Origin of the sequence: Verrucosispora sp. ts21 (genome assembly GCF_002879555.1) — a bacterium.
Classification (GTDB): Bacteria; Actinomycetota; Actinomycetes; order Mycobacteriales; family Micromonosporaceae; genus Micromonospora; species Micromonospora gifhornensis.
The window spans coordinates 1-56,890 of sequence record NZ_PNOZ01000040.1; the positions used below are offsets into that span (position 1 = coordinate 1).

General features: G+C 70.6%; 53 protein-coding genes and 3 pseudogenes (1 of these 56 cut by a window edge). 40 read left to right on the forward strand and 16 right to left on the reverse strand.

What is annotated here, in order from left to right; genetic code table 11:
* Positions 1-137: 137 nt before the first annotated feature.
* The 12 genes and pseudogenes from C1A38_RS18185 to C1A38_RS18240 all read left to right on the forward strand — a co-directional run bounded on the left by C1A38_RS18185 (position 138) and on the right by C1A38_RS18240 (position 7,954).
* Positions 138-785, forward strand: a complete 648-nt coding sequence (locus C1A38_RS18185) for a ribonuclease FAU-1 family protein (protein ID WP_102658980.1) — start codon at positions 138-140, stop codon at positions 783-785.
* A gap of 245 nt (positions 786-1,030) precedes the next feature.
* Positions 1,031-1,477: a 30S ribosomal protein S16 gene (gene rpsP / locus C1A38_RS18190; RefSeq protein ID WP_102658981.1), complete on the forward strand. Its 447-nt coding sequence runs from the start codon at positions 1,031-1,033 to the stop codon at positions 1,475-1,477.
* Complete coding sequence (locus C1A38_RS18195; RefSeq protein WP_175440282.1) at positions 1,452-1,712, forward strand: RNA-binding protein; 261 nt, start codon at positions 1,452-1,454, stop codon at positions 1,710-1,712. The genes rpsP and C1A38_RS18195 overlap by 26 nt, the downstream gene beginning before the upstream one ends.
* Positions 1,712-2,275: a ribosome maturation factor RimM gene (gene rimM, locus C1A38_RS18200; RefSeq protein ID WP_102658982.1), complete on the forward strand. Its 564-nt coding sequence runs from the start codon at positions 1,712-1,714 to the stop codon at positions 2,273-2,275. Before C1A38_RS18195 ends, rimM begins: the two co-directional genes overlap by 1 nt.
* A 19-nt stretch (positions 2,276-2,294) precedes the next feature.
* Positions 2,295-3,068, forward strand: a complete 774-nt coding sequence (gene trmD, locus C1A38_RS18205) for a tRNA (guanosine(37)-N1)-methyltransferase TrmD (protein ID WP_102658983.1) — start codon at positions 2,295-2,297, stop codon at positions 3,066-3,068.
* 144 nt (positions 3,069-3,212) lie between these two features.
* A complete protein-coding gene (gene rplS, locus C1A38_RS18210; protein ID WP_102658984.1) occupies positions 3,213-3,569 on the forward strand; it encodes a 50S ribosomal protein L19 in 357 nt (118 codons plus the stop codon).
* A 183-nt stretch (positions 3,570-3,752) separates the two neighbouring features.
* A pseudogene (lepB, locus tag C1A38_RS18215) lies at positions 3,753-4,627 on the forward strand (signal peptidase I).
* 9 nt (positions 4,628-4,636) lie between these two features.
* A complete protein-coding gene (gene lepB, locus C1A38_RS18220) occupies positions 4,637-5,272 on the forward strand; it encodes a signal peptidase I (RefSeq protein WP_102658985.1) in 636 nt (211 codons plus the stop codon).
* Positions 5,273-5,338: 66 nt separating this feature from the next.
* Positions 5,339-5,827, forward strand: coding sequence for an NUDIX hydrolase (locus C1A38_RS18225; RefSeq protein WP_102658986.1), 489 nt, complete (start codon positions 5,339-5,341; stop codon positions 5,825-5,827).
* Entirely contained in the window at positions 5,821-6,633 is an 813-nt protein-coding gene (locus tag C1A38_RS18230) for a ribonuclease HII (RefSeq protein WP_102658987.1), read from the forward strand. Before C1A38_RS18225 ends, C1A38_RS18230 begins: the two co-directional genes overlap by 7 nt.
* Positions 6,630-6,953: a DUF2469 domain-containing protein gene (locus C1A38_RS18235; RefSeq protein ID WP_007075222.1), complete on the forward strand. Its 324-nt coding sequence runs from the start codon at positions 6,630-6,632 to the stop codon at positions 6,951-6,953. The genes C1A38_RS18230 and C1A38_RS18235 overlap by 4 nt, the downstream gene beginning before the upstream one ends.
* Before the next feature lie 233 nt (positions 6,954-7,186).
* On the forward strand, positions 7,187-7,954 hold the full coding sequence (locus C1A38_RS18240; protein ID WP_502696943.1) for a murein hydrolase activator EnvC family protein: 768 nt from the start codon (positions 7,187-7,189) through the stop codon (positions 7,952-7,954).
* On the opposite strand, the gene C1A38_RS18245 is transcribed toward C1A38_RS18240, so the two are convergent.
* The 5 genes from C1A38_RS18245 to C1A38_RS18265 all read right to left on the reverse strand — a co-directional run bounded on the left by C1A38_RS18245 (position 7,842) and on the right by C1A38_RS18265 (position 13,352).
* Complete coding sequence (locus tag C1A38_RS18245; protein ID WP_102658989.1) at positions 7,842-9,023, reverse strand: aminotransferase class V-fold PLP-dependent enzyme; 1,182 nt, start codon at positions 9,021-9,023, stop codon at positions 7,842-7,844. The genes C1A38_RS18240 and C1A38_RS18245 overlap by 113 nt on opposite strands.
* Positions 9,024-9,075: 52 nt before the next feature.
* On the reverse strand, positions 9,076-10,191 hold the full coding sequence (locus C1A38_RS18250; protein WP_102658990.1) for a tyrosine recombinase XerC: 1,116 nt from the start codon (positions 10,189-10,191) through the stop codon (positions 9,076-9,078).
* A 112-nt stretch (positions 10,192-10,303) separates the two neighbouring features.
* Positions 10,304-11,479 (reverse strand): DNA-processing protein DprA, encoded by a 1,176-nt coding sequence (gene dprA, locus C1A38_RS18255; RefSeq protein ID WP_102658991.1) that lies wholly within the window; start codon positions 11,477-11,479, stop codon positions 10,304-10,306.
* Complete coding sequence (locus tag C1A38_RS18260) at positions 11,476-12,993, reverse strand: YifB family Mg chelatase-like AAA ATPase (RefSeq protein WP_102658992.1); 1,518 nt, start codon at positions 12,991-12,993, stop codon at positions 11,476-11,478. The genes dprA and C1A38_RS18260 overlap by 4 nt, the downstream gene beginning before the upstream one ends.
* On the reverse strand, positions 12,993-13,352 hold the full coding sequence (locus tag C1A38_RS18265) for a YraN family protein (protein WP_102659034.1): 360 nt from the start codon (positions 13,350-13,352) through the stop codon (positions 12,993-12,995). Before C1A38_RS18265 ends, C1A38_RS18260 begins: the two co-directional genes overlap by 1 nt.
* Before the next feature lie 195 nt (positions 13,353-13,547).
* Here C1A38_RS18265 and C1A38_RS18270 point away from each other — a divergent pair.
* The 8 genes and pseudogenes from C1A38_RS18270 (at position 13,548) to C1A38_RS18305 (ending at position 22,288) form a co-directional block, all read left to right on the forward strand.
* Positions 13,548-14,580, forward strand: a pseudogene (locus tag C1A38_RS18270) (hypothetical protein).
* Positions 14,581-14,864: 284 nt separating this feature from the next.
* Positions 14,865-15,752, forward strand: coding sequence for a 30S ribosomal protein S2 (gene rpsB, locus C1A38_RS18275; protein ID WP_102658994.1), 888 nt, complete (start codon positions 14,865-14,867; stop codon positions 15,750-15,752).
* A 132-nt stretch (positions 15,753-15,884) separates the two neighbouring features.
* Positions 15,885-16,712, forward strand: coding sequence for a translation elongation factor Ts (gene tsf, locus C1A38_RS18280; RefSeq protein ID WP_102659035.1), 828 nt, complete (start codon positions 15,885-15,887; stop codon positions 16,710-16,712).
* A gap of 150 nt (positions 16,713-16,862) precedes the next feature.
* The gene (pyrH, locus tag C1A38_RS18285) at positions 16,863-17,630 is read left to right on the forward strand and encodes a UMP kinase (RefSeq protein ID WP_013732118.1); all 768 of its coding nucleotides are present in this window, start codon (positions 16,863-16,865) and stop codon (positions 17,628-17,630) included.
* 80 nt (positions 17,631-17,710) lie between these two features.
* The gene (frr, locus tag C1A38_RS18290) at positions 17,711-18,268 is read left to right on the forward strand and encodes a ribosome recycling factor (RefSeq protein WP_102658995.1); all 558 of its coding nucleotides are present in this window, start codon (positions 17,711-17,713) and stop codon (positions 18,266-18,268) included.
* Between the two features lie 324 nt (positions 18,269-18,592).
* The gene (locus tag C1A38_RS18295; protein ID WP_102658996.1) at positions 18,593-19,861 is read left to right on the forward strand and encodes a phosphatidate cytidylyltransferase; all 1,269 of its coding nucleotides are present in this window, start codon (positions 18,593-18,595) and stop codon (positions 19,859-19,861) included.
* Between the two features lie 104 nt (positions 19,862-19,965).
* Positions 19,966-21,117, forward strand: coding sequence for a dual-specificity RNA methyltransferase RlmN (gene rlmN / locus C1A38_RS18300; protein ID WP_102658997.1), 1,152 nt, complete (start codon positions 19,966-19,968; stop codon positions 21,115-21,117).
* Between the two features lie 31 nt (positions 21,118-21,148).
* Positions 21,149-22,288 carry a DivIVA domain-containing protein gene (locus tag C1A38_RS18305; RefSeq protein WP_102658998.1) on the forward strand — a complete coding sequence of 380 codons (1,140 nt, stop codon included), beginning with the start codon at positions 21,149-21,151 and terminating at the stop codon, positions 22,286-22,288.
* 192 nt (positions 22,289-22,480) lie between these two features.
* Here the strand turns inward: C1A38_RS18305 and C1A38_RS18310 are convergent, their stop codons facing one another.
* Positions 22,481-22,702 (reverse strand): DUF2631 domain-containing protein, encoded by a 222-nt coding sequence (locus C1A38_RS18310; protein ID WP_102658999.1) that lies wholly within the window; start codon positions 22,700-22,702, stop codon positions 22,481-22,483.
* A 269-nt stretch (positions 22,703-22,971) separates the two neighbouring features.
* Between C1A38_RS18310 and C1A38_RS18315 the strand changes: the two genes are divergently transcribed.
* Positions 22,972-24,546 (forward strand): Rieske 2Fe-2S domain-containing protein, encoded by a 1,575-nt coding sequence (locus C1A38_RS18315; protein ID WP_102659000.1) that lies wholly within the window; start codon positions 22,972-22,974, stop codon positions 24,544-24,546.
* Between the two features lie 88 nt (positions 24,547-24,634).
* On the opposite strand, the gene C1A38_RS18320 is transcribed toward C1A38_RS18315, so the two are convergent.
* The 3 genes from C1A38_RS18320 to C1A38_RS18330 form a co-directional block, all read right to left on the reverse strand.
* The gene (locus tag C1A38_RS18320) at positions 24,635-26,230 is read right to left on the reverse strand and encodes a phytoene desaturase family protein (RefSeq protein ID WP_102659001.1); all 1,596 of its coding nucleotides are present in this window, start codon (positions 26,228-26,230) and stop codon (positions 24,635-24,637) included.
* Positions 26,231-26,323: 93 nt separating this feature from the next.
* On the reverse strand, positions 26,324-26,809 hold the full coding sequence (locus tag C1A38_RS18325) for an aromatic ring-opening dioxygenase LigA (RefSeq protein WP_102659002.1): 486 nt from the start codon (positions 26,807-26,809) through the stop codon (positions 26,324-26,326).
* 141 nt (positions 26,810-26,950) lie between these two features.
* On the reverse strand, positions 26,951-27,799 hold the full coding sequence (locus C1A38_RS18330; protein ID WP_102659003.1) for a YhjD/YihY/BrkB family envelope integrity protein: 849 nt from the start codon (positions 27,797-27,799) through the stop codon (positions 26,951-26,953).
* 119 nt (positions 27,800-27,918) lie between these two features.
* On the opposite strand from C1A38_RS18330, the gene C1A38_RS18335 reads away from it, so the two are divergent.
* The 6 genes and pseudogenes from C1A38_RS18335 (at position 27,919) to C1A38_RS30895 (ending at position 35,861) form a co-directional block, all read left to right on the forward strand.
* Positions 27,919-28,449 (forward strand): GNAT family N-acetyltransferase, encoded by a 531-nt coding sequence (locus tag C1A38_RS18335; protein ID WP_353505521.1) that lies wholly within the window; start codon positions 27,919-27,921, stop codon positions 28,447-28,449.
* Between the two features lie 137 nt (positions 28,450-28,586).
* A complete protein-coding gene (locus tag C1A38_RS18340) occupies positions 28,587-31,151 on the forward strand; it encodes a M14 family metallopeptidase (protein WP_102659004.1) in 2,565 nt (854 codons plus the stop codon).
* A 160-nt stretch (positions 31,152-31,311) separates the two neighbouring features.
* Positions 31,312-31,860, forward strand: coding sequence for a GNAT family N-acetyltransferase (locus tag C1A38_RS18345; RefSeq protein WP_102659005.1), 549 nt, complete (start codon positions 31,312-31,314; stop codon positions 31,858-31,860).
* 68 nt (positions 31,861-31,928) lie between these two features.
* On the forward strand, positions 31,929-32,600 hold the full coding sequence (locus C1A38_RS18350; RefSeq protein WP_233196892.1) for an endonuclease V: 672 nt from the start codon (positions 31,929-31,931) through the stop codon (positions 32,598-32,600).
* Positions 32,601-35,072: pseudogene (locus tag C1A38_RS18355) on the forward strand (ricin-type beta-trefoil lectin domain protein); the annotation flags it as partial.
* A gap of 465 nt (positions 35,073-35,537) precedes the next feature.
* Positions 35,538-35,861: a hypothetical protein gene (locus tag C1A38_RS30895; protein ID WP_146017575.1), complete on the forward strand. Its 324-nt coding sequence runs from the start codon at positions 35,538-35,540 to the stop codon at positions 35,859-35,861.
* A gap of 336 nt (positions 35,862-36,197) precedes the next feature.
* Here the strand turns inward: C1A38_RS30895 and C1A38_RS18360 are convergent, their stop codons facing one another.
* The 3 genes from C1A38_RS18360 to C1A38_RS18370 are packed head-to-tail and all read right to left on the reverse strand — an operon-like array spanning position 36,198 to position 36,942.
* Positions 36,198-36,449, reverse strand: coding sequence for a hypothetical protein (locus C1A38_RS18360; RefSeq protein WP_102659007.1), 252 nt, complete (start codon positions 36,447-36,449; stop codon positions 36,198-36,200).
* The gene (locus C1A38_RS18365) at positions 36,446-36,691 is read right to left on the reverse strand and encodes a DivIVA domain-containing protein (protein WP_102659008.1); all 246 of its coding nucleotides are present in this window, start codon (positions 36,689-36,691) and stop codon (positions 36,446-36,448) included. The genes C1A38_RS18360 and C1A38_RS18365 overlap by 4 nt, the downstream gene beginning before the upstream one ends.
* Positions 36,688-36,942 (reverse strand): hypothetical protein, encoded by a 255-nt coding sequence (locus C1A38_RS18370; protein ID WP_102659009.1) that lies wholly within the window; start codon positions 36,940-36,942, stop codon positions 36,688-36,690. Before C1A38_RS18370 ends, C1A38_RS18365 begins: the two co-directional genes overlap by 4 nt.
* A 203-nt stretch (positions 36,943-37,145) precedes the next feature.
* Between C1A38_RS18370 and C1A38_RS18375 the strand changes: the two genes are divergently transcribed.
* From C1A38_RS18375 to C1A38_RS18410, 8 genes are all read left to right on the forward strand, one after another.
* Positions 37,146-38,027 carry a helix-turn-helix domain-containing protein gene (locus C1A38_RS18375; RefSeq protein ID WP_102659010.1) on the forward strand — a complete coding sequence of 294 codons (882 nt, stop codon included), beginning with the start codon at positions 37,146-37,148 and terminating at the stop codon, positions 38,025-38,027.
* Between the two features lie 4 nt (positions 38,028-38,031).
* Positions 38,032-38,211: a DUF397 domain-containing protein gene (locus C1A38_RS18380; protein ID WP_102659037.1), complete on the forward strand. Its 180-nt coding sequence runs from the start codon at positions 38,032-38,034 to the stop codon at positions 38,209-38,211.
* A gap of 384 nt (positions 38,212-38,595) precedes the next feature.
* The gene (locus C1A38_RS18385; RefSeq protein ID WP_102659011.1) at positions 38,596-39,252 is read left to right on the forward strand and encodes a Uma2 family endonuclease; all 657 of its coding nucleotides are present in this window, start codon (positions 38,596-38,598) and stop codon (positions 39,250-39,252) included.
* A 116-nt stretch (positions 39,253-39,368) separates the two neighbouring features.
* Entirely contained in the window at positions 39,369-40,580 is a 1,212-nt protein-coding gene (gene dxr / locus C1A38_RS18390) for a 1-deoxy-D-xylulose-5-phosphate reductoisomerase (RefSeq protein ID WP_102659038.1), read from the forward strand.
* The gene (locus C1A38_RS18395) at positions 40,580-41,830 is read left to right on the forward strand and encodes a M50 family metallopeptidase (RefSeq protein ID WP_102659012.1); all 1,251 of its coding nucleotides are present in this window, start codon (positions 40,580-40,582) and stop codon (positions 41,828-41,830) included. The genes dxr and C1A38_RS18395 overlap by 1 nt, the downstream gene beginning before the upstream one ends.
* Positions 41,831-41,839: 9 nt before the next feature.
* Positions 41,840-43,012 (forward strand): flavodoxin-dependent (E)-4-hydroxy-3-methylbut-2-enyl-diphosphate synthase, encoded by a 1,173-nt coding sequence (gene ispG, locus C1A38_RS18400; protein ID WP_102659013.1) that lies wholly within the window; start codon positions 41,840-41,842, stop codon positions 43,010-43,012.
* 91 nt (positions 43,013-43,103) lie between these two features.
* The gene (locus C1A38_RS18405) at positions 43,104-43,943 is read left to right on the forward strand and encodes a GNAT family N-acetyltransferase (protein ID WP_102659014.1); all 840 of its coding nucleotides are present in this window, start codon (positions 43,104-43,106) and stop codon (positions 43,941-43,943) included.
* A gap of 186 nt (positions 43,944-44,129) precedes the next feature.
* On the forward strand, positions 44,130-47,804 hold the full coding sequence (locus tag C1A38_RS18410; protein ID WP_102659015.1) for an ABC transporter ATP-binding protein/permease: 3,675 nt from the start codon (positions 44,130-44,132) through the stop codon (positions 47,802-47,804).
* 66 nt (positions 47,805-47,870) lie between these two features.
* On the opposite strand, the gene C1A38_RS18415 is transcribed toward C1A38_RS18410, so the two are convergent.
* Genes C1A38_RS18415 through C1A38_RS18425 form a run of 3 tightly spaced genes read right to left on the reverse strand, consistent with a single transcriptional unit; the run spans position 47,871 to position 50,612 of the window.
* Positions 47,871-48,938 carry an NADH:flavin oxidoreductase/NADH oxidase gene (locus C1A38_RS18415; protein ID WP_102659016.1) on the reverse strand — a complete coding sequence of 356 codons (1,068 nt, stop codon included), beginning with the start codon at positions 48,936-48,938 and terminating at the stop codon, positions 47,871-47,873.
* Positions 48,935-49,654, reverse strand: a complete 720-nt coding sequence (locus C1A38_RS18420; RefSeq protein ID WP_102659017.1) for a DUF998 domain-containing protein — start codon at positions 49,652-49,654, stop codon at positions 48,935-48,937. The genes C1A38_RS18415 and C1A38_RS18420 overlap by 4 nt, the downstream gene beginning before the upstream one ends.
* Entirely contained in the window at positions 49,647-50,612 is a 966-nt protein-coding gene (locus C1A38_RS18425) for a glutathione S-transferase family protein (protein ID WP_102659018.1), read from the reverse strand. The genes C1A38_RS18420 and C1A38_RS18425 overlap by 8 nt, the downstream gene beginning before the upstream one ends.
* A gap of 107 nt (positions 50,613-50,719) precedes the next feature.
* Between C1A38_RS18425 and pcaF the strand changes: the two genes are divergently transcribed.
* The 4 genes from pcaF (at position 50,720) to C1A38_RS18445 (ending at position 55,616) form a co-directional block, all read left to right on the forward strand.
* Positions 50,720-51,922 carry a 3-oxoadipyl-CoA thiolase gene (pcaF, locus tag C1A38_RS18430; RefSeq protein WP_102659019.1) on the forward strand — a complete coding sequence of 401 codons (1,203 nt, stop codon included), beginning with the start codon at positions 50,720-50,722 and terminating at the stop codon, positions 51,920-51,922.
* Between the two features lie 159 nt (positions 51,923-52,081).
* Positions 52,082-52,900 carry an SAM-dependent methyltransferase gene (locus C1A38_RS18435; RefSeq protein WP_102659020.1) on the forward strand — a complete coding sequence of 273 codons (819 nt, stop codon included), beginning with the start codon at positions 52,082-52,084 and terminating at the stop codon, positions 52,898-52,900.
* A 4-nt stretch (positions 52,901-52,904) separates the two neighbouring features.
* A complete protein-coding gene (locus C1A38_RS18440) occupies positions 52,905-55,040 on the forward strand; it encodes a putative bifunctional diguanylate cyclase/phosphodiesterase (RefSeq protein ID WP_102659021.1) in 2,136 nt (711 codons plus the stop codon).
* A gap of 75 nt (positions 55,041-55,115) precedes the next feature.
* Complete coding sequence (locus C1A38_RS18445) at positions 55,116-55,616, forward strand: DUF456 domain-containing protein (RefSeq protein WP_102659022.1); 501 nt, start codon at positions 55,116-55,118, stop codon at positions 55,614-55,616.
* Between the two features lie 283 nt (positions 55,617-55,899).
* Here C1A38_RS18445 and C1A38_RS18450 read toward each other — a convergent pair whose 3' ends face one another.
* On the reverse strand, positions 55,900-56,511 hold the full coding sequence (locus C1A38_RS18450) for a YdeI/OmpD-associated family protein (protein WP_102659023.1): 612 nt from the start codon (positions 56,509-56,511) through the stop codon (positions 55,900-55,902).
* A 95-nt stretch (positions 56,512-56,606) separates the two neighbouring features.
* On the opposite strand from C1A38_RS18450, the gene C1A38_RS18455 reads away from it, so the two are divergent.
* On the forward strand, positions 56,607-56,890 hold the 5' end (the start) of the coding sequence (locus C1A38_RS18455) for a DUF4291 domain-containing protein (protein ID WP_102659039.1). Its footprint extends 334 nt past the window's final position; the window shows 284 of its 618 coding nt (coding positions 1-284); it begins with the start codon at positions 56,607-56,609; its stop codon lies off the right edge, out of view.

Sequence of the window (56,890 nt, forward strand, 5' to 3'; positions counted from 1 at the left end):
ACCCCACCCCGTCCTCACCCCACCCCCGCTCTGCCCGTCGATCTTGCACTTTCTGTCGGGGTAAACCCGAAGAAAAGGTGCATTTCGGCGACCAGAAGTGCAAGATCGCGGGGGTTGGGGGGCGGTAGGGTCGGGGTGTGAGGTTTGAGGTGGGGCGGTTGGTGGTGCACCGCAACGTGCGGCGTGGGCGGATCGGGTGGGTGCGGCCTGCCCGGGTGGTCAGCGACGACGAGCGTGGGCTGCTGTTGTGGGTGGCCGAAGGGTCGGCGGTCGCGGCGGAGGTGAACGCTGCCGGGCTGGGGATGCGGGAGGCTCCGTTTGCCGAGTGGCTCACTCCGACGTTCCAGCTGAAGCAGGGGCGGTGGAACGGGCCGCCGTTGCTGAAGTTCCTGCCTGCCGGGGCGGCGCATTCCGTCTGGTGGTTCCGGGACGCGCAGGGGCGGTTCACCGGGTGGTACGTCAACCTGGAGGAGAACGGCGTCCGGTGGGACGACGGCGGGCTGGCCGGCGTCGACATCATCGACCAGGATCTCGACGTCTGGGTCCGACCCGACCGCAGCTGGGAGTGGAAGGACGAGGGCGAGTTCGTCGAGCGGCTGGCCTTCCCGGAGCACTACTGGGTGACCGACGAGGCGGCCGTACGAGCCGAGGGCAAGCGGGTGATCGCCCTGGCCGAGGCCGGTGAGTTCCCCTTCGACGGCACCTGGTGCGATTTCGCGCCGCCTCCGGAGTGGGAAACCCCGCAGTCGCTACCCGCCGGCTGGGACCGCCCGCCCGTACGCTGAGTCAGCTGTGTTCTGGGTCACATACGGGCTGGTTCGGGTGACCCGCCCCGGTCCGATGTGAGGGATCCGGGGTGGATCTGGCAGAATGGCTGGCTGGTATCCGGCGCGCGTCCGGCGCCCTCTAACCCGGTCGCGTCGCCAGTCCACCCGAGCAGTCTCCGGCCCAACCCCACTGTGCCGGTTGGCGCTCACCCGTGCACACCGCCCACCTGGGCCGGTGAGATCGCAACAGGAGCGAAACAACCGTGGCCGTAAAGATCCGGCTCCTGCGGATGGGCAAGATCCGCAACCCGCAGTACCGCATCGTCATCGCCGACTCGCGCACCAAGCGTGACGGCCGGGCGATCGAGTTCGTCGGCATCTACCAGCCGAAGGAAGACCCTTCGGTGATCGAGGTCAAGTCGGAGCGGGTCCAGTACTGGCTGTCCGTCGGCGCGCAGCCGAGCGAGGCGGTGCAGCGGCTGCTGGAGCTGACCGGTGACTGGCAGAAGTTCAAGGGCCTGCCGGCCCCGCCGCCGCTGAAGGTGGCGCCGGAGCGGGTCGACCGCACGGCCGCCTACGAGGCCGAGGCGAAGGCTGCCGCCGGTGTGGCGGACACCCCGGCCAAGCCGGCGAAGAAGGCCGCCAAGGCCGAGGCTGAGGCGCCGAAGGCCGAGGCGCCGGCCGCTGCGGACTCCGGCGAGCAGGCCTGACATGGCACTGCGGCCGGCGTTGGAGCACCTGGTCAAGGGCATCGTCGACCACCCCGATGACGTACGCGTCCGGATGGTCGACTCCCGTCGGGGCAAGCGGCTCGAAGTTCGCGTGCACCCCGAGGACCTGGGCACCGTGATCGGGCGGTCCGGTCGGACCGCCAAGGCACTGCGCCAGGTGATCGGCTCCATCGGTGGGCGCGGCGTGCGCGTCGACATCGTCGACTCGTACTGATGCAGCTCATCGTCGGCAGGATCGGTAAGCCGCACGGCATCCGCGGTGAGGTCACCGTGGAGGTCCGTACGGACGAGCCCGAGACGCGGTTCGCCCCCGGCATGGTGTTGATTACCACGCCGGGGGCGGTTCCCCGTGGCCGTCAGGAGCCGGCCGCCAGCCCGGGAGAGCGCTACGAGGTGCCCGCCGAGCTGACCGTGGAGGCTGCCCGCTGGCACCAGGGTCATCTCCTGGTCGCCTTCGAGGGTGTGCTGGACCGCAACGTCGCGGAGGCCTTGCGGGGCACTCTGCTCGCCGTGGACAGCGCCGACGTGGCCCCGCCGGAGGACCCGGAGGAGTTCCACGACCACCAGTTGGTGGGGCTCGCCGTGGTCACCCCGGCCGGGGAGCGCCTGGGCGAGGTGGCCCGGATCGACCACGCACCCGCCTCGGATCTGCTGGTGCTGCGTCGCCCCGAGGGGCGTACCGCGCTGATTCCCTTCATCAAGGTGATGGTTCCCGAGGTCGATCTCGCCGGTGGTCGCGTCGTGGTCGACCTGCCCGACGGCCTGCTCGACCTCTGATCCCCGCGGAGCACCCCTGATGCGCGTCGACATCGTGTCGATCTTTCCGGAGTACTTCGCTCCGCTGGACCTGTCGCTGATCGGCAAGGCGCGGGCCAACGGCACGCTGCGGCTGGGCGTACACGATCTGCGCAGCTGGACCCACGACGTGCACCGCACCGTCGACGACACTCCGTACGGTGGCGGGCCCGGCATGGTGATGCGGCCCGAGCCGTGGGGTGCGGCGCTGGACGCCCTGGCGCCCGCCGAGTCGGCTGCGCCCCGGCTGCTGGTGCCGTCCCCGGCCGGCGTGCCGTTCACCCAGGCGCTGGCGTACGAGTTGGCCGCCGAGCCGCACCTGCTCTTCGCCTGCGGCCGGTACGAGGGCATCGACCAGCGGGTGCTCGACCATGCGGCGACCCGGATGCCGGTCACCGAGGTCAGCCTCGGCGACTACGTGCTCTTCGGTGGTGAGGTCGCGGTGCTGGTGATCCTGGAGGCGGTCGTCCGGCTGCTGCCCGGGGTGCTCGGCAACGCCGGCTCGCTGACCGAGGAGTCGCACGCGCACGGGCTGCTGGAGGCGCCGATGTACACCAAGCCGGCGACCTGGCGGGGGCTGGACGTGCCGGAGGTGCTGCGCTCCGGCGACCACGGCCGGATCGCCCGCTGGCGCAGGGACGCGGCGTTGGAGCGTACCGGCCGTCGTCGGCCCGACATGCTCGCCGCGCTCGACCCCCGGGAGCTGGACAAACGGGACGTGGCGGCGCTGGACCGGGGCGGGTTTCCGGTGCCCGGACCCGATGTGGCAAAGTAGAGGGGTTGCCGCAGACGTCTGCGCCGTGGACGGCTGCGAGGATCCCCGACCGGGGTCTGGTGCCACCGACCACCACCCGGGGATCAGTATCACCCATCCGCGCGCCGATTGACGGTGCGCCGTGAGCCTCACGAGGACGCAGCGATGAACATCCTGGACGCCCTTGACGCCCAGTCGAAGCGCACCGACCTTCCCGCCTTCCGTGCCGGTGACACCGTCAAGGTGCACGCCCGGGTGGTCGAGGGCAACCGGTCCCGGGTCCAGATCTTCCAGGGCGTCGTCATCCGCCGCCAGGGTGACGGACTGCGCGAGACCTTCACCGTTCGCAAGCTCAGCTTCGGCGTCGGTGTCGAGCGGACCTACCCGATCAACAGCCCGGCGATCGACCGGATCGAGGTCGTGACCCGCGGTGACGTCCGTCGGGCCAAGCTCTACTACCTGCGTGAGCTGCGGGGCAAGAAGGCCAAGATCAAGGAGCTGCGCGAGAAGCAGCCGAGCTGACCTCGCCCTGCGCCACGCCGCCTAAGCTGCGCGTATGTCGTACGCTCGGGGTCGCACTACCCTGGTCGTACGGGCGCAGCGCGGCGGCGACCCGCCGTGCATGGCGGGGGACCTCCACTACCGCCCGGGAAGTCTCGACGAGACTGCCGGGCGGTAGTCGTTTCTGTGGACCGGGGAGTGCGCGTGGTACAGGCGCTTGACGACAGCGGCTCGGTTGATCCATGGCGCCGACGGACCCGGCGCAACAAGCCGCAGATGCCGCTCTGGCAGGAACTACCGCTGCTGCTCGTCGTCGCCTTCTGTCTCGCCGTGCTGATCCGTACGTTCCTGCTCCAGGCCTTCTTCATCCCCTCCGGGTCGATGGAGGACACCCTCCTCGTCGGCGACCGCGTCCTGGTCAACAAGGTCGTCTACAACGTGCGGGATCCGCAGCGCGGCGAGGTGGTGGTCTTCCGGGGCACCGACAAGTGGGTTCCACAGGTGGAGGTGGAGCCGGCCGGCGGCTTCGTCGACCGGCTCGGCCGCACCGTCGGTGACCTGGTCGGGCTGAGCCGCCCGGGGGAGAAGGACTTCATCAAGCGCGTCATCGGGCTGCCCGGTGACCGGGTGAGCTGTTGTGACGACCAGGGGCGGCTGCTGGTGAACGGCACCCCGCTGGACGAGTCGGCGTACGTGTTGCGCGACTCGCCACTGGACCTGCCCCCCAACGCGCAGGAGTGCCGGTCCCGGCGGTTCGAGGAGATCGTGGTCCCGCCCGGGCATATGTTCGTGCTCGGCGACCACCGTCTCGTCTCGCAGGATGCCCGCTGCCAGGGCACCGTGCCGATCGACAACGTGGTGGGACGGGCCTTCGCGGTGGTCTGGCCCTCCAACCGCTGGCACACCCTGCCCGTTCCGGAGACGTTCGCCAACGTGCCGTCACCGGTCACGGCCAGCGGCGGTGCCGCGCCACCGGTGCGGCCCACGACCGAGGGCGGAGCCTTCCTGGCACTTCCGATCGCAGCCGTACTCTCCGTTCTCGCGCGTTCGACGCGGTGGCACCGATCCGGGCAACGTAGGCTCCTCCCGTGATTGACGAGCAGACCGACAAGCCGCGCCACTCCTTCTGGAAGGAACTGCCCATCCTTCTCGGGGTGGCGATCCTGGTCGCGGTACTGGTGCGGGCCTTCGTACTGCAGACCTTCTTCATCCCGTCGCCGTCCATGGAGAACACCCTCAAGATCGACGATCGGGTGCTGGTCAACAAGTTGGTGTACAACTTCCGGACGCCGCACCGCGGTGAGGTGATCGTCTTCAAGGCGCCCGTCGAGTGGAGCGGCAACCCCGCGGGCGAGGACTTCATCAAGCGGATCATCGGCGTCGGCGGTGACCGGGTGGTCTGCTGCGACGCGCAGGACCGCCTGATGATCAACGGGGTGCCGCTGGACGAGCCGTACATCTTCTCCTTCGACGGTCAGCGGGACAAGCCGGCGGACCAGGAGTTCGACGTCGTCATACCGGAGGGTCGGCTCTGGGTGATGGGCGACCACCGCTCTGCCTCCGGCGACTCGCTGGAGCACTACCAGCAGTCCGGCGAGAACGTCACCGCGGCCACCATCCCCGAGAAGGACGTCGTGGGTCGGGCCTTCACCGTCTTCTGGCCGTTCAACCGGGCCACCCTGCTCACGGTGCCCGAGGGGTTCGAGGCGATTCCGGCACCCTGACGGTGCCGGCAGGTCGGGTGGGACGGCGACGTGGGCGTTGTCGGTGACGTCTGGCAGTCTGGTGCGGTGACGCGATACACCCCGAGGCGCGCCGCCCGGGTGCTCCTGGTCGACCAGGCCGATCGGCTGCTGCTCTTCCGCGGCTTCGATCCGGCCCAGCCGCAGGGCGGACGCTGGTGGTTCACCCCCGGCGGCGGTCTGGACCCGGGGGAGACGTACGCCGACGGCGCGGCGCGTGAGCTGGCGGAGGAGACCGGGTTGCGGTTGCCCGTGGCCGAGTTCGGTGAGCCGGTGCACGCCGACGTCATCGAGTTCTCCTTCGACGGGGTGTCCTACCGGCAGGAACAGCGGTTCTTCCTGGTGCGGGTGGCCGCCCACGAGGTGGACACCACCGGGTTCAGCGAGGTGGAGCGGGGCAGCGTGGACGGCTACCGGTGGTGGTCGGCCGAGGAGCTGCGCAGCACCGCCGAGCGGTGCTACCCGCCGGACCTGCCGGCGGTCCTGACCCGGGCGTTGACCGACGTGCCGGCCACGGCCGGCGGTGCGCCGTGCTGACCCCGCCGCGCACGGTCGTGCGCCGGGAGGCCGGGCTCTACGCGCTGGAACGGGCCTTGCAGCGGCGTGGCTTCCGGCACGTCGCCGGTGCCGACGAGGCCGGCCGGGGCGCGTGCGCCGGGCCGCTTGTCGCCGCCGCCGCGGTGCTGCCGGAGGGGCGGCGGGGCGAGATCGACGGTCTGGCCGACTCCAAGCTGCTCACCCCGGCCAGCCGGGAGCGGGTGTACGACGAGGTGGTCGCGCGTGCCCTGGCGTACGCCGTGGTGGTCATCCCGGCCGAGGAGGTCGACGCCCGCGGGCTGCACGTGTGCAACCTGGCCGCGATGCGTCGGGCGCTGGCCTCGCTGACCGTGCGACCGGAGTACGTGTTGACCGACGGGTTCGGCGTCGACGGTCTGGACGTGCCCGGTCTCGCCGTGTGGAAGGGTGATCGGGTGGCGGCCTGCGTGGCGGCGGCGAGCGTGCTGGCCAAGGTGACCCGGGATCGGATCATGGTCGACCTCGACGCCGAGCACCCCGGCTACGGCTTCGCCGAGCACAAGGGGTACATCACCGCCGACCACACGGCGGCGCTGCGCGAGCATGGTCCGTGCCGGGAACACCGGTTCTCCTACGTCAACGTCGCGGCCGTCTCCGGCCTGGACGACCGCCCGCCCCGCTCACGTCGACCGCTTGGCGCAAGCCGGGACGAGCCGATGGAGCGCTCAGGCTTCGCAGGGGGTACCGTCGGCGTGGCGTTGGGCGAGCAGCGTCAGCGCCCAGCGCCGGTGGGGGAAGATGTGGTCATGGAAGGCGGAGTGCGATGAGCGCGGAAGACCTCGAAAAGTACGAGACCGAGATGGAGCTGCAGCTCTACCGGGAGTACCGCGACATCGTCCGTCAGTTCTCCTACGTGGTGGAGACCGAGCGGCGGTTCTACCTGGCCAACCAGGTCGACCTGCACGTGCGCAACTCCGACGGCGAGGTCTACTTCGAGGTCGAGATGCATGACGCGTGGGTGTGGGACATGTACCGTCCTGCCCGGTTCGTCAAGAACGTCCGGGTGATGACGTTCAAGGATGTCAACGTCGAGGAGTTGGAGAAGCCCGACATCTCGCTGCCCGCCGACTCCGGCTTCGGCGGCTGATCCTCGGCGGCGTTGTCGTCACGGCGGCCCCCACCCGCCCGTGATCGGTCCACATCGGCGTGCCGGGTCCGTCCGGCGCTCCGCGTCGTCCCCGCAGCAGCCCTCGGTCGCCACGTGATGCCATAGCAGATCAACTGTGTCGGCGTGGTCTGTCCACAGGGCGTCGCGTCGTCCACAGGCGAGGCCCGCCGGGCAGCGAAGTCGCGCCGACGACGCGCACACTCGCCGCCATGGTGACCCGATCCGGCGCGCTCTGCGCCCTCCTGCTGGTGCCACTTGTCGCGTACCCGCCGCCACCCTTGTCGTTCACGCCGCCACCCTTGTCGTCAACGCCGCCACCCTCGTCGTCGACGCCGTCGCGCTGGTCGTCGTTGCCGACGGTGGGTCCGTCGGCCGTCGATCATCAGGGTCCGGCCGTTTCGGTGGCTGCGCTGGTGTTGCCGCCCGGGGTCGCTGCGGCGGGCAGCGCCGGGCGATACCGGTGGCCGGTCGACGGGCAGCCCCGGCCGGTCCGCCGGTTCGATCCGCCGCCTCGTCCCTGGCTGGCCGGCCATCGTGGGGTGGACCTGCTCGCGCCGGACGGCGCGACGATCCGGGCCGCCGGTGCCGGCACGATCTCGTACGCCGGCATGGTCGCCGGCCGTCCGGTGATCTCGGTGGCCCATGCCGACGGGCTGCGCACCACCTACGAGCCGGTGGAACCGGCGGTCACCGTCGGCACGGCGGTGCCGGCAGGCACCGTGCTGGGGGTTCTGCTGCCCGGCCACGCGGGCTGTCCGCAGGCCGCCTGCCTGCACTGGGGGCTGCGGCGGGGCAACGACTACCTCGACCCGCTGGCCCTGCTCGGTCTCGGCCGGACCCGGCTGCTGCCGGTGGCCGACGCGCCCCTCAGCGCTGGTCGAGCAGGGTGGGCAGTTGCACGGCGAGCCGGTCGTACTCGTCGGGCGAGTTGTACACCTGGCCGCAGAGTCTCAACCAGCCCCGCCCGTCCCAGCTGTTGACCGCGACCTGGGCGGCGAGCCGCTCGGCGATCCGGGCCCGCAGCGCCCGCGCGCCCTCCATGGTGGTGGCGAGGCCCGCCGGCAACGGGATGATCCGCATGGCGACCGTGGGTCCGCCGGGGTCGGGCAGGTCGGCCGGTCGCACGCCGAGAGCGTCCCCCACCACCCGCTGCCCGTACGCGGCCAGCGCCGCGTTGTGCGCACGCACCCGGTCCACGCCGAGCGTACGCAGGACGTAGAGCCCCACCGGGGCGCTCAGCCAGCCGGTGTAGTCCGCGGTCGCCTGCCACTCCAACCGGCCCGGGAAGCCCGCCTCCTGCTCCCAGGAGACCACCAGCGGTTCGACCCGCTCCCGCCAGGTCGGGGAGACCACGAGGACGGCCGTGCCCCGGGGCGCGTACCCCCACTTGTGCAGGTTACCGACCCAGAAGTCGGCACCGATGCTCTGCACGGACGCCGGCAGCATGCCGGGCGCGTGGGCGGCGTCGACAAGCACCGACACGCCGTGTTCCCGCGCCACACCCACGATCGCGGCGACCGGGAACAGTCGCGCCGTCGCCGAGGTGAGCTGGTCGACCACGACCAGTCGGGTACGCCCCGGACGCAGCCCGGAGCGAACGATCTGCACGATCTCCTCGGTGGTGGCGGACAGCGGCACCCGCAGCACCCGATGGGTCGCCCCGGTGCGTTCACATTCCCGGCGGATGGCGAAGTCGACCGCACCGTAGCCGTGGTCGGTGGTGAGCACCTCGTCGTCCGGCCGCAACCCGACCGACTGCAACGCCACGGCCACGCCGGTGGTGGCGTTGGCGGTCAGGGCCGTGCCGTCCGGGTCGGCGCCGAGGAAGCCGGCCAGGTGCCGGCGGGCGTGCGTGATCCGGTCGACCAGACCCTCGGTGAAGAAGCGCAGCGGATCGGCTTCCATCTCGTCGCGCAACCGCTGCTGGGCCCGCTGCACGGTGATCGGCACCGCGCCGAACGAGCCGTGGTTGAGGTGGCTGACCGCCGGGTCGAGGGAGAAGAGCAGGCGAGCGCCAGGGATCGGCTCAGGAGGCAACGGGACGCTCACCGGATGATCGTAACGCCGTCCCCGGCCCGCCGTGATGGATCTTGCGCAGTCCCTAGGCGCGGGGGTGGGCCTGGCGGTATGCGGCGCGGAGCCGGTCGACCGAGACGTGGGTGTAGACCTGCGTGCTGGCCAGCGACGAGTGCCCCAGCAACTCCTGCACCGCACGCAGGTCCGCCCCGCCTTCCAGCAGGTGGGTGGCGGCCGAGTGGCGCAGCGCATGCGGGCCGATCCGGGGCAGGCCGGTGGCCTGCGCGTACGCCCCGACGATCTGACGGGCGGTCGTCGGGTTCAGCCGCCCACCCCGGACGCCGAGGAGCAACGCGTCGCGCGAGCCCGGGACCACGAGCACCGGACGTCCCCGCCGCAGCCACTCGTCGAGGGCCCGTTGAGCAGGCGAGCCGTACGGCACGACCCGTTCCCGTCCGCCCTTACCTCGGACCCGAACCACCCGCCGGCCATGGTCGACGTCGGCGACGTCGATGCCGCAGGCCTCGCTGACCCGCACCCCGGTGCCGTAGAGCAACTCCAGCAGCACCCGGTCCCGTAACCGCACCGCCTCGGCGACCACATCTTCCGCCCCGGCACCGTCCCCGGTCTCAGCGGCGACCGGCCCGCCTGCGGTGCCGTGCTCGTCAGCGGTGGGGTGGACATCGGCGGTGCGGTGGCTGTCGGCGTGGTCAGCAACGGTGTGGTCGTCGGGGGTGGGGTGGGTGTGGCTGGTGCTGTTGCGGGTCGGTGCCTCGACGAGCAGCGCGGCCTGGTCGGTGCGGAGCACGGTGGGCAGGGTGCGTTGCGGACGGGGGCTGGCCAGTGTGGCGGCCACGTCGGTGGGTAGCAGCCCGCCCCGGTGCGCCCAGGCACTGAAGGTGCGTGCCGCCGCTGCCCGCCTGGCCAGCGACGCCCGGGCGGCTCCCATCGTCCGCTGCTTGGCCAGCCAACTGCGTACCGTGTCGAGGCTCAGCTCGGCCACCTCGGCGCAGCCCATCCGGTGGGCATGATCCAACAGGGACACCAGATCGGCGACGTACGCCCGCACGGTGTGGGCCGAGTGGTTGCGGACCGAGGCGAGGTGTCGGGCGAACTCGTCCACCGCGTCCCGCAGCGGCTCCGGCAGCGCCGCGTGCACGACCCGGGTGCCGCGGGTGCTGCGGTCTTCGGTACCCCCCACGCAGTCCAGCCTAGGACGAGGCGGTGGCGCCCGCGAACCTGCCGCGCACCGGTGGCGCTGCTCAACCTGCGCGACCGGGCGGACAGCTCAGCCGGCGCGGTGGGTTTGCAGATCAGCCCGCGCGGCGCGGTGGGACCAGGGCGTAGCCGTCGTCGCGGCGTACCACCAGGGCCAACTCCTCCAACAGGGACATCTTGCGCAGCACCGTGCGTACGGCCAGGCCGGCCCGGGCCGCGAGGTCGTCCACGCCGATCGTGCCTCGACGGGGCATCGCCTCCACGATCGCCCGCGCATCGTCGTCGATCACATCGGTGGGTCGGTCCGGGCCGCGCGGCACCGGGGCCAGCTCGCCGATCCGGCCCACCTCCTCCAGCACGTGGGCGAGACCGGTCACCAGTCGGGCCCCCGGCTCCTCGCGCAGGATCTCGTGCGCGCCGACGGACATCGCCGAGGTGACCGGGCCGGGCACCACCATCGCCGGACGGTTCAGGGCGAGGGCTCGTCTGGTGGTCTGGGTCGCGCCGCTGCGCGCCGCCGCCTCCACCAGCACCGTGCCCTTCGTGCCGGCGGCGATCACCCGGTTGCGGATGAGGAAGCGGGGACGAAGTGGCTCGGCGGCTGGTGGCCACTCGCTCACCAGCAGGCCCGAGTCGGCGATCCGGTCGAACAACGCCGTGTTGCCCGCCGGATAGGGGCGATCGACGCCGCAGGCGAGCACCGCGACGGTCCGGCCACCCGCACTCAACGCACCTCGATGCGCGGCGGCGTCGATGCCGAACGCTCCGCCGGAGACGACAGTCCAGTCCCGGTCGGCCAGGCCGTAGCCCAGTTCCCGGGCGACGTGCAGACCGTACGGCGTGGCGGCTCGTGCCCCCACCACGGCCACGGACCGGTCCAGCGCCTCGGCCAGCGGCCACGGTCCGCGTACCCAGAAGCAGAGCGGTGGATCGGTCTCCCGGTCGACCCGGCGGCGCGCGTCGGAGAGCCGGAGCTTGCGGAGCTCCTCGACCGTGCCGGGCCATTCGTCGTCGCCGGGCACGACGACCCGGGCACCGAGCCGTTCGCCGCGTTCGAGGGCCTCGGCGGCGATGGCCCGGGCGTCCCCGGCCCGGCTGCGTGCCGCCACACTGTCGCGCAGGTCCTCGTGCGGCGCTGCGCCGTCGAGCAGCAACTCCAGGGCGGCCACCGGGCCGAGTTCGGCGACCAGCGCGTACACCGAGCGGGTGCCCGGCTCGGCCAGCCAGGTCAACGCGACCCGGGCCAGCGTCGTCTCGTCGTACCTGCTCATATTGCCTCTCCCGTTCTGAGGTGGATGGCCTCGCCGACGTCGTGCCGGTCCGGGCGGGCGCGCCCGTCGAGGTCGGCGATCGTCCAGGCGAGCCGGATGACCCGGTCGAAGCCGCGGGCGGAGAGCGACCCCGAATCCAGCCGGGCCCGTAGTTCGGCGGTGTCGGCGGCGGGCAGTTGCCACGGCGGCCGGCGCAGCCGCGTGCCGGGCACCTCGGCGTTGAGCCGGCGGCCCAACGCCGACCAGCGATCCGCTGCGGCGGCACGGGCGGCGACCACCCGGGCCGCCACCGCCGTGGAGGACTCGTGCGTGCCGGCCTCCATGAGTTCGGCGGCGCGCATCGGCAGCAGCCGCACCTGCAGGTCGATCCGGTCGAGCAGCGGACCGGAGAGCCGGGCCAGGTAGCGGCGGCGGGCCTGCGGGGGACACTCGCAACGGTCGTCGCCGGCCGGGTTGGCGCACGGGCACGGATTCGCCGCGATCACCAGCTGGGCCTGGGCGGGGTATTCCGCGCCGCCCCGGCTGCGGGCCAGGTGCACCCGGCCGTGCTCCAGCGGTTGGCGTAACGCCTCCAGGGCGGCGCGACTGAATTCCGGAGCCTCGTCGAGGAAGAGGACCCCTCGGTGGGCCAGTGAGATCGCGCCGGGCCGGGCCAGTCCCGCCCCACCGCCGACGATGGCGGGGATGGTCGCGGTGTGGTGCGGGGCCTGGAACGGCGGGCGGCGCAGTAGCCCACCCTCGGCCGGTAACAGCCCGGCGATCGAGTGCAGGGCGGTGACCTCCAGCGCGGCGTCGTCGTCCAGCTCCGGCAGGATCGACGGCAGACGCTCGGCGAGCATCGTCTTGCCGGCACCCGGTGGGCCGATCAGCGCCAGGTGGTGGCCGCCGGCGGCAGCGACCTCCAGGGCCCGCCGACCGAGCCCCTGCCCGGCCACCTCGGCCAGGTCGGGACCGGAGGTGGCGGGCGTCGGTACGTGGGTCGGCGGCTCGATCAGTGGCGCACCGTCGCGGACGAACGCGATCAGCCGGTGCAGGGTGTCCACGCCCCGGACGCGCAGCCCGGGCACCACGGCGGCCTCGGCGCTGTTGGCGGCCGGCACGATCACCCGCTCGACGCCGGCCCGGGCCGCCGCGGCGGCCATCGGCAGTACGCCCCGTACCGGCCGGACGGTCCCGTCCAGGCCCAGTTCGCCGAGGATCACCACGCCGTCCAGCGGTGCCAGTGGCAGCTCGCCGGAGCCACCGAGCAGTGCCACCGCGATCGCGAGGTCGAAGGCCGAGCCGAACTTGGGCAGGGTGGCTGGCAGCAGATTGAGGGTGATGCGGCGGTTCGGCCAGCGCTGACCCGAGTTGACCACGGCGGCCCGGACCCGGTCGCGCGCCTCGTGCAGCGCGGTGTCCGGCAGCCCGGAGATGACCACTGCGGGCAGGCCGGGCGCGAGATCCGCCTCCACCTCCACCAGGTGACCGGTGACGCCGACCAGGCCGACGCAGAGCACCCGGGCGTAGCTCATCAGAACGCTCCCTTGAGATGCTCGACCTGCGCCCGGCCGGCGCGCGGCAGCAGCACCGAGACGACGTCGAAGCGGATCTCGTCGGCGGTGGTGCCGGTGGCCGCCAGCCACGCGACGGCGAGCCGACGCAGCCGGCGGGCCTTGTGCCGGACCACCGCCTCGGCCGGGGTGCCGAAGTCGTGGTTGCGGCGGGTCTTCACCTCACAGATGACGAGCACCGGCCCGTCCCAGGCGACGATGTCGATCTCGCCGGAGGGGCAGCGCCAGTTCCGGGCCACCGGGCGCAGCCCTGCCTCGATCAGGTGTCGGACGGCGCATCGTTCCCCGTACCCGCCGACCGCCTGGTTCCGCTTGGTCATGGCCGGCACCCTGCCCGCAGAGGGCCGGTCGGGGTGCCCCCACCGGTGCGGCCTGTGGACGACCGGAGGTGCTGTGGACAGACAAACGATCATGCCCTCGGTGTGCTAAGGGCAAAGTCGGGTGACGAATCAGCCTCTTACTCTGCGTACCCGGTCGAATTGCCCTTCCCCGGGGCTGGCCAGGGCTGGGGTCGAATGGCGGACGGTCGGCCGGTCGCATACGGTGCCGGGCGTGGACGGACGACGTAGCTTTGCCGATGACCAGGAGTCGCGTTGGTATCCCGGTGACCGCGACCACGGTTACGGTGACCCGGACTGGCGCGGTACGGCGGAGGCGCGGTACCGGGACGACGCGCCGGTGACCCCCGAGCAGCGGATCGACGACGAGGACCGGTACGACACCGCCGCGCGACGTTTCAGTGGGATGGATCCGCTCGCCGACGCCCCGGCCGAGCCCGAGCGCTATCGGGCCTCGCGCGCCCGACGGGCCGGGTCGACCGACCCGGACGTTTCGGGTGAGTTGCCCACCGAACGTCCGGCTTGGCGTGCCGCCCGGGAGACCGCCGCGCCGGTCGGCGCAGACCCGTTGCTCAGCGAACCGGCCCCGTTCGCCCCGCCGGTGAGCGATCCGGCGCCGTTCGCGTCGGCGGTGGACGAGCCGGCTCCGCTGGCCTCGGTGGTGGGTGACCCGGCCCGGTCCGTACCGCTGACCGGGTACCCGATCGTGGAGGCGAAGCGGGGCACGGAGGCGATGAATCCGCTGGAGCAGCCGACCGGGCCGATGCCGCCGGTGGCGCCCCGGGGCGACCTGGCGGCGGGGGACGCCGGCAGCCAGCAGGGTGCCGGGGACACCGGCTTCCGGCCGACGACCGGGGAGTCCGGCTATCAGGTGCCGGGCGTACCGGCCGGGCCGCCCAGTGGTGACGGCGTCTACCGGACCCGTCGGCCGGTGATGGCCGTACTCTTCGCCGTCCTGGTGGTGATCTTCGAGGTGCCGGCGTTGCGGGTGTTGCTGCACGGGGCGACCGCGGACCCGGTCGCCGCCGCCGACGTGCTGGTGGGCACCTTCCTGGTGGCCGGTCTGCCGATCTTCGCGGTCGGTCTGTACGGGCTGCGGACCACCGGGTTCTCGCTCGTCGACGGGGCGCGTGGCTGGCTGCGGCCGCCGACGGCCTACCTGACGGTCGGGCTGGCGCTCTTCCTCGCTGCGGCGCTCGCCGCCGGCTGACCTCGCGTTCGGCGGTTGTTAACAGGGGGCCCTTCCTCTACCGCAGGCGTTAACAAGGGCCCCTTCCTTGCACCCGGGGGTTGGGCGGCGGGGCGGGCGCGTACACTGGTCGACTGGCGACCGCCTTGCGCGGTCGACCTCGCGTGCCCTCCTCACGAAGTCGTCGTGCGGCGGCGGCCTCCCTGGTCCCGACCCTGTCGGGCCCATCCTGGCCGACGACCGGGCACCAGGCCACTCGGCCGCCGGCCGAGCGGACGAACCAGGGACCCCAAGGAGTACGAACCATGGCCGTCGTGACCATGCGTCAGCTGCTGGAAAGTGGTGTTCACTTCGGGCACCAGACCCGGCGCTGGAACCCGAAGATGAAGCGCTTCATCTTCACCGAGCGCAACGGCATCTACATCATCGACCTGCGCCAGACCCTCGACTACATCGAGAAGGCGTACGAGTTCGTGCGTAACACGGTGGCCGAGGGCGGCAGCATCCTGTTCGTCGGCACCAAGAAGCAGGCCCAGGAGGCCATCGCCGAGCAGGCGACCCGGGTCGGCCAGCCGTACGTCAACCACCGTTGGCTCGGCGGCATGCTCACCAACTTCCAGACGGTGTACAAGCGGCTGCAGCGGATGAAGGAGCTGGAGGCCCTCGGTGACCTCAGCGGCACCGCCGCCGGTTACACCAAGAAGGAGACCCTGCAGCTCTCCCGCGAGAAGATCAAGCTCACCAAGACCCTCGGTGGTCTGCGGGACATGCAGAAGCTTCCGGCTGCGGTCTGGATCGTCGACACCAAGAAGGAGCACATCGCCGTCGACGAGGCCCGCAAGCTGGGCATCCCGGTGATCGCGGTGCTCGACACCAACTGCGACCCGGACGAGGTCGACTTCCCGATCCCGGGTAACGACGACGCGATCCGCTCGGCCGAGCTGCTGACCAAGGTCGTGGCCGCCGCCGTCGCCGACGGCCTGATCGCCCGTTCCGGCCGTCGCCGTGGTGGCGACGAGAAGCCGGAGGCGGGTGTCGCCACCGACGAGCCGCTGGCCGAGTGGGAGCGTGAGCTGCTCGAGGAGCCGAAGAAGGCCGACGAGGAGCCCGCCGCCGAGCAGGCCCCGGCCGAGCCGGCTCCCGCCGCCGAGCAGGCCCCCGCCGAGCAGCCGGCTGCCGTTTCCGGTCAGTGATCCCGCCGCCGTCCGGTCACCGTCGATTCGCTGATGGTGACCGGCGGCGACCAGGTCGGCACGAACTTCCCGAATCCGGGTAACCGGCACCTCAGACCATCCCATCGCAATCTCAACACCGAAGAGAGAGCCATGTCCCAGATCACCGCCGCGGACGTCAAGAAGCTCCGCGACCTGACCGGCGCCGGCATGATGGACAGCAAGAAGGCCCTGACCGAGGCCGAGGGCGACTTCGACAAGGCCGTCGAGATCCTGCGCGTCAAGGGCGCCAAGGATGTCGGCAAGCGGGCCGGTCGTACCGCCGCCAACGGGCTGATCGCCCACGCCGGCCAGGCCCTGCTCGAGTTCAACTGCGAGACCGACTTCGTCGCCAAGAACGACGCCTTCATCGCCCTGGCCCAGCAGCTGGTCGAGCACGGTGAGCGTTCCGGTGTGAGCAACGCCGAGGAGCTGCTGGCCAGCGAGATCGACGGCCGTCCGGTCGCCGACCTGGTCCAGGAGCAGTCCGCCAAGATCGGCGAGAAGCTGGTGCTGAACCGTTTCGCCAAGCTCGACGGCACGGTCGCGGTCTACCTGCACCGCAAGGCCCAGGACCTGCCCCCGGCGGTCGGCGTGATGGTGCAGTACACCGGCAAGGCCGACGAGGCCGCCGACGCCGACGCCCGTGGTGCGGCGATGCAGATCGCCGCGATGCGTCCGCAGTACCTCACCCGTGACGAGGTGCCGGCCGAGGTCGTCGAGTCCGAGCGGCGCATCGCCGAGCAGACCGCCCGCGAGGAGAACAAGCCCGAGGCGGCCCTGCCGAAGATCGTCGAGGGCCGGGTGAACTCGTTCTTCAAGGACTTCGTCCTGCTGGAGCAGTCGTCGGTCACCGACAACAAGAAGACGGTGAAGCAGGTGCTGGCCGAGGCCGGCATCGAGGTCACCCGCTTCGTGCGGTTCGAGGTCGGCCAGGCCTGAGCCGCCGTCGGGCGCGCCGCGCCCGTGGGCTGAGCAACGATACGACGAGGAGGCCGCCGGTGTACGCGACAAGCACCGCGGCCTCCTCGTCCCATAAGGTCGGCAGCGGCAGATACGCACCCGGTGCACCGGTGGGGGAAGGACGGGCGGATGACGCAGGTTGTGAGTGACCGGACGCTGGCGGCGGACGACCCGACGGCGCCACCGCCCGGGCGGTCCCGGCGGGTGGTGTTGAAACTCTCCGGCGAGGTGTTCGGCGGCGGCGCGATCGGCGTCGACCCGGACGTCGTACAGGCCATCGCCCGGCAGATCGCCACCGTGGTACGACGCGGGGTGCAGGTCTCCGTGGTGGTCGGCGGTGGCAACTTCTTCCGGGGCGCGGAACTGCAGAAGCGGGGCATGGACCGGGCCCGGGCGGACTACATGGGCATGCTCGGCACCGTGATGAACTGCCTCGCGTTGCAGGACTTCCTGGAGAAGGAAGGCATCGAGACCCGGGTGCAGAGCGCCATCACGATGGCCCAGGTCGCCGAGCCGTACATCCCGCTGCGCGCGATCCGGCACCTGGAGAAGGGCCGCGTGGTCATCTTCGGCGCCGGGGCCGGCATGCCGTACTTCTCCACCGACACGGTGGCCGCACAGCGTGCGTTGGAGATCCACGCGGACGTGGTGCTGATGAGCAAGAACGGCGTCGACGGGGTCTACACCGCAGACCCGCGGATCGACCCGACCGCCAGCAAGTTCGACTCGATCACCTTCTCCGAGGTGCTGCGCCGCAACCTGCGGGTCGCCGATGCCGCCGCCTTCAGCCTCTGCATGGAGAACGGCCTGCCGATGCTGGTCTTCGGCGCCCAGGGAGACGACACCATCGTCCGGGCGGTGGGCGGCGACAAGATCGGCACGCTGATCACCACCTGAAGCGACCGTCGACCTCACCTCGACGGTCCCGGTGACCCGACAAGCCCCACGACGAGCACAAGAAGGAGGCGAGGAGAACGGTGATCGACGACACCCTCCTCGAGGCCGAGGAGAAGATGGAGCGTGCGGTCGAGCACGCCAAGGAGGAGTTCGGTGCCATCCGCACCGGCCGCGCCACTCCGGCCATGTTCTCCAAGGTCATCATCGACTACTACGGCACCCCGACCCCGCTGACCCAGATGGCGTCGGTGGCCATTCCCGAGCCGCGGATGGCCATCATCAAGCCGTACGACAACTCGCAGATCAATGCCATGGAGAAGGCGATCCGCGACTCGGACCTCGGGGTCAACCCGAACAACGAGGGCAACCAGCTGCGCATCCTGCTCCCGCAGATGACCGAGGAGCGCCGCCGCGACATGATCAAGGTCGCGCGCCACAAGGGCGAGGAAGCCAAGGTCGCCATCCGCAACATCCGCCGCAAGGGCAAGGAAGAGCTGGACCGGCTCGTCAAGGACGGCGAGGTCGGCGAGGACGACGGCCGGCGCGCGGAGAAGGAACTGGACGACCTCACCCAGCGCTACGTCGCGCACGTCGACGAACTGGTCAAGCACAAGGAGACCGAACTCCTGGAGGTCTGACCTCTCGCCGTACCCACGGCGTCGCCCAGCCCACCCACTGTGCCCCCGTCCCCGTCCGGTTGATCCTGAAGTCAGTCGTCGCAGTCGTGGTGACAGCTTCGCGAGCAACACGGCGGGGTCGAGGGTGTGGGTGGGTACTGGTGCGGCCTGTGGGGCGGACAGGTGCAGTAGGCTCGGCACGATTCCCGGTGACCCGGCGGTGAAGGGTGGGGATCGGTCAACCGACCGGCCGGCAAAATCTCAACGGAGCGCCTCGCGCGGGTAGGGGATGGTAGTGGTTGTGCGGCAAGTGGCGGATTCCGTCCCGCTCCCCTCTGGTGCGTGATGTCCCACCTCGACCCCTACGGCGGCGCCGAGGCCCGTGGCTGGGATCGGCCGGACCAGCCCGCCCACCTGCCCTGGCCCGAACCGAACCTCGACCCCGGCCCCTGGTCCGCTGATCCGCACGCCGAGCGGTACGCCACTCCCACCACCCAGGTCGAGCCGGTGCGTGGCGCTGCCGATCTGCTCGACCACGACGACGCCCCGACCGGGCAGATCGAGCGGATACCTGCCGGTGTCGGCCTCGACCATGACGACGCCCCGACGGCCCAGTTCGCCCCGGTGTCCGGCGACGAACCGGAGCCCGACGATCCGCCGCCCGGACGCCGCCACCGCGGCCGTCGTCGCGCCGGTGCCGGGCGGCCCACCAGCGGGCAACCGGCATCGAGCCCTGGTGAGCAGCCCTCGCCGCACCTCGACCGGCCGGCGGGCAGCCTCGGCCGACCGGCCGCGCCGAGCCGTGCCGGCCGCAACCTGCCGGCGGCCATCTCGGTCGGGCTCGGCCTGGGGGCTGTGGTCCTGCTCCCGCTCTTCCTCTATACGCCGTCCTTCCTGCTGGTGCTCGCCGCCGCATTCGGTGTGGGCATCTGGGAGATGTCCCGCGCGGTACGCCGGGCCCGCGCCGTGGTGCCACTGGTACCCCTGATCGTCGGTGGGGTGCTGACGGTCACCATCGCCTGGTTCGGTGGTCTGGACGCGCTCCTGCTCGGGTTGCTGGTCACGCTCGCGGGCACGCTCGTGTGGCGGCTCGGCGACGGCATGGCCAACTTCCGGCGGGACATGACCGCGGCCACGTTGATCGCCGTGTACGTGCCGTTCCTCGGTGGCTTCGCCGCGCTGCTCGCGTCGTCGCCGGATGACGGGGCGCTGCGGATTCTGGTGACGCTTGTCGCCGTGGTGCTCTCCGACACCGGGGGGTACGCCGCCGGCGCAAACTTCGGCAAGCATCCGATGGCCCCGACGATCAGCCCGAAGAAGTCCTGGGAGGGTTTCGCCGGGTCGGTCGGTGCGGCGGCGTTGGGCAGCGCCCTGCTGCTCTGGCTGCTGTTCGACGTGGCCCCGTGGTGGGGTGCCGTGTTCGGGGTGGCGGTGTCGTGTGCCGCCGTCCTCGGTGACCTCGCCGAATCCATGATCAAGCGGGATCTCGGTGTGAAGGACATGAGCAACCTGCTGCCCGGGCACGGTGGCCTGATGGATCGCCTCGACTCGGTCCTGTTCGCCGTGCCGACGGCGTACCTGCTGCTCGTGGTCCTCGTGCCGGCGGTGAACTGAGGCATGGATCACGGCCACGCAGCCTGGTCGCGGACGTGGCCGGACCCGATCCGCGCACTCCGGAGGGGTGCGGTCCACGCCCGGCGTGCCAGACTGGACGAGCCATGACGAGCCTGCCCTTGATCCCGGTCGACCCGGACGCGCCTGGCGCGCGCCGGGCGTCGATGCCACCGCAACATCTCGCCGACCTTGACCTGGCCGGCCGGAAAGCCCTGGTCACCGGCCTGGGTGAACCGGCGTTCCGGGCCCGGCAGATCTCCACCCACTACTTCGGTCGGCTGGTGCGCGACCCGGAGCAGATGACCGACCTGCCGGCGGCCTCCCGGGCCCGGCTGGCCGACCAGCTGCTGCCCCGGCTGCTCAACCCGGTCCGCGAGCTGGCCTGCGACGACGGGGCGACCCGCAAGGCGCTCTGGCGGCTGCACGACGGGGCGCTTGTGGAGAGCGTGCTGATGGGCTACCCGGATCGGGTGACCGTCTGCATCTCCAGCCAGGCCGGCTGCGGGATGGCCTGCCCGTTCTGCGCCACCGGCCAGGCCGGCCTGACGCGGAACCTCTCCACCGCCGAGATCGTCGACCAGGCGGTCTACCTGGCGGGTGTGGCCGCCTCCGGCGCGGTGGTGGGGTCACCGGCACGGTTGTCGCACGTGGTCTTCATGGGCATGGGCGAGCCGCTGGCGAACTACAACCGGGTGGTGGCCGCGATCCGTCGGCTGGTCGCGCCGGCACCCGAGGGCCTCGGGCTGTCGCAGCGGCACATCACCGTTTCCACGGTCGGCCTGGTACCGGCCATCCACCGACTGGCCAGCGAAGACCTCTCGGTGACTCTTGCGTTGTCGCTGCACGCCCCCGATGATGAGCTGCGCGACGAACTTGTGCCGGTCAACCAGCGCTGGAAGGTGTCCGAGGTGCTGGACGCCGCCTGGGCGTACGCGGCTCGCACGGGGCGTCGTGTGTCGATCGAATACGCGATGATCAAGGACGTGAACGACCAGCCGTGGCGAGCCGATCTGCTCGGGCGGCTGCTGGCCGGCAAGCTGGCCCACGTGAACTTGATTCCACTCAATCCGACTCCGGGCAGCCGATGGGACGCCAGCCCGAAGCCGGTGGAGCGGGAGTTCGTCCGGCGGTTGCGCGACGCCGGGGTGTCCACCACCGTACGGGACACCCGAGGTCGCGAGATCGACGGGGCGTGTGGGCAGCTGGCCGCCGCGGAGGACATGGGCACCGACCCGGCCGGAAACCTGTCGGCATGACCGGGCGTGGCGAACGAGACCAGGAGACATAGTGGCGAGTCAGGGTCAGCGTTTCCGGCGTAAGGCGCTCCGCCGGGGATACAAGGTTGACGAGGTGGACGCCTTCCTGGACCGGGTCGAGGCGACCCTCGCCGGCCAGCCGGTGGGCGCCCCGGTGGCCTCGCAGGAGGTCCACGACGTCGTCTTCCGGGTTCGCTTCAACGGCTACGACGAGTGGCAGGTCGACCTGCACCTCGACCGGGTCGAGCGGCAGCTGGCCGAGTTGGAGGAGCGGGGTCAGACCCGCGCCGGCGGCGAGAACCGGATGGGCCCGCCGGAGCGGATGGGTCCGCCCATGCGCGAGGACCGGGGCATGTCGGCGGTGCCGCAGCCGCCGATGCCGCCCCGGCCGATGCCGGCGCAGGCGGGCCCGTACGGCCGCTACGACGAGCCCACCGGCGCCTTCGCCGGCGGCTACGACGCACCTCGCGGCGGTTACGACGCGCCGCGCGGCCCTGGCGGCCCGATGGGGCCAGGCGCACCGATGGGTCCCCCCGGCGGCCCGATGGGTCATGGTGCCCCGCCGCGCGGCCTGCCCGCCGGGCCGGGTGGCTACGGTCCTCCGGACGGCCCCGGCGGCTACGGCCCCCCGGACGGTCCGGGCGGTTACGGTCCGCCGGACGGCCCCGGCGGTTACGGTCCCCCCGACGGTCCGGGTGGGTACGGTCCGTCGGACGAGCCTCGCTTCGACGGTTTCGAGGCGGGTCGACGCGCCCGTGCCGACATGACTGCGGAGATCCGCATGCCGGATCGTGACCCGCGTCGTGGCCCGGCGGGACCGCCCGCGGTGCCGCAGCAGGCACTCGGTGGTCCGTCGATGGCGGGTCCGCCGCCGATGGCCGGGCCCTCGATGGGTGGCCCGCCGATGGCCGGCCCGCCCGGCAGCGACCTTTACCGGGTGGACCAGATCCGGCGCAGTTTCCAGGTGCGGCGGTTCGGCAGCGGGTACGACCCCGACCAGGTCGACCGGTTCTTCGACAGCCTGCTCGGTGGGATGGCCGGGCGTAACCCGATGCCGGTGAACCCGAAGGACCTGGACACGCTGCGCTTCGGCCTGGTGCAGGGCGGCTACTTCGAGGCGGAGGTCGACGCCGCGCTGAAGAACGTGCAGGACATCCTCTTCGGCCGCTGACCGGCGACGACGAATCGGGCCCGCCCTCCGGTGTCGGAGGCGGGCCCTACTCGTCTGCCGGATGTGAATGCCGTGCGGCCCCGCGTCAGCACCCCCGCGCCGGTTGCGGCTGCGGGGGTGTCGAAACCTCGGGGCGCGGCGTCAGGACCGCGGCGGGTTCAGGACCGCGGCGGGGTCAGGAACGCGGCGGGGTCAGGAACGCAGACCGTTGCGGCGCAGCACGACGTCGCCGACCACGATGAGCAGCAGGAGCGCGGCCAGGCCGACCAGCCACAGGTCCTCGACCCTGCCCTCGTGGTTGCCGCAGAGCATCGCCAGCAGCGCGAGTGCGGTGAGGATCGCGCCGATCCGCCCGGACTTGCGGTGCCCAGGCTTGTGCTGGTCTGGCGACGTTACCGGCTCGCTTCCTGCCACTGGTCGGTCCTTCCCTCGCGATCGGATCTCCGGTTAGTCTGGCACGCCCGCTGACGGCCCTGGCGCAGGGTCCGGCCGATAGAGAAAAGATCACCCGGGACTGACCGGCGTGACGCGCCGAACGGGCCGGTCCGAAAGCGAGCGCCCGGGCCGAAGGGCCCGTCTTCGGTGGGCCGGAGGGGACTACCGGTGTCGAGGGACGGCGAGCACGCTACCTCCGGTAGCGTTTCGGCGTACGCCTTGATTTGTCTTCTTGAGGGGGAACTGCGGTGCGAGTGACCGGTACCGGGCACGCGAGCATGCGGATCGACACGGGCGCGGGCAGCATCCTGTGCGACCCGTGGGTCAACCCGGCCTACTTCGCCTCCTGGTTCCCGTTCCCGGACAACTCCCTGCTCGACTGGGAGACCCTCGGCGACGTCGACTACCTGTACGTCTCCCACCTGCACCGGGACCACTTCGACGCGGCGCACCTGAAGCGGTACGTGTCGAAGAAGGCCACCGTGCTGCTGCCCGAGTTCCCCACCTCCGAGATGGAGGACGAGTTCCGCGCGTTGGGCTTCACGAAGTTCCTGAAGACCCGCAACGAGGAGGTCGTGGAGCTGGACGGCGGCTTGAAGATCATGATTCAGGCGCTGACCAGCCCCACCGACGGCCCGATCGGTGACTCGTCGCTGTGGGTGGAGTACGACGGGGTCCGGCTGCTCAACCAGAACGACGCCCGCCCCACCGACCTGAGCACCTTCGCCGAGCTGGGCCACGTGCACGCGCACATGCTGCAGTTCTCCGGCGCGATCTGGTACCCGATGGTCTACGAGCTGCCGCAGTCGGCGAAGACCGCGTTCGGCAAGCAGAAGCGGGACCGGCAGTTCGACCGCACCTGGCGCTACATCGACGACCTGAAGGCCGACCACGTCTTCCCGATCGCCGGCCCGCCGTGCTTCCTCGACGACGAGCTGTGGCAGTTCAACGACATCTTCGGCGACGAGGGGAACATCTTCCCCGACCAGTCGGTCTTCCTGGCCGAGTACGCCAAGGTCGGCGGCACCAACGGCATCGTGCTGCTGCCCGGCAGCGTCTCCGAGATCACCACCTCCGGCGCGACGACGACCCACCCGGTGCCGGTGGAGGAGTTCTTCGCCAACAAGGTGGCCCACCTGGAGGAGATGCGCGAGCGCAAGCGGCCGATCATCGAGGCGGAGAAGGCGTCCTGGCGGCACCCGGAGATCGACGTGCTCAAGGAGCTGAAGCAGCGCATCGAGCCGCTGCTCGACGAGTCGATCTACCTGGCCAAGGGGGTGGGCGGCCCGGTCCGTTTCGACATGGTCGGTTACGACGGCGAGAGCATCGAGTCGATCGTGGTGGACTTCCCCGGCAAGCAGGTGCGGCCGTACGCCGACGAGAAGGTCCGCTACCGGTTCCGTACCGAACGGGCCCTTGTCGAGCACCTGCTGCACATCGGCGAGGTGGACTGGGTCAACTCGCTCTTCCTGTCCTGCCGGTTCTCCGCCGCCCGCATCGGCCAGTACAACGAGTTCGTGTACGCCTTCTTCAAGTGCCTGTCCACCGAGCGCCTCCAGTACGCCGAGGGCTGGTACGACGAGCACGAGCGGGCCGTCGACGCCGAGGACATCACCCTGGGCGACTGGGTGGTGCAGCGCCGCTGCCCGCACCTCAAGGCGGACCTGAGCCGCTTCGGCATCGTCGACGGCGACCAGCTCACCTGCCAGCTGCACGGCTGGCGCTTCGACCTGCCCAGCGGCCGCTGCCTGACCAGCGTCGGGCACAAGGTCCGGGCGCACCGGGTCGGCGAGGAGACCGAGGTCGCCCAGCCGACGAGCTGAGCTGTCCTTGTGAGGTGTTAAGAAGGGGCCCCTTTACCACGCGAGACGTTAATAAGGTGCCCTTCCTTGCACCTCGTACCGTGCGCGCTCAGCGGCCGAGGTCGGCGAGGATGCGTTGAGCCGCGTTGTGCCCGGCGGCGCCGATCACGCTGCCCGCCGGGTAACAGCCGGCGCTGCCCGCGTACACCCCGTCGACCCCGGTGGCGTACGGCATCCGGTCGGTGAACGAGACGGTGTTGTCGACGTGGTGGATGTGCCCGCCGGTGATGCCGAAGTGCGTCTCGATGCCGGGCGGGGGAAGCGGCACCGCGTCGGCGATCAGGTCGGCGGTGCCGGGGGCGTACCGCTCGCAGATCGCCACCAGTTGGTCGACGTAGCCGGGCAGCGCCGCCTCCCAGGTGGTGCCGGCCAACTCGTACGGCACCGACTGCACGAACAGCGCCGACGAGTGGTGCCCGGCCGGGTCGGCCAGCGACGGGTCGACGGTGGTGTGCAGGTACCACTCGATGGTCGGCTCCGCCGGCAGCCGCCCGGCCTGCACGTCCGCCCACATCCCCCGCAGGGCCGCCATCGGGGACTCACCACCGCCGGAGGTCAGCGACGCCGACCCGGGCAGCAGGTGGATCGTGGAGCCGAACGGGCTCGGCGCGTCCGGTGGCAGGCAGGAGAACCGGGGCAGGCCGCGCAGCGCCAGGTTGAGCTTGAGAGTGGTGCCGGTGCGTCGGACTGCCGCCATCCGATCGGTGAGTGCGGTGGGCAGCGCCCCGTCGGGCACCAGCTCCATCAGCCGGTACGGGTCGCAGGCGCCGAGCACCACCTCGGCGCCGATCTCGCGGCCGTCGGCGAGCACCACGCCACTGGCGGCACCTGAGTCCAGCGTGATCGCGGTAACGGGTGCGCCGGTGACGATGCGGGCACCGGAGGCGCGGGCCGCATCGGCGAAGGTGCCCGAAACGGTGCCCATGCCGCCCTCGACGATCATCCAGGTGCCGCCGGCACCGGGTAGCCGGCACATGTTGTGCACCAGGAAGTTGTGGCCGGTGCCGGGGTCGTCCGGGCCGGCGTTGAGCCCGGACAGGCCGTCGGTGACCGCGTACATGCTGACCAGCAGCTCGGAGCGGAACTCGAAGCGGGCCAGGTAGTCGGCGACCGAGCCCCGGACGAGGTCGACGAAGACCTGTTGCAACTCGGGACGGACGTAACGCTGTGCGGTCTGCTCGACGTCGAGCGGCTCGGCCAGCCAGGCCGGGGCCAGGTCGGCCCGCAGCGCGGCCAGTTCGGCCTGGAGGGCGTCGTCGGCGGCCACGTCGGCGGGGGAGAAGAACTCGGCGAGCTGCTCTCGGGTGGCCTTCGTGTCGGTGCCGAACAGCAGGTACGGCGAGCCGACCCCGCCGGGGGTGGGCAGGAAGTAGTGGGGGTCGCGACGCAGCACGGGGATCCGCACGTCGAGCGCGGCGAGCAGTTCCGGCGGCATCAGCCCGAGCAGGTACGACCCGGTGGAGTGCCGCAGCGCCGGCACCTTGGGAAAGGGGTTCTCGGTACGGGTCGCCCCACCGATCACCTCGGCGCTTTCCAACACCAGCACGTCGAGCCCGGTCCGGGCCAGCAGGGTCGCCGCGACCAGCCCGTTGTGCCCCGACCCGACCACCACCACGTCGACTCTGCCCGGCAGCTCACCCGTCATCCCCGCACCCTAACCCGCGACCTGCCTGATCTGTTCGTACCCGTAGCGGGCCGGCCACCAACGCCGAGGGGTTCGTGGCCGGCCCTCGGATGGTCAGGAGGTGCTCGACGATGCGGGCGTGATGGCGTTGAGCTGACGGGAGACGGCCAACAGGGCGTAGCCGATCAGCGCGAGCACCACCCCGAGGCCCATCGCCAGGGCGGCGACGCCGAAGGACACCACCGAGGTGAACAGGGACGAGCGCAGGAACGAACCTGTCATCACCACCTGCCGGTTGGGGTCCTCCCGGTCGAGTTCGGCATAGGTCTTGCCGCCGCTGGCCTCCAGCGCGTGCTTCTCGATGACCTCCGCCTCCGCGTACGCGGTGAACGGGCCCTTGATCTGCTTGCCGGCGAAGTTGTCGGCGTCGTCGGAGACGGTGATGCGTTCGTCGGCGAGCTGGCTCTGCACGACAAACCATGTGGTGGCTCCGGCGGCCAGCATGACCAGCCCGGCGATGATCACCAGGATCGACAGCAGTCGTACGGTCGAGCCGAGCGGCTTGCCGGCCGCCGTGGTGGGTGCAGACGTGTCCGTCATCTGATTACTCCTCCTGATACCCCGGTATGTAGGTGCCTGGCGCGGAATGACCTTGTCGCTCCGTGCGGGTCAGTATCGACCGCTCGGGATTGCGGCGCATCCAGGCGGGCGGACCGCAGTGCGACATGCTGTCGCGTTCGGCTAGGAGGTGACCGGTGCGGTGCGTCGCCTGCGGTCACGCCACCCGGACAGGGCGAGGGTGGCGGAGTAGCCGGCCAGGACGATGACGTGGAAGACGTAGAGCCACAGGAGGACGGCGACGGCGGCACCCACCTCGTCGAGGCCGCCGAAGGGGACGCCCAGGTCCAGGGGGAGCGAGGCGAACAGCACGAAGCCGTGCAGGAAACCGGAGAGGTTCGCTGCGGTGAACGAACCCACAAGCAGGGCCGACAGCCATTCCGGTGACGCGCGACCGACCACCCGGAACACCCACAGCAGCACCGGGGTGAGCACCAGCCACACCGCCAGGAAGGAGAGCACCACACCGAGCGCACCGGCCCAGCCGCCCTGCCGGACCAGCCCGGTGGTGGTCGGCAGCGCCAGCAGGATGGCCAGCAGTAGCGCCGGTGCCGGCGCGAGCAGCGGCAGCAGCAGCAGCCGACCTCGCCAGCCGATCAGGTGTTCGTCGGAGCGGGGCGCGGCCACCGAGACGAACGCCCGGCGCAGCCCTTCGCCGTACAGCGACGCGGGTAGCACGGCGGCCAGCGCGAGCCACGGCGTCAGACCCACCCCGGCCTCGACCAGGGCGGCCACCGCATGCGGCGCACCGATCGCGTCGGGCAGCGCTTCCACGGCGTACGACGTGAGCCGCCGTACCCGGTCGGCACCCGCCACCAGCGTGGTCAGCCAGATCGCCAGCAGGGCCACCGGCACCACGGCGATCGCGCCGTAGAACGTGATCGCGGCGGCGTGCAGCGACAGATCCCGTCCGCGTACCGGCCGGAAGGCGGCCCGGGTGATCCGCTTCGTCCGCCGCCATGCCTCGCCCATCACGCCCCTGTTCCCCGTACCGGCTCCGCTCACGCCTGGGCTGCGCCGGCAGGGGTGGCGGGCGGCTCGCTCGCGTGGTCACGTCGAGGGGTTCAACGGCGACGTTAGGATCGCCAGCCATGACCGTAGCCAGCACCGACCGTCTCGTGCTGCGAGAGTGGACCGACTCGCCGGACGACCTCGCCCGGATCTTCGACATCTACTCCCGCGAGGACGTGATGCGGTGGCTCGGCGGGGGAGCGGGACGGCTGCTCGACCCCGACCAGGCCGCCGAGCGGCTCGCCACCTGGCGGCAGCGGTACGCCCCGTACGACGGGCGGTACGGCCTCTGGGCGATCGAGGTCCGCGACACTCAGACGGTGGCCGGCAGCGTACTGCTTAAGCCGTTGCCCGGCGCCGACGGTCACACCCCGACCGACGACATCGAGGTGGGCTGGCACCTGCACCCCGACTCCTGGGGCCACGGCTACGCCACCGAGGCGGCCCGCGCCGTGCTGGCCCGCGAGTTCGCCACCGGCAACCGTCAGGTCTACGCGGTGGTGATGCCGGGCAACGAGCGTTCCATGGCGGTCTGTCGGCGGCTCGGTATGTCCTATCTGGGCGACGCACCGACTGGTACGGCGGCACCGAAGTGGAGACCTTCGTCCTGACCGACGCATAGGCCAGGGAGCGCTCCCGCCGGCTCGGCTATCGACTTGTGTTGTCGTCGCTGGTAGAACAGCCAATCATCGGCGCTGGCGATCAAGAGTCGCCACCTTGCGCCCACTCCTCGAAGCGAGGTATCTGCGTGGCTGTACGACGACCACTGATAGCCCTGATCGCCGCGGCGCTCCTGTTCGGACCGGCATCCGCCGCCGTGGCGGCACCCCCCGACCCGGCGGAGCGCGGCCCGGCCGCTGCCTCGCCGCGCGGCCAGTCCGACACCGAGATGCCCTTCGGTGTCGGCCCCGGCCAGCGTGGACGCTCCGCCGACGCCCCGGGACGGAAGCCCAGCCAGCCGGCCGCAACGGCCAAACTGCCGGGCAAACCGCGTAACGATGTCATCGTCGACGTGCCGGTGGAGCTGACCGACGCGTCGATCCCGCTCAACCTCATCCCGTACCACGACATCCCGGCGGCCCTGCGCAACCTGCAGCGCAGCAACCGGATCAGCGTGGAGGTGATCGGCCAGTCCGTGCTCGGCCGGGACCTGCACCTGGTGGTGGCCACCGCACCGATGAGCGACGCCCAGTGGAAGACCTGGCAGCAGCTGTCGGACCTGCGGATCAACGACCCGCACGCGGCCCAGGCCAAGCTCGCCGCCGGTGCGTACGCCAACTGGCGCACCCCGCTGTTCGTCAACAACAACATCCACGGCAACGAGTGGGAAGGCACCGACGCCAGCCTCCAGATCCTGCAGGACCTGGCGTTCTCCACCGACCCGGCCATCGTGGACATGCTCAACAAGCACGTCTTCGCCTTCGTGGTCACCAACAACCCGGACGGTCGGGTTGCCGCGACCCGGGCCAACGCCAACGGCTTCGACATGAACCGTGACTACATCACGGCGTCGCAGCCGGAGGTCCGCGCGGTGCGGGCTCAGCTGGTCCGCTACAGCCCGCTGACCATGTTGGACATCCACGGGTACGTCAACTGCACGCTGATCGAGCCGACCACCGGCCCGCACGGTGACAACTACGAGTACGACCTGTACATCAAGCACGCGCTGCGCAACGCCCTGTCCATGGAGCGGGCCGTGCTGGCCACCGGGGAGACCCGGGCCAGCTGTGTCAACTCCGACGGCACCCGGCGCAACGACATCCCGTTCCGGGACCGCACCCAGGGCTGGGACGACTGGCCGCCGATCTTCACCCCGATGTACGCGATGTACCACGGTGCCATCGGCCACACCATCGAGGTGCCGCTCAACCCGCGGGGCAACCTGACCGTCGCCGAGCGCCACGAGCGCACCAGGATCAACACCGCCGTCGCCGCCGCCACCATCCGGGGCAACTTCGAGTACGCCACCCAGAACCGCGAGGAGCTGCTGGCCAACCAGCTGGAGTGGTTCCGTCGGGGCGTCGACGGTGAGCCGACCCGGCCGATCGACGACCCGCTGGCCATCTCCCTGGCCCGCGGCGACAACCTCAAGACCCACCTGCAGGACTTCGCCCGCGCGTACGTCATCCCGGCCGGCAAGGACCAGCGCAGCGCCACCGCGGCGGCCCGGCTGGTGCAGTTCATGCTCGACAACGACCTTGAGGTGCAGCGCGCCTCGCGGCCGTTCAAGCTGGGCGGCACCCACTACGAGGCCGGCACCTACGTCGTCGACATGCGTCAGGCCAAGCGGGGCCTGGCCAGCACCCTGCTCGGGGTCGGCCGGGACGTGACGAACGACTTCAACGCCATGTACGACATCTCGGCCTGGAGTCACGGTCACCTGTGGGGCGCCACCGTGCAGCAGGTGGACGGCAACGTCAAGCTGGACGACAAGGCGCTGCGTCCGGTGACCGAGGCCCGCGCCACCGGTTCCGTGCCGCCGGGCAAGCAGTCCCACTACGGCTTGGTCGTCGACTCCGTGGCCGGCATCCAGGCGGTCAACAAGCTGCTCAACGACGGGGTGCGGCTGTCCCGGACCGCCGACGGCACCTTCGTGGTGCCCGGTGACGTGGCAGTCGTCCGCCAGGTCGCCGAGGCGTACGGGGTGGAGTTCATCCGGATGACCCCGCCGCAGGTCCGCAACACCACCGGAGTGTCGAAGACCCGCCTCGGTGTCGCCGCCAACGGTGGTGAGATCTGCGCCCTGCAGCAGATGGGCTTCGAGCCGATCTCGGTGACGCACACCGCCTTCAACAACGGCACCCTGTCGTTCGCCGACTTCGACGCGTTCTTCGTCTCGACGACGTCGTTCAACCCGCAGAGCCTCAACGCCACCCAGGCCGCCGCGTTCAACCAGTGGCTGGCGAACGGCGGCACCGTCGTCGGGCGCGGATCCAGCGGCAAGCAGTTCAACGACCGCGCCGGTCTGCTCGACGTGACAATCGCGGCGGGACGCAGCGACGCCAACGGCATCGTCAAGGTGGTCAACGACCCGGCTTCGCCGATCACCGGTAACGCGCTGCCGACCGCGTTCGTCGACGCACCGCAGTACTTCACCCGCGTCGGTGACGGCGTACGTGTCGACCAGCGCCTGGCCGCCGAGGGCTTCTTCCTCGCCGGGCATTGGGGTGGCCAGGAGGCCGCCGCCGGTCACGCGGTAGTGGTCAGTGGCGTGGCGAAGGGGGCGAACGTGACCCTGTTCGGCACCGAGCCGCTGTTCCGGGCACACCCGGAGGGCCTGTACCCGCAGGTCGCCGCCGCCCTCTGGCAGTGAACTGACCAGCTCGGGTGATCGTTGCCCCGGCCGGTGCACGATGCATCGGCCGGGGCACCTTCATGCTCGACAGCTGATCGGGGCCCGAGGTCTGCCAGGATCGTCCGTCGTGTTCCGAATGGTGTTGCGGCCAGGTCGGCGGTAATTATGATCATGGTTCATGACGATCGTGACCACCGAGCGGCTGCTCGTGCGGGACTGGACCGACCGGCCGGCGGACCTGGCCCGGCTGTTCGAGATCTACTCCCGGCCGGAGATCGCTCAGTGGCTCGGCGCCGCATCGAGGTTCCCGTTGACGGACCCGGCACAGGCAGCCGAGCTGTTGGCGAGGTGGCACCGGCGACACGCGGCGTACGGCGACCGGTACGGCCTCTGGGCGATCGAGGTACGCGAGACCGGCGTGGTGGTCGGCACGGTGATGATCAAGCCGTTGCCGGGGCGCGACGAGCAGGTGCTCACCGATGACATCGAGGTGGGTTGGCACCTGCACCCGGAAGCCTGGGGCAACGGATACGCCACCGAAGCCGCACGCGCCTGCATGGAACGGGAATTCGCCACCGGAACACCGCTGATCCACGCGGTGGTCGCCCCGGGCAACACCGCGTCGATGGCGGTGGCCCGCCGGCTCGGCATGACCCCCGTCGGTCGCCGCAGCGACTGGTACGGCGGCGAGGAGCTGGAGACCTTCGTCCTGGCCCGCCCGACGTGACCCGACCACCCGACCCCGGTGAGCCGATCGCGGCTTCTGGCCCGGTGGCTCCTGGCTCGGTGGCTCCTGTGTCGGTGGCTCCTGTGTCGGTGGCGGAGGCCGAGCGCATCCAGGAACAGTTGCGGCAGCGTCTCGACCTGCACGAACACCTCACCACCGCGCCACGACTCGTGGCCGGCGTCGACGTGTCGTACGACAAATCGTCGCCGCGTGTCGCGGCCGCCGCGGTGGTGTTCGACCTGGTCACCGGCGAAGAGGTGGAGTCGGCCGTTGTGCCCGGCGAGGTGACGTTTCCGTACGTCCCCGGGCTGCTGGCGTTTCGTGAGGTGCCGATCCTGCTGACGGCGCTCGACCGGCTCGCGAACCGCCCCGACCTGGTGGTGTGCGACGGGTACGGGATCGCCCATCCCCGACGCTTCGGACTGGCCTGTCACCTGGGCGTGGTCACCGGGCTGCCGACCTTCGGGGTGGCGAAGACCCCCTTCGTCGCCGCATACGACCAGCCGGGCGGAAGCCGGGGCGACTGGTCGCCGCTGCGGGCCGACGGCGACGTGCTGGGCCGGGTGCTGCGTACGCAGACCGGAGTCAAGCCGGTGTTCGTGTCGGTGGGCCACCGCACCACCCTGGACCAGGCGACCACCCTGACCCTCGACCTGAGCCCGCGCTACCGCCTCCCGGACGTCATCCGCCGAGCCGACTTCCTCTCCCGCGAAGCCCTCCGCCGCGCGCAGCCAGGTTGATCGGCGGCGGCGAAGACGGCGAGGGCCCGAGCAGCGAAGTGCTCTGGCCCTCAGGTTGTTGAGGGTCAGCCGAAGGCTCGGGAGTACGAGTACGACCTGCTCGGCAACCGCACCAAGCTGGTCGAGCGGGACCTGACCGGCCGCACCTCCACGGGCCCGATCACGACGACCTACGGATACGGGTACGGCGTGGAGGGTGGTAGCGGCGCGCAGCCGCGCACGCTCGACGCCGTCTCCAAGAGCTACACCACCCCGCAGGGCGCGGCGATCGTCTCCGAGGCGAAGCGGCTGTACGAGCTGACCGGTGAGACGAAGTCGGTCACCTCCATCCGTAACGGCGACCAGCAGGAGCTGTCCTGGACGTACGACGGCCAGGTCGAGCGGATCACAGGCTCGGGCAGCAAGGGCCGCACCGCGTACATGGGTCTGGCCGCCAAGTGCATGGACCTCAGTCAGCGCCTAGCCCAACCCAACCAGCCGATCCAGCTTTACTCGTGCAACGGCGGCGCGTGGCAGAAGTGGGCCTTCACTCCGACCCCGGGCCAGAACAACGGCAACCTCGGCACGCTCTCGGTCTACGACGACAAGTGGTGTGCCCAGCCGGCTGGCACGACGGCGGGTTCGGTGCTGCGGTTGCAGGCGTGTGACGGCACGGCCGGGCAGCAGTTCGAGCGGCTGCCGTCCACGGCGCAGCTGAAGCACGCCGCGTCCGGTCTGTGTCTGGCCGCGAAGGACGGTGCCTCGGCGGACAACACGCCGATCGTGCTGCTGGCCTGTGCCAGCGGTTCGGCCGCGCAGCAGTGGAACCCGCAGGACGAGACTCGGCACATCTACGGCCCCGGTGGCACCCGGCTGCTGACCGTGCAGGGCCGGCAGGCCACGCTGAATCTCGGTGAGGCTCAGCTGACGGTGCATCCGGGTGGGTCGCCGATCGACGCGCAGCGCACGTACTCGACGCCGGGTGGTGCGGTGTTGCGGCACGTGGCCGCGACGTCCGAGCAGCCGTTGACCGTGGTGGCCGGTGACCATCAGGGCAGCCCGTACGCCGAGGTGAACCTCTCCGGTGTGATGGAGGCGCGGATCCGTAAGCAGGATCCGTTCGGCAACGTGCGTACCGGTGCGGTCAGCGGCTATCTGCGGACCAACCAGGGCTTCCTGGGTGCGGTCCGCGATGACGCTTCGGGTTTCGTGCCGTTGGGTGCCCGGCTGTACGACCCGGAGGTGGGTCGGTTCCTGTCCGCGGATCCGGTGCTGGATCTGACCGATCCGGTGCAGAACAACGGTTTCACGTACGCCCACAACAACCCGGTGACGCACTCCGACCCGTCGGGTCTGTCGGTGGCGCTGACGGCGTCGGAGACTGCGGCGGCGCTGGCCGGTGCGGGTTTGTCGTCGGCGATGATCGCTCAGGCGCAGGCCAACATGGGCCGGTCGTTGATCTCGGTGATCCTCGACTCCGCGTGGTACATCCTCAAGGAGTTCATCGGCATCAACGACGCCATGAACTGCTTCGGCGGTGACATGTGGGCGTGCGGCAGCCTCATCCTCAACGCGATCCCCTGGACGAAGGTCGCCAAGATCCCGTCGGTGATCCGGGCGGTCAACCGGACGATCAACGCGATCCAGGCATGGCAAGCAGCGAAACGGGCCGCCGAGGCGGTGCTGGCGGCGGCACGGGCTGCCGAGGCCGCCGCGTTGCAGGCCAAGAAGCTCGCCATCGAACGGGCCAAGAAAGCCGCCCAGGCAGCGAAGAAGAAGGCCGCCGACAAGGTCAACTCGACAAGCAACAAGGCGACCCAGTCGGCCAAGAAGACGGGTAACGCCCCGCAGAAGGAAGCCCAGGCCAACTCCAACCCGAAGGGCTCGTCCGCAGCCTCCGGCGGCGCCGGCGGCAAGGGCGGCGGCGGTGGAGGTAAGGGCGACTCGAAGCCGGGCGGCTCCTCAGGCGCCTCCAACCGCAGCAACGGCGGCACCAGCGGCAACGACGCCGGTTCGTCGGGTGGCGGCGAATCCTGTCCCGTCTCCAACAGTTTCGTCCCGGGCACGAGGGTGCTCATGGCTGACGGCTCAACCAAGGCGATCGAGGACGTCAAGCCCCGCGACAAGGTGGTGGTCACCGATCCGGAGACCGGCCGTACCGAGGTGGACACGGTCACCGCGACGATCACCGGTGACGGTGCCAAGCAGCTGGTGAAGGTCACCATCGACACCGACGGCGACCAGGGCACCGAAGTCTCCGAGGTCACCGCCACCGACGGCCACCCGTTCTGGGTACCCGAGCTGGGCGAGTGGATCGACGCCACCGACCTTCAGGCCGGGCAGTGGCTCCAAACCAGCGCCGGCACGTACGTCCAAATCACCGCCATCGACCGCTGGAGCGTCCCCCGCGCCACCGTCCACAACCTCACCGTCGCCAACATTCACACGTACTATGTAGTCGCTAGGCGTACCTCGCTGTTGGTGCACAACTGTCCGCCGGGCTTCTTCGGGAAATTGTTTAGTGGCAAGCCTTCGCCCGAAGACGCGATGGATGCGAGGTTCCGCAGCGAGGCGAAGCCGGTGCGCCTCGGTGACCTGCGCCACGTGAGAACCCCTGACTATGGAACCCCGGCACATAAAGCGAACGACGTGCGTGACATGCATGACGATGTGCTGTTGGAGGCTATAAACGATCCAAACACAAAGGTTGCGACGATTCGGATCTACAACGGCGTTGTTGAAGAGGGAAATCATCGGATGCGTGAGGCTTTAAACAGGTTGGCCAATCCGAACAATAAGAAATTCAACGAAGACACTATGGTCCGTGTGATTAATGTGGTGGATTAGTTGAGCTGGCTCAGGTGGTTACGGATCGGTCGTGAGAATTCCGTGCGAACGCACTCGGGGTTGGTGGTCCCGGCGGCGGTGCGGGTGGTCTCCAAGCGAGAGCTGTCTTGCTTGATCGATGCTGCCGAAGGTGATCAGCTGGGATGGGATGCTAATGGACTGAATTTGAACGAGGAGGCACTGTATCTGCTTCTACCGTATGGATATGAAGAGCGATCTGCCCGGATTTGGAAATGCCGTGTTCTTGCTTTTGCTGACGGCTTATCCGTAGAGGTGGGGCGAGGAAAGCATATTTCTTTGGCGCGTCTTGATGTTGCTCTCGATGTTTTTGCGCGGCTTCCGGTTGCGTCGCGCAAGGTTGAGCGGCAGTTGCTGCATTGGCTCGCCTGGAAAGTGGCGGCGGCGGGTTGGAAGAGCGGTTGCGCAGGTGAGTAATGTTGCTCCGCAACGTTGCCATTCTTGCCGTTCAATAATTCATAGTCGGTTGCTGTCGCTCATTGAGGGCCTGGCACTGGCCGTCGTGTTCATGCGGTGGCATCGGTCGCCGTTGTTGAGTGGGGCATCGCACTAGTCTCGGTGGCGGAGGAAGTGGCGGTCCTCTTCGCGAAGGGCGCCCGCGAGGGCGGTGGCCTCGTCCAGGGTGGTCAGCCTGGTGGGTTGGTGGATGATCCAGAATGGCGCGTTCATCGTGGTCCCGTCGGTAGGCGGTGTCCGATTGGCGGCCAGCGGTCTGGCGGGACAGCCAAAGCGACGAGTTGCCGGGCCAAAAGGCTAGTGGTCGGAGGCGGTGCAGGGGCCGTCGTGGTCGTTCGGGAGGCGGCAGCGGTTGGGGCCGTTGTGCGGGGCATCGCACCAGACTCGGGTACGCACGAACTGTTTGTCTTCCTCGCTGAGGGTGGTTTCGCCGAAGTCGATGACCGTCAAATGGCCGAGGGAGTTGCGCAGCGCGACGGCGAGGGCGGTGGCCTGGTCGAGGCTGGTCAGGGTGGTGGGTAGGTGGATCACCCAGCGGGGTGCGTTCATCGAGACCCGCGACTGTGGTGGCGGTGGGCGGATTGGCGGGACTGCCATTGGTGCAGTGCCTGGCGGATGCGTTCGGCTTCGGTGTTGGCGGTGGTCAACTCGCGGTGCAGGCGTTCCATCTCGTCGGCGAGCCGGTTGAGGTAGGCGTACACCTGGTCCGGGTCGAGGCCGCGCCAGCGGGTGTCGAAGGTGGCGGCGCGGACGTGCTGGGGGAGTGGGTGCTGGCCGGACAGGTAGATCATGGGCGGGCGGCTTCCTGCTCGGCGAGCATCGTGTTGATCCGTTGATCGGTGAGGCCGCGCATGGTGAGGATGCGGCGGCCCCAGCGGTGCAGGCGGCAGGGGTGGGGTGCCCGGTCGTTGCGGCAGCGCGAGCCGTCGGGCCATTGTTGGGCGGCGTGCACGCTTATCGCCCGGAGAGCGAATGTGACATCTTCGGCGGTGATGTATGGAGGCAGCGGAATCTCGCCGAGGGTCTCGTCGATCGAATCCATGGTGCTCCTTCGGGGATTGGTCGCGGGGCCGGAGCGGACGCCGGGATGAGGTCGTGGGAGGCGTCCGCTCCGGCCGTGACCTGCCAGGGGGATTGGCTGGTCATCCACGATGGTCATTTCACTACTGGCCCGGCGCAATGTTTTGCGCGAGAATGCGAATCAAGGGATGAGGTGCCTTACGCGACAACAGCAGAGGAGATGACGTGGACGACCCGGGAAGCACCGTCCCGCGTAGGCAACTCGGCAGGTATTTGAGAGAACTTCGCGAAAACGCGCACGTAACGGTGGTCGCGGCCGCAAAGGAACTGGAATGGTCGACGCCGCGAATCTGGCGGTACGAAACCGGCCAGGTCCCCATGCACCCGAACGACGTGGAGGCCATGTGCCGGGTGTACCGCGCGACCCCGGAGACCATCCAGACCATGCGCGCCCTGGCCCGGGAAACCAAGGCGCACGGTTGGTGGCACAGCTACGGGGAGGCGATCGAGGACTGGTTCAAGCTCTACGTCGGCCTGGAGGCCGCCGCGACCAAGATCCGAAAGTACGAGGCCGACCTGATCCCCGGCCTGTTGCAGACGGTCGAGTACATGACCGAGGTCATCGCGACGAACCATCCGGACCTGTCCCAGGCGGAGCAGCAGGTCAAGGTAGATGTTCGACTGCGCAGACAACGTCTGCTGGCTCGCGCAGTGCCCCGAGCGCCCTACTACGACGTGATTCTCAGCGAGGCGGTGCTGCGTCGGCCGCTGCGTGACCGTTCGGCGATGGCCCGGCAACTCGACGCGCTGGTGGTGGCGGGTCGACAACACAACATCAAGATCCGGGTGCTTCCCCTGGCCGCCGGGCTGTTCCGCTCGGCCGACACGGGCACCTTCACCGTGCTCGACTTTCCGACCGAGGTGCGGGAGCCGGAGCCGACCACGATCTACATGGACGGCCCGTGCGGCGCGGTCTACCTTGACAAGCCGCACGAGATCCAGACCTACGAGGATGTCTGGCGCTCGCTCGGCGAGCGAGCGCTCGATGGCGACGACTCCCGTGAGCTGATCACGGCGATCGCGAAGGAGATGACCCATGAAGCGTGACGGGGTGTGGCGCACGTCGTCCCGGTCCGGCAGCGGTGAATGCGTCGAAGTGGCGGGGTTTGCCGACGCGGTCGGCGTACGCGACAGCAAGGACCGGCAGGGCGCGGAGCTGAGCTTCGGCCCCGAGAGCTGGACCCGGTTCATCGCCGCCGCCCGCGCGAGCCGGCTCGGCGTGCGCGCCTGAACCCGACGTGACCGCAAGCTGTGGGTGCGTTTCTTGCTGCCCCGGCGACAAGAAACGCACCCACAGTCGGGCGGTTGACCTGCCGACCTGCTCGCCCCAGCCCTCTGCGCCTGGCGAGGCGACCGGATGACCGAGCTGTCGAGTGGCGTCCCGCCGTCTCGCCCGGTGAAGGGACCGTAGGGACGCCGCCTGGCGGCGAGATTCCGGGCCGTTGTATCCAGCAACTCCGCCAGATCGTCAGAGCCGACCGGTCACGGAGACGGTAGGGCTTGATCGACATCGCTCGCCCCGGCTGCGTCGGACAGGTTGTGCGATGGCGTGCGGCGCGGGCTGCGCTGGCTAGGCTGAGCTGAGCAGAATGTTCCGCTGAGGGGGTGAGCCCGGATGGCCCAGGCCGCGTACGCGCCCGAGCCCGCGCCGGACGCTGGCGCCGACGACCGGCCCGCCGGGCCGTCGTTCGACGTGCTGCGGTGGCGTGACGAGCCGTGGACCGCTCAGCTCGCCCTCGACCTGTTGCCGGAGACCAACGGCCCCAAGGTTGAGGTCCTGAGCGGAAGCGTGATCGTGACACCCCACGCCGGTATCGACCATCAGTCGGTCGAACGTGAATTGCCGTACCTGCTGCACCGTGCCGCCCGCCGGGCCGGGTTCTGGGTCTATCCGGAGATCAACGTCGTCTCCGGCAAGGACCTCTTCATACCGGACATCGCGGTGTTGACCAGGTCGGGTGGTGGCCGCTCAGCCGTCGACATCGCCACGGCGGTGCTGCTCGGCGAGATCGTGTCTCCGGGTAACCGGCGCAAGGACGTCATCGACCGGCCGCGCGAGTACGCCGCCGCCGGAGTGCCGTTCTTCCTGCGGGTGGACCTGCGCAACCGGGTGCCCACCCTCGCTCTGCTCGAACTGGTCGACGGCGAGTACCGACCGTTGGCGGCAGCCGCCGCCGGCACGACCTTCGTGATGAACCGGCCCTTCGCCTTCTCGGTCGACCCGGCAGACTTGCTCGACGACGAGGAGCCGCTGGAGAACGAGCAGCCCTGACCTGACCTGGGCCGCTCCTGGCAGCTCGCTTGTTAGTAGGGGGCCCTTCCTCTACCGCAGGCGTTAATAAGGTGCCCTTCCTTCTCGCCCAGCGGGCGTGGGGGAGAATGGGCGGCGTGAGTTCCCCCCGTGATCTTGTGCTGCTGGGTTGTACCGGGTCGATCGGTACCCAGGCCATCGACATCGTGCGGCGCAACCCGGAGCGGTTCCGGGTGGTGGCGCTGGGTGCCGGTGGTGGGAATGTCGGGCTGCTCGCCGCCCAGGCCCTGGAACTCGGCGTCGAGGCGGTCGGGGTGGCCAAGGCGTCCGCCGCGCAGGATCTTCAGTTGGCGTTCTACGCCGAGGCGAGTCGGCGGGGCTGGGCCTCCGGCGAGTTCAAGCTGCCCAAGATCGTGGCCGGGCCGGACGCGATGACCGAGTTGGCGCAGTGGCCGTGTGACGTCGTACTCAACGGGGTGGTGGGGTCGCTCGGGCTCGCGCCGACGCTGGCGGCGCTGCGCGCCGGGCGTACGCTCGCGCTTGCCAACAAGGAGTCGCTGGTGGCCGGCGGCTCGCTGGTCAAGGCTGCGGTGACGCGGCCGGAGCAGATCGTCCCGGTGGATTCGGAGCACTCGGCGTTGGCGCAGTGCCTGCGCGGTGGCAGCCGGGGTGAGGTACGCCGGTTGATCGTCACTGCCAGTGGTGGGCCGTTCCGGGGCAAGCGGCGCGACGAGTTGACAGCCGTCACGCCCGAGCAGGCGCTGGCGCACCCGACCTGGAACATGGGGCCGGTGGTCACGATCAACTCGGCGACCATGGTCAACAAGGCGCTGGAGGTGATCGAGGCGCACGAGCTGTTCGACGTGCCGTACGCCGACATCACCGTGATGGTGCACCCGCAGTCGGTGATCCACTCGATGGTCGAGTTCGTCGACGGCTCGACGCTCGCCCAGGCCAGCCCGCCGGACATGCGGCTGCCGATCGCGTTGGGGCTCGGCTGGCCCGACCGGGTGGCCGACGCCGCCACAGCCGTGGACTGGAGCAAGAGCCACACCTGGGAGTTCGCGCCGCTTGACGACACCGCGTTCCCGGCGGTGGCGCTGGCCAAGGCGGCCGGCGAGGCGGGGCGCTGCCGACCGGCGATCTACAACGCGGCAAACGAGGAGTGCGTCGCGGCGTTCGTCGCCGGGCGACTGCCGTTCCTCGGCATCGTCGACACGTTACAGCGGGTGCTGGAGGGAGCTCCCGATTTCGGTGAACCGGGTACCGTCGAGGACGTACTCGAAGCCGAGTCGTGGGCCCGCGCGCACGCGCAGGAGATCATCGCTGCTGCGGTGGAAGGAGCTTGATGTCGTTCGCGTTCGGGGTGGCGCTGTTCGCCCTCGGCATCCTGGTTTCGGTCAGCCTGCACGAGGCCGGCCACATGCTCACCGCCAAGGCCTTCGGCATGAAGGTCACCCGCTACTTCGTCGGCTTCGGCCCGACGATCTTCTCCTTCAAGCGGGGCGAGACCGAGTACGGCCTCAAGGGCATCCCGCTCGGTGGCTTCTGCAAGATCGTCGGCATGACGCCGCAGGACGACGACGTCGAGCCCGGCGACGAGAAGCGGGCCATGTGGCGCTACCCGGTGTGGAAGCGGACCATCGTGATGTCCGCCGGGTCGATCACCCACTTCGGGTTGGCGATCTTCGCGGCCTGGTTGGCGGCGATGACCTTCGGCCTGCCCAACCCCGACTTCCCGCGTGACGAGCAGCAGATCCGCGCCGAGCCTGCGGTGATCGCCATCCAGGACTGCGTCCTGCCGGACACCACCTACCGGGAGTGCGCCGCGGGCGACGCGGCCAGCCCCGCCGGGGCGGCCGGGTTGCAAAATGGCGACCGGATCACCTCGATCAACGGCACCCCGATCAACAACTACGGCGAGCTGCTGACCACGCTGCGGGCCACCACCCCGGGCAGCACCGCCACCATCGGGTACGAGCGCGACGGTCAGGCCGGCACCACCGAGACCACGCTGGCCACCACCAAGCGTCCGCCGATCGACAACCCGGACGGCCCGGTCACCGAGGTCTCCGCGCTCGGCGTGGGCCTGGTGCTGAGCACCCCGGGTCTGGTCTCCTACGGTCCGGTGGAGGCCGTCGGCGCGACAAGCACCTTCATCGGCGACATGGCGGTGGCCACCGCGAAGGCGTTGCAGCGCCTGCCGGAGAAGATCCCCGCGCTGTGGACCGCCATCACCGGCGGCGAACGCGACATCGACACCCCGATCAGCGTGGTCGGCGCCAGCGTGCTCGGCGGCGAGGCCGTCGCCAACAACGCCTGGGAAATCTTCATCATGTTGTTCATCTCGCTGAACTTCTTCATCGGGGTGTTCAACCTGCTGCCGCTGCTGCCCCTGGACGGCGGCCACATCGCCATCGCCTGGTTCGAGCGGGCCCGCTCCTGGGTGTACGCGCGGCTGCGCCGCCCCGACCCGGGCCGCGTCGACTACTTCAAACTGATGCCCTTCACGTACGTGGTGATCCTGATCGGTGGTGTGTTCACGCTGCTCACGATCACTGCGGACGTCGTCAACCCGATCACCCTCTTCCCAAGGTGAGTGCCTGAAGTGACAGCTGTCAGCCTCGGTATCCCTGCCGTACCGCCGCCGCCGCTGGCCCCCCGCCGGGCGAGCCGCCAGATCATGGTCGGTTCGGTGCCGGTCGGTGGTGGCGCGCCGGTCTCCGTGCAGTCGATGACCACCACCCTGACCGCCGACGTCAACGCCACTCTCCAGCAGATCGCCGAGCTGACCGCCTCCGGCTGCCAGATCGTCCGGGTCGCGGTGCCGAGCCAGGATGACGTGGAGGCGCTGCCGGCGATCGCCCGCAAGTCGCAGATCCCGGTCATCGCCGACATCCACTTCCAGCCGAAGTACGTCTTCGCCGCGATCGACGCCGGCTGCGCGGCGGTGCGGGTCAACCCCGGCAACATCCGGCAGTTCGACGACAAGGTCAAGGAGATCGCGGCAGCGGCCTCCGCCGCCGGTACGCCGATCCGCATCGGCGTCAACGCCGGTTCCCTGGACAAGCGGCTGCTCGCCAAGTACGGCAAGGCCACCGCCGAAGCCCTTGTCGAGTCGGCGCTGTGGGAGTGCTCGCTGTTCGAGGAGCACGGCTTCCGGGACATCAAGATCTCGGTCAAGCACAACGACCCGGTGGTGATGATCCGGGCTTACCGGCAGCTCGCCGAGCAGTGCGACTACCCGCTGCACCTGGGCGTCACCGAGGCCGGCCCGGCCTTCCAGGGCACCATCAAGTCGGCGGTCGCCTTCGGTGCGCTGCTGGCCGAGGGGATCGGCGACACCATCCGGGTGTCGCTGTCCGCGCCGCCGGTCGAGGAGATCAAGGTCGGCAACCAGATCCTGGAGTCCCTCGGGCTGCGTGAGCGTGGCCTGGAGATCGTCTCCTGCCCGTCCTGCGGGCGGGCCCAGGTGGACGTCTACAAGCTCGCCGAGGAGGTCACTGCCGGCCTGGAAGGGCTGCCGGTGCCGCTGCGGGTGGCCGTGATGGGCTGTGTCGTCAACGGCCCCGGCGAGGCCCGCGAGGCCGACCTGGGGGTGGCCTCCGGCAACGGCAAGGGGCAGATCTTCGTCAAGGGTCAGGTCGTCAAGACCGTGCCCGAGGGGCAGATCGTGGAGACCCTCATCGAGGAGGCACTGCGACTGGCCGACGAGATGGGCGCCGAGCTGCCCGAGGAACTGCGCGGCCTGCTCCCCGGCGCCACCGTCAGCGTCCACTGACCCGCCCCACACCCGCCCATGATCGTGCTCGGTGTGGGGGACGGTTACCGTCCGCCAACACGACTCGGGCGGATCTGGCAGGCTGGTAACCGTGCTGACGGCGCCGGTGCGGCAACTTGGTGAGTCAGAGCGTCGCGCGGTCGAGCGGCTGCTCGACCTCGACCCGTACGCGGGTGCGCAGGTCGCGGAGCGGATCGCCGCGCGCGGGCTGGCGTGGTGGCGGGCCGAGGGACGGGTGCTCGGGTACGGCTCCCGCCGGCAGCTCGAATCGGTCTGCTGGCTGGGCGGCAACCTGACGCCGGTGCTGGCCACCCGACAGGCGACCGCCGCCTTCGCCGATCTGCTCGCCGGTGAGGACCGGATCTGCTCGTCGATCGTGGGGCGGGCCGACGCGGTGCTGGAGTTGTGGGACCGGCTCTCCGACACCTGGGGGCCGGCTCGGGACGTACGCCCCAATCAACCGCTGCTGGCCACCGAGGCGTTGCCCGCGGTCCCCGCCGACCCGCACGTACGCCTGGTTCGTGGCAGTGAGCTCGACCTGCTCTTTCCGGCGGCCGTGGCGATGTACACCGAGGAGGTCGGTGTCTCGCCGCTGGCCGACGACGCCGGGCGCGGGTACCGCCGCCGGGTCACGGAGATGATCCGCTCCGGTCGGGCGTACGCCCGCATTGTCGATGGTCAGGTGGTCTTCAAGGCGGAGCTGGCGGTCGTCACCCGGCACACGGCGCAGGTCCAGGGGGTCTGGGTGGCGCCCGAGTGGCGTGGGCGTGGGATCGCGACGGCGGCGATGGCGGCCGTGGTGCGCGACGCCCTGCACCGGGTCGCCCCGACGGTCAGCCTGTACGTCAACGATTTCAATGTGCCCGCCCGGCGGGTCTACGAGCGGTGCGGGTTCCGCCCAGTGGGCACGCTGGCGACCGTGCTGTTCTGAAGCGCCTGGCCGCCCTCGGCGGTCCCCGCTGGTGACTCCTCACGACGGCCCGCGGCGACTCGCCCGGCCCGGCACAGGACGCGGCGGAAAGCAACAGGTCGGGCCGGATTGCGCAAAAAAGGCGTTGAACCGGCACGGTCCTGCCCGCAGGCTAGAACCTTCGCCATCACACCCGAGGACGGACCCGTGCGACTGCTTCGTGATCTGTGGGTCACTTCTTCCCGCAGGATGACCCTGGTGGCCGTGCTGGTCGTGATCGGCGGCATCGGCCAGGCGGCCACCGCCGCGCTGGCCGGGCCGGTGCTGGTGAACCGTTCCGTCGTCTTCTTCGTGCTGCTGACGATCGCCCTGACCGCCGCCGTCTTCAGCGACCTGGTGGTCAGCCTGGTGATGGCCGGGGTGACCGCCGACTGGTCCGCCGACCTGCGCCGCCGACTCTGTCGGGTGGCAATGGGGCAACCCGTGCCCGCCCTGGAGACGACGCCGGTCGGTGAGATGCTCGACCGCATCGACGGTGACGTCTACGACGTGGCCTCCGGGGTACGCGGACCGGGAATCCGGCTGGCCCAGTCGTTGGCGGTGGGTGTGGCGGCCACCCTGGTCGCGATCACCGTCTGGTGGCCGGCCGGAATCGGCATGCTGCTGGTGACCGTCCTGCTCGCGGTCACCCTGCGCCGGCCCGCCGGTCGGATCGCCCCGGCCCGGATGAAGGAGGAGGCGGCCTGGTCCGACCTGGCGGCGGTGATGGAGGAGTCCATCCACGGCCAGGACGACGTACGCACCAGCCTGGCCCGGCCGTACGTGCTGCGCCTCTACGCCCGCCGGGCGTCGGAGGTGCTCCGCCGTGGACTGGTGGTCTGGCGGATGGGTGCGCAGGTGAACTCCATCGCGGCGGGGGTGACCCGGGCCGGCATCGTCCTGGTGGTGCTGGGCGGGGTGTGGGCGTTCGGCACCGGCCGGGTGGACGCCGCCCAGTTGACCGCGATCTGGCTGCTCGCGCTCTCCCTGGGCATGACTGTCGAACACATCAGCCGGATGGTGCCCGACGTGCAGCACGCCCTCGGTGCCTGGGGTCGGGTGCAACTGCTGCAGAACGCCGAGCAGGAACCGACCGGCGGCGACTCCCCGGTCGACGGCGATCTGGTCATCCGTGACCTGACCTTCCGCTACCCGGTCGAAGCGGAGGCCGAGCGGGGTCCGGCGCTGCGCGAGGTCAACCTGACCTTCATCCGCGGTCGCTCGTACGCGCTTGTCGGGCGGACCGGCTCGGGCAAGTCGACGCTGGCCAAGGTGCTCACCCGGGCCGTGGACGTGCCGGCGGGCACGGTGCTGCTCGGCGGGCGGGACGTGCTCGACCTGGACGTGGAACAGCTACGTCGGTGGATCGCGCTGGTGCCGCAGCGTACCGAGATCCTGGCCGGCACCCTCGCCGAGAACGTGGCGCTGTTCGACCCGGAACTGCTCGACGCCGCCGAACGGGCCCTGCACGAGCTGGACCTGGCCGGCTGGATCGCCGAACTGCCCGCCGGCCTGGACACCCGGCTCGGCGAGGGCGGGCACGTGCTGTCGGCCGGGCAGGAGCAGTTGGTCGCCTTCGCCCGCATCCTGGTCCGCGATCCGCACGTGGTGATCCTGGACGAGGCCACCGCCCGGCTCGACCCGGTCACCGAGGCACGGGTCCAGCGGGCCACCTCGCGGCTGCTCCGGGACCGGATCGGCATCGTCATCGCGCACCGGCTCTCCTCCGTACGCGAGTGCGACGAGGTGGTGGTGCTGGCCGACGGCGCGGTGGTGGAGGCCGGCCCGCTGGCCAGTTCCCGTCGCTTCGCCGAGCTGCTCGCGGCCAGCCACACCGACGCGTACGACCCAGCACTGCTCGTCGAATCCGATGCCGTGCAGGGTGAACCGGCGCTTGTCGGCGCCGCCTCGACGGAGTTGGCCGGGGGCGCGTTCCCCGACGCCGCCGCGCTGTCGGGTGGCCCGCTCGGTGGTTCGTCGACGCTTGGCGTCGAGCGGTCCGCCGACGATCCCGCGCCGGTCGTCGGACCCGAACCGGTCGAGCCGGTCGAGGGACGCCAGAGCGGCGGGCGTACCGACGGCGGCGGGCGTGCTGACGGTGGCGGGCGTGCTGACGGTGGCGGTGACGTGCCGGCGGGTGGGCCGGGCGTGGAGCGTCGGCCGGCGTCCCGGTTCCAGACGATGCGGGAGATCGTCCGGCTCTGCCTCAACGATCCCCGCTACGGCCTGTCGGCCATCGGCATCTTCTCCGTACTTACCGTGTTCGGTCTGGACGGGCCGTTGCTGGCCTGGCTCTGGGTCGACGTGGTGGACGGCACCGGCAATCCGTGGCTGCCCGCGTTGGGCATCGCGGCCGGCCTGATCCTCGCCATCCCCGCCAACTACTGGACCCACCTGTGGTTCCCGGCCTGGTTCGTCCGGCAGATGCTGCGGATCAGTGCCCGCCTGGTGCACGGGCAGACCGGTCCACGCCGGATCAGCCGGCACAGCCCGGCCGAGGTGGTGGCCCAGGGTGGTGACACCGAACGCGTCGTCCAACTTGCCGACAACGTGCTGGACCAGACGGTCGCGGTGATCCTGCTGGTGGTGATGACAGTGGTCACCGACAGCGTGGTGCCGGGGCTGTTCTTCATCGGCACGATGGTGCTGTCCGGGCTGGCCGCGACGGCGTTCGGGCCGCGACTGGAACGCGCGGCCCGCGACACGGTGGCCGCCCGGGCCGCCTTCGCCACCGCGCTGGTGTCCAGCCTGTCGGCGGCCCGGACGGTGAAGCTCGCCGGGGCCACCCGGCCGGTGCTGACCCACCTGGCCCGCCTCGACACGGTCCGCAGCGACCGGCAGCGCCGGGAGATCGCCGTGCAGGTGTGGGCCCGGTCCACCCCGGCACTGGCCAGCGGCCTGCTGCCGATCGGCGTCTGGGCGCTGTATCTGTCCGGCGGGCTGGCCGCCGGGGCGGCGCTGGTCGCGGTCGCCACGCTGGGTGCGGCCCGCTGGTTCGCGTGGACCACCGCGTCACTGGTCTCGCAGGTGCCGTCGGCTCGGGTGTGGACGCGTCGGACTGTGGAGATGGCCGGCGTCGAGGCGTACTCGGCGCGGATCCCGGGTGTCGATCTCATAGCGGGGACGGCGCCCGCCCCACCGCAGCCGCCGCGTACCCCGCTGCGTCGGCTGGAGCTGACCAATTTCGGCGTACGGCACACCGACGGCACCGTGGCGGTACGCGATGTCAACCTGACCGTGGAGCGTGGCCAGCTCGTCCTGATCGTCGGCCCGGTCGGTGCGGGCAAGTCCTCCCTGCTGCGGGCCCTGGCCGGGATCGCTCCACACATCGGGCAGGTGACCTGGAACGACGATCCGGTCACCGAGCCGGAGTTGTTCCTGCGCCCCAACCAGGTCGGCTATGTCGGCCAGGTGCCCCGGGTGCTCTCCGGCACGGTCGCCGACAACATCACCCTCGGGCATCCGGTCGACGCCCGACACGCCGTGGCCACCGCCCAGCTGGAACACGACCTGGCGGCCACCGGCAGCGGGCTCGGGCTGCTCATCGGGCACAAGGGCACCCGGCTCTCCGGCGGCCAACTCCAGCGCCTGGCGCTGGCCCGGGCGTTGGCACCGCGTACCGAACTGCTGGTCGCCGACGACGTCTCCTCTGCGTTGGACGTCACCACCGAACTGGCGCTGTGGCAGGCGCTGCGCGAGCACGGCGTGACAGTCGTCGGGTCCACGTCGAAGCGGGCCGCGCTGGTGCGGGCCGACCATGTCGTGGTGCTCACCGACGGCATGGTGATGGCCCAGGGGCCGTGGTGCGAGCTGGAGGGGAAGTGGGGGCACCTCGCGGGTTGAGCCCGGCAGGTGCCACCCAGCGGGGTGATCCCGGCAGTGTCACCTGCCGGGCTCACCCGCCGGCCTTCAGGCCGCTCGCAGGTACGGCTCGGGCCAGGTGGCCTCCGCGCCGAGCTTGGCGGCGGCCTGGCGCGGCCAGTACGGATTGCGCAGCAGCTCCCGACCGAGCAGCACCAGGTCGGCTTCGCCGTCGGCGATGATCGCCTCGGCCTGTTCCGGCTCGACGATCAGGCCGACCGCCCCGGTGGGCACCTGCGCCTCCCGGCGCACCTGGGCTGCCAGCGGCACCTGGTAACCACGGCCGACCGGGACGGTGGCGTTCGGCGACGCCCCGCCCGAGGAACAGTCGACCAGGTCGACCCCGGCCCGGGCCAGCTCGGCGGCGAGCGCCACGCTGTCGTCGACCGTCCAGCCGCCCTCGACCCAGTCGGTGGCCGAGATCCGGGCCAGCACCGGCACCTGCTCACCGACGGCGGCGCGGACCGCGCGGGCGACCTCCAGGGTCAGCCGCATCCGCCCGGCCCGGTCGCCGCCCCAGGCGTCGGTGCGGTGGTTGGTCAGCGGGGACAGGAACTCGTGCAGCAGGTAGCCGTGTGCCGCGTGCACCTCCACACCGGCGAATCCGGCGGCCAGTGCCCGGCCGGCCGCCACCGCGAACGCCTCCACCACGGCGGCGATGCCCGCCTCGTCCAGCGCGGTCGGCGTCCGGTACTCCGGGAGGAACGGCTGCTCGGTGGGCCCGACCGGAGTCCACCCGTCCTCGGTGTCGGGCACCCCGCCCCGGTGCGGATCCCAGGGCCGGTAGGTCGACGCCTTGAACCCGGCGTGCGCGAGCTGTACGACGGGCACCGCGCCCTGGGCGGCCACGAACCGGGTCACCGGACGCCAGGCGTCGACGTGCCGGTCGGACCAGATCCCGGTGTCCTGCGGGCTGATCCGTCCCTCGGGCAGCACCGCGGTCGCCTCGGTCATCACCAGGCCGGCGCCACCGACCGCCCGCGTACCGAGGTGCACCAGGTGCCAGTCGTGCGGGAGGCCGTCGGGGCCGGCACTGTACTGACACATGGGGGCCAGCGCGATCCGGTTGGGCAGGGTGACCGCGCGCAGCGTCAGCGGTGTGAACAACGTACTCATGAGTTCATCTTCTCGCGGTCGCCAGGATCCGCGGTCGCCAGGATCGCGGCGGTGACCACACCCCAGCCGACGATCACCAGCAGCAGCAGTCGTTCCAGCACGCCGGCCAGCGTTCCCCGGCCGACGAGCAGCATGGCGAGGCCGAGCGCGCCCGCCAGCGGCAGGGCCGACGCCACGCAGATCGTGGCGGTGCGGCGCAGCGGCTCCGCCGCTGCCCGGGAGAACAAGATCGCGATCATGGCGAGGACCGTGGCACCGGCGGCGACGATGCTCGCCGCGCCGTGCACCAGATCCGCCACGGTGGGCGTCTCGAACGGCGGTAACGGGCAGCCGTCGCTACAGGTCACCGCGCCGGACAGGGCGGTGGCCACCGCCCCGACGACGAGCAGCACCACCGCGATCCGCAAGGCTCTGTCGGGCCGTCGCGCCGGTCGGGGCACGGCGTCGTAACGCGACCGGTCGCGTAGTGCGGCGGCGAGCAGCAGGAGCGCGGCACCCAGGGTGAGCACCCCGAGCCGGTACGTCCAGGCGTAGATGCTGTCGGCCACGCCGGCCTCGCTGACGTACCCGGTCAGGCCCGGACCGGGACCGGCGACCACGGCGAACGTCGCCGCGACCGCGCCGACGAGCACGCAGACCGCCGCACCCGTGGCACGGCGCTCGACCACACCCGCGGCCCGGCGCTCGGCCACGGCCGTGGCTCGGCGCTCAGCCACGTCCGTGCGGCGTCGTCCAGCCGTGCAGGTCCGGGCCGAGCGGCACGATGCCGGTCGGGTTGATCTCGTCATGGGTGGCGTAGTAGTGCCGCTTGATGTGGTCGAAGTCGACAGTCTCCCCGAAGCCGGGGGTGGTGAACAGATCCCGGGCGTACGCCCACAGCACGGGCATCTCGGTGAGCTTCTGCCTGTTGCACTTGAAGTGCCCGTGGTAGGCCACGTCGAAGCGGACCAGCGTGACGAACAGCCGCACGTCCGCCTCGGTGATCGTGTCGCCCATCAGGTACCGCTGCTCGGCCAGCCGCAGCGACAACGCGTCCAACCGGGCGAACAGCGCCGTGTACGCCTCGTCGTACGCCTGCTGGGAGGTTGCGAAGCCGCACCGGTAGACGCCGTTGTTGACGTCGCGGTGGATGTCGGCCATCAGCTGGTCCATCTCCGGGCGCAGCTCCACCGGGTACAGGTCCGGTGCGTCCGGTGCGTGCAGCCGCCGCCACTCGGTGGACAGATCCAGGGTGAGCTGCGGATAGTCGTTGGTGACCACCCGCCCGGTGACGGTGTCGACAAGCGCCGGCACGGTGACCCGGCCGGTGTAGTCGGGATCGGTGGCCAGGTACGCCTCGGAGAGGAAGCCGACGCCCAGTACCGGGTCGAAGCCGTCCGGGTCGAGGGTGAACCGCCATCCCCGCTCGTCGCGGATCGGGTCGACGGTGCCCAGTGAAATGGCCTCGTCCAGCCCCAGCAGGTTGCGGACGATCAGTGCCCGGTGCGACCACGGGCAGGCCCGGCACCAGATCAGCCGGTACCGGCCGGGCTCCAGCGGCCAGCGGTTCTGCTCGTCCGGCCCGGCACCGGGCGGCGAACTGGAGTGCGGGGTGACCCGACCGGTGAACCGGTTGGATTGACGGACGAACGCGCCGGCCTCACTGGTCTCCGCGCTGAACTGGGCTCTTGCCATGCCCACAAACCTATCCGGACTCGGCGGCGATATCCTGGCGGCAGGACGTCCTGCTTGATCCACTGGACGCTCCGCACCCCTGCCTTCCCACCCCCGAAGGACTCGCGATGACCGTGGCATACCTGGTGGCCGGTGTCCGCACCCCGATCGGCCGGTACGCGGGCGCTCTCGCCGGCGTACGCCCCGACGACCTGGCCGCGCACGTGATCCGCGAACTGGTCGCCCGGCACCCGTCGGTGGACTGGTCCCGCACCGACGACGTGGTGTTCGGCTGCGCCAACCAGGCCGGTGAGGACAACCGCAACGTGGCCCGGATGGCGGCGCTGCTCGGCGGCCTGCCGGAGCAGGTCTCCGGCAGCACGGTCAACCGGCTCTGCGGCTCCGGCCTCGACGCGCTGGCCACCGCCGCGCGGGCGATCGTCGCCGGGGAGGCCGATCTGATGGTCGCCGGCGGGGTGGAGAGCATGAGCCGGGCCCCGTTCGTCATGCCGAAGGCCACCAGCGCCTTCTCCCGCGCCGCCGAGATGTACGACACCACGATCGGCTGGCGGCTGGTCAACCCGCTGATGGAGCAGGGCTGGGGGGTCGACTCGATGCCGGAGACGGCGGAGAACGTCGCCGTCGAGTTCGGTGTCGACCGGCTCGCCCAGGACGAGTTCGCGTACCGCTCGCAGCTGCGGGCCGCCAAGGCGCAGGCCGACGGCCGGCTGGCCGAGGAGATCGTGCCGGTGACCGTGCCGGCCGGTCGGCGCGAGACCCGGCTGGTCGAGGTCGACGAGCACCCCCGGCAGACCTCGATGGAGAAGCTGGGCGCGCTGCCCACCCCGTTCCGCACCGGCGGCACGGTGACCGCCGGCAACTCCTCAGGTGTCAACGACGGTGCGGTGGCGCTGCTGGTCGCCTCGCAGCGGGCCGTCGAGGAGTACGGTCTCACCCCGCTGGCCCGCGTCGTCGCGACGGCGACAGCCGGGGTGCCGCCGCGGATCATGGGCATCGGCCCGGTGCCGGCGACCCGGCGACTGCTTCAGCGGCAGGGACTCTCCGTGACCGATCTCGACGTGATCGAGTTGAACGAGGCGTTCGCCGCCCAGTCCGTCGCGGTGCTGCGGGAGCTGGGCCTGCCCGAGGACGCCGAACACGTCAACCCGAACGGCGGGGCCATCGCACTGGGCCACCCGCTCGGTGCCAGCGGTGCCCGACTCGCGCTCACCGCCGCGCTGGAACTGCGTCGCCGGGGCGGCCGGCGGGCCGTGGCCACCATGTGCGTTGGCGTCGGCCAGGGCATCTCCATGCTGCTCGAAGCCGCCTGACCACCGGGTCGGAGCTGTTTGATCGCCGTGCCGGCGTCGCCTGACCGGGCGCGCCGGCACGGTCGCCGGACAAAGGCGGTTGTGGATCTCCCAGGGTGTGACGCGCGGGCCTAGAGTAGGCAGCGTTACCTGATCCGTGGCGACGACTTGGGGCGACCAGTGCAGCAGCCGGACGGAGCACCCATCGAGATCGACCTTTCCCGGCCGAGTGCGGCCCGGGTGTACGACTATTTCCTGGGCGGTGCCCACAACTTCGAGGTCGACAGGCAGTTGGCCGACCAGATCGCGGCGATGACACCGAACCTGCCGGCGACCATGCGGGCGGGTCGGGAGTTCCTGCGCCGGGCCGTACGCGTGCTGCTCGACGCTGGCATCGACCAGTTCCTCGACATCGGCTCGGGCATTCCCACGGTCGGCAACGTGCACGAGGTCGCCCAGGCCGCCAACCCGCAGGCCCGGGTGGTCTACGTCGACATCGACCCGGTGGCGGTGGCGCACAGTCGGGAACTGCTGGCCGGCAACGAGTCGACCGGCGTCATCCACGCCGACCTGCGTGACCCGCAGCGGATCCTCGCCGAGACCCGGGCGTTGCAACTGCTCGACTTCGACCGGCCGCTGGGCATCCTGCTGGCCGGCGTCGTCCACTTCGTACCCGACACCGACCGGCCCGGCGACATCCTGGCCACCCTGCGGGCCGCCGCCGCACCCGGCAGCCACCTGGTGATCTCGCATTCCACCTACGAGGACCAGCCGCAGGAGATGCTCGACGCGCAGCGGCTCTCGGCGCGTACCAGCACCGAGATCACGCTTCGGTCGCGGGCCGAGATCACCTCGTTCTTCGGCGACTGGACGATCCTCGAACCCGGTGTGGTGCACATGGAGCTGTGGCGTCCCGACTCGCCGTCCGACGTGGTCGCCGATGCGCAACGCTTCGGTGCCTTCGGTGCGGTGGCTCGCCACGACGACGTAGCGGGGTGACCTGATGTCGGCCGTCGGTGCCCCCGGAGGGCGTGCCGTCGATCCGGCCGGCGCGCACAGCTACGCGACCGAGTGGGCGCAGGCGGTACGCCGGCTCGGCTTCGTACCGATGAGCGCGGCCGACACCGAGCGGCTGCTGTTGTCGTACACCCTGCGGCTGGCGGAGGCGTTGCTGCACGCCGATGAGGTGGCGTCGGTGGCGGCGGAGGTCGGCCAGGCAATGGTCGAGGCGCACCTGACCGAACCGGACATGATCGAGTGGTCGGTGCGCTCGCTCGCCGACCGGTTGCCCGACCAGGTGCTGGGCGGGGCGACCGGGCTCGCCGACCGGATCGCGGTGGCGCAGGGCGCGCTCGCGGCCGGGTTCGCCCGCGCGCTGCGCGATCGCACCTTCGCCCAGCAGGAGAGCATCGCACGGTCGGCGTGGCAGGCCCGCGACGATGTCGAGCGGGCGTTGCGGGACAGCGAGGCCAGGTTCCGGGCGGTCTTCCGGGGCGCGGCGATCGGCATCGGCATCGCCGACGTCGACGGGCAGATCATCGACGTCAACCAGCCCTTCGCCGACCTGCTCGGCTATTCCATCGAGGAGATGCGCCAGCTCAACGTGACGGCCCTGGTCCACCACGACGACGCACCCGGCATGTGGGAGCTGTACGGGGAACTGATCGAGGGCAAACTCGAATCCGGGCGGGTCGAGAAGCGGTACTACCGCAAGGACGGCACCTCCGTCTGGACGGACCTGGCCGTCTCGTTGATCCGGCACGACGACGGCCGGCCCCGCTTCACCATCGCCGTTGCCGAGGACATCACGCAGCGGTACGAACTCCAGCGTCGGTTGCGCTTCCAGGCGCTGCACGACCCGCTCACCGAACTGCCCAACCGCACGCTGTTCTTCGAGACGCTGAGCCGCCTGCTCAGCTCCTCGGGCCGGGTCGGCGTCTGCTTCCTCGACCTCGACGGCTTCAAGGCGATCAACGACAGCCTCGGGCACGACCTCGGTGACCGGCTGCTCATGACGATCGCCCGGCGGCTGGCCGGCTGCGTGGCCGAGTACGGCTACCTGGTCGCCCGGATGGGCGGCGACGAGTTCGTCATCCTGGTCGACGGTGACGCCGGGGTCGACAACATGATCGCGGTGGCCGAGCTGGCGCTGAACGCCGTCTCCGCCCCGGTGTTCATCGACGACCACCAGCTGATGGTCTCGGCCAGCGTCGGCATCGTCGCCTCCGACCTCGTCGGCACCAGCGCCGCCGAGCTGATGAAGGCCGCCGACACCACGCTGTACTGGGCCAAGGCGGAGGGTCGGGGCCGGTGGGCGGTGTACGACCCGGAGCGCAGCGCCCGGGACATCGCCCGGTCGACACTGGTCGCCGAACTGCCGGTGGCGCTGGACCGGGACGAGTTCGTGCTGCACTACCAGCCGATCGTGTCGCTGTTGGACGGTCGGATGCTGGCGGTCGAGGCGTTGGTCCGCTGGGAGCATCCGGAGCTGGGGTTGATCGGTCCGGACCGGTTCATCGGGTTGGCCGAGGAGACCGGCCTGATCGTCCGGCTCGGCGAGTGGGTGTTGCGGCAGGCATGTCGGGACGCCCAGCGGTGGCACGTCGACTTCCCTGACGCGCGGCTGGTGGTCAGCGTCAACCTGGCCGCCCGGCAGGCCGACGCTCCGGTGATCGTGGACACCGTGGCCGATGCCCTGTCCAGCAGTGGACTGCCGGCGGAACTGCTGCAACTGGAGTTGACCGAGAGCGCCGTGATGGGCTCCGGCGGTGAGCCGCTGCGGACGCTGCACCGGCTGGCCGAGCTCGGAGTCCGGCTGGCCGTCGACGACTTCGGCACCGGCTACTCGAACCTGGCGTACCTGCGTCGGCTGCCGATCACCTGTCTGAAGCTGGCCGCGCCGTTCGTCGAGGGCATCCGGGGCGACGAGCCGGATGTCGCCGATCACCGCGACGAGCGCATCGTCGACGCGCTGGTGCGGTTGGCCCACGCCCTGGAGCTGTGGGTGACCGCCGAGGCGGTGGAGACCGAGCCGCAGGCCGAGCGGCTCCGGGCGCTACGCTGCGATTCCGCTCAGGGGCGCCTGTTCGGCCCACCAGAGCCCGCCGCCGTAATTTCCACCCGCCTGGCCGGCGGGTAAGGAAGGGCACCTTATTAACGCCTGCGGTAGAGAAAGGGCCCCCTTTTAACAGATGAAGCGATCGGATGGGGAGCCGTGAGTCTGACAGAGACCGGTGCCGTGGTTTCGGTGATCACCGCGTTGGCCATCCTCGCCGGGCTGGCCGGCGTGGTGGTGCCCGGCCTGCCGGCCCTGCCGCTGTGCTGGGGCGGCGTACTCGTGTGGGCGTTGTTCGGTGAGGCCGGCGCCGGCCGCTGGCTGGTGCTCGCGGCGGCCACCGTGGTCGCCCTGGGCGGCACCGTGATCAAGTACGCCTGGCCCGGCCGCAACCTCAAACGGGCCGGCGTACCCACCGCCACGTTGCTCGTCGGTGCGCTCCTCGGCCTGGTCGGCTTCTTCGTCATCCCCGTCGTCGGGCTGATCATCGGCTTCGTCGTCGGCATCTTCCTGATGGAACGGCTGCGGCTGGGCGACACCGCACTGGCCTGGCCGGCGACCAAGCAGGCGGTCGCCGCCACCGGCCTGGCCATGTTGATCGAGTTCCTCGCCGGAGTGGTGATCGGCGCGCTCTGGGTGGCCGGCCTGGTACTGACCTGACAGCCGCGCTCACTGAGGACCAGGCTTGCTGAGGACCGGGCGTCGTGGGGACCGGGCGTCGTGGGGACCGGGGCGGCGCGGGGCGGAGCCAGGGTAGGGCGCAGCGCCGTACCCGAGAGAGAGGTGACCTTCCCCGCGCCGCCGCGGCTGCCGGGCCGTTCCGAGGGCCCGGGTCGGCCCGTCGCGATCGGGCCTGGTCACAAGCCCAAGGATGGGGTACGCCGACGCACCCGGCAACGCAATTGCGGGGCCACCGGGAGTTCATCCGAGGATCGCGACCCGACTAGCCGGTCGGCGGCACCGAGGGCTTGGCCTTCTGCGGGTAGACCGTCTCGTGTCGGGCCAGCATGGCGACGAACTCGACGATCTTCCGCTCGCGGGTCTGCGCCCGTTTGACGGCGTTGAGACGGTGGATGAGTGCGAACCGGTTGGTCTTGGTGAGGACGTCGAACATGGCCTGAGCAGCGGGATTGGCGGCAATGGCGGCGAGTAGGTCGGCCGGCACCTCGGCCTCCGACGGCGGGGCGTAGGCGGCGGCCCAACGCCCGTCCGCCTTCGCCGCCTCCACCGCGGCGCGGCCGGACGGCTGCATCCGCCCCTGTTCCTCAAGCCGGGCCACATGGGACACGTTCCGTTGTGACCAGGAGCTGCGGGACCGGCGCGGAGTCAACCGGATCCAGGAGCTCTCCTCGTCGCGTTTCCGGGCCTGCCCGTCGATCCAACCGAAGCACAGCGCCTCGTCGACCGCCTGCTGCCAGGTCAGCGTGGTGACGGTGCCACCCTTTTTGGTCAGCGCCAGCCAGACCCCGTCCGACGTGGCGTGGTGGGTCGACAACCAGTCGCGCAGCGCCTCGGCGTCCGCGACGATCAACTCATCCAGTTCCGCGCTCCCCATGACGGCAGGCTAACCGCTGGCTCTGCCATTTTTCGTTTGCCGGACGCGCGGAATCTCGGTGGTGCGGCCGAGTGCGGATCGGTGAGGATCTGGAGATGTCCACTCCCGCCCGGCAGATCCGCGCCCGCTTCTCGGCCGACACCATCACGGTCTACCAGGCGTACCCTCCGCAGATCGCGGTGCCGGCGGTGGCGGCCGGCCGTTTCGTGGCCCCCTTCAAGCGGGAGCGGATGACGTGGATCAAGCCGTCCTTCCTGTGGATGATGTACCGCTGTGGCTGGGCCACCAAGCCGGGGCAGGAACGCGTGCTGTCCATCGAGATCACCCGAGAGGGATTCGAGTGGGCGCTCGCCCGGGCCTGCCTGAGTCACTACGACCG

What these genes read in the sequence shown, in the direction of transcription:
- pyrH (WP_013732118.1), top strand. Translation starts at nt 16,863, where the DNA reads ATGACGCAGGTTGTGAGTGACCGGACGCTGGCGGCGGACGACCCGACG.
- C1A38_RS18360 (WP_102659007.1), bottom strand. Translation starts at nt 36,449, where the DNA reads ATGAACGCACCCCGCTGGGTGATCCACCTACCCACCACCCTGACCAGC.
- C1A38_RS18365 (WP_102659008.1), bottom strand. Translation starts at nt 36,691, where the DNA reads ATGATCTACCTGTCCGGCCAGCACCCACTCCCCCAGCACGTCCGCGCC.
- C1A38_RS18440 (WP_102659021.1), top strand. Translation starts at nt 52,905, where the DNA reads ATGTCGGCCGTCGGTGCCCCCGGAGGGCGTGCCGTCGATCCGGCCGGC.
- C1A38_RS18325 (WP_102659002.1), bottom strand. Translation starts at nt 26,809, where the DNA reads ATGACGGACACGTCTGCACCCACCACGGCGGCCGGCAAGCCGCTCGGC.
- trmD (WP_102658983.1), top strand. Translation starts at nt 2,295, where the DNA reads ATGCGCGTCGACATCGTGTCGATCTTTCCGGAGTACTTCGCTCCGCTG.
- C1A38_RS18395 (WP_102659012.1), top strand. Translation starts at nt 40,580, where the DNA reads ATGTCGTTCGCGTTCGGGGTGGCGCTGTTCGCCCTCGGCATCCTGGTT.
- C1A38_RS18265 (WP_102659034.1), bottom strand. Translation starts at nt 13,352, where the DNA reads ATGACCAAGCGGAACCAGGCGGTCGGCGGGTACGGGGAACGATGCGCC.
- C1A38_RS18260 (WP_102658992.1), bottom strand. Translation starts at nt 12,993, where the DNA reads ATGAGCTACGCCCGGGTGCTCTGCGTCGGCCTGGTCGGCGTCACCGGT.
- C1A38_RS18415 (WP_102659016.1), bottom strand. Translation starts at nt 48,938, where the DNA reads ATGAGTACGTTGTTCACACCGCTGACGCTGCGCGCGGTCACCCTGCCC.
- C1A38_RS18370 (WP_102659009.1), bottom strand. Translation starts at nt 36,942, where the DNA reads ATGGATTCGATCGACGAGACCCTCGGCGAGATTCCGCTGCCTCCATAC.
- tsf (WP_102659035.1), top strand. Translation starts at nt 15,885, where the DNA reads ATGTCCCAGATCACCGCCGCGGACGTCAAGAAGCTCCGCGACCTGACC.
- C1A38_RS18235 (WP_007075222.1), top strand. Translation starts at nt 6,630, where the DNA reads ATGAGCGCGGAAGACCTCGAAAAGTACGAGACCGAGATGGAGCTGCAG.
- rpsB (WP_102658994.1), top strand. Translation starts at nt 14,865, where the DNA reads ATGGCCGTCGTGACCATGCGTCAGCTGCTGGAAAGTGGTGTTCACTTC.
- rplS (WP_102658984.1), top strand. Translation starts at nt 3,213, where the DNA reads ATGAACATCCTGGACGCCCTTGACGCCCAGTCGAAGCGCACCGACCTT.
- rimM (WP_102658982.1), top strand. Translation starts at nt 1,712, where the DNA reads ATGCAGCTCATCGTCGGCAGGATCGGTAAGCCGCACGGCATCCGCGGT.
- C1A38_RS18450 (WP_102659023.1), bottom strand. Translation starts at nt 56,511, where the DNA reads ATGGGGAGCGCGGAACTGGATGAGTTGATCGTCGCGGACGCCGAGGCG.
- C1A38_RS18385 (WP_102659011.1), top strand. Translation starts at nt 38,596, where the DNA reads ATGGCCCAGGCCGCGTACGCGCCCGAGCCCGCGCCGGACGCTGGCGCC.
- dprA (WP_102658991.1), bottom strand. Translation starts at nt 11,479, where the DNA reads ATGAGCAGGTACGACGAGACGACGCTGGCCCGGGTCGCGTTGACCTGG.
- C1A38_RS18320 (WP_102659001.1), bottom strand. Translation starts at nt 26,230, where the DNA reads ATGACGGGTGAGCTGCCGGGCAGAGTCGACGTGGTGGTGGTCGGGTCG.
- C1A38_RS18295 (WP_102658996.1), top strand. Translation starts at nt 18,593, where the DNA reads ATGTCCCACCTCGACCCCTACGGCGGCGCCGAGGCCCGTGGCTGGGAT.
- C1A38_RS18345 (WP_102659005.1), top strand. Translation starts at nt 31,312, where the DNA reads ATGACGATCGTGACCACCGAGCGGCTGCTCGTGCGGGACTGGACCGAC.
- rlmN (WP_102658997.1), top strand. Translation starts at nt 19,966, where the DNA reads ATGACGAGCCTGCCCTTGATCCCGGTCGACCCGGACGCGCCTGGCGCG.
- C1A38_RS18330 (WP_102659003.1), bottom strand. Translation starts at nt 27,799, where the DNA reads ATGGGCGAGGCATGGCGGCGGACGAAGCGGATCACCCGGGCCGCCTTC.
- C1A38_RS18425 (WP_102659018.1), bottom strand. Translation starts at nt 50,612, where the DNA reads ATGGCAAGAGCCCAGTTCAGCGCGGAGACCAGTGAGGCCGGCGCGTTC.
- pcaF (WP_102659019.1), top strand. Translation starts at nt 50,720, where the DNA reads ATGACCGTGGCATACCTGGTGGCCGGTGTCCGCACCCCGATCGGCCGG.
- C1A38_RS18335 (WP_353505521.1), top strand. Translation starts at nt 27,919, where the DNA reads ATGACCGTAGCCAGCACCGACCGTCTCGTGCTGCGAGAGTGGACCGAC.